The 46,363-nt window shown below is 72.1% G+C and carries 29 protein-coding genes, 1 tRNA gene and 1 pseudogene; 8 read left to right on the top strand and 23 right to left on the bottom strand.

Translation table 11 applies throughout. From position 1 onward, the window contains the following. The 5 genes and pseudogenes from AB0D08_RS14190 to AB0D08_RS14170 form a co-directional block, all read left to right on the top strand. Positions 1 to 554 (top strand): annotated as a pseudogene (locus AB0D08_RS14190) (hypothetical protein); the annotation flags it as partial. After that, a complete protein-coding gene (locus AB0D08_RS14185; RefSeq protein ID WP_359888636.1) occupies positions 551 to 2,824 on the top strand; it encodes a hypothetical protein in 2,274 nt (757 codons plus the stop codon). The pseudogene AB0D08_RS14190 and the gene AB0D08_RS14185, both read left to right, overlap by 4 nt. Before the next feature lie 28 nt (positions 2,825 to 2,852). Next, on the top strand, positions 2,853 to 3,806 hold the full coding sequence (locus AB0D08_RS14180) for a hypothetical protein (protein WP_051813164.1): 954 nt from the start codon (positions 2,853 to 2,855) through the stop codon (positions 3,804 to 3,806). Positions 3,807 to 3,827: 21 nt separating this feature from the next. Further along, positions 3,828 to 4,400, top strand: a complete 573-nt coding sequence (locus tag AB0D08_RS14175) for a Pycsar system effector family protein (protein ID WP_233289156.1) — start codon at positions 3,828 to 3,830, stop codon at positions 4,398 to 4,400. 335 nt (positions 4,401 to 4,735) lie between these two features. Continuing rightward, positions 4,736 to 5,644, top strand: a complete 909-nt coding sequence (locus tag AB0D08_RS14170) for a M48 family metalloprotease (protein ID WP_233289157.1) — start codon at positions 4,736 to 4,738, stop codon at positions 5,642 to 5,644. A 26-nt stretch (positions 5,645 to 5,670) separates the two neighbouring features. Here AB0D08_RS14170 and AB0D08_RS14165 read toward each other — a convergent pair whose 3' ends face one another. From AB0D08_RS14165 to AB0D08_RS14105, 13 genes are all read right to left on the bottom strand, one after another. Beyond that, the gene (locus AB0D08_RS14165) at positions 5,671 to 9,564 is read right to left on the bottom strand and encodes a DNA-directed RNA polymerase subunit beta' (protein WP_033822210.1); all 3,894 of its coding nucleotides are present in this window, start codon (positions 9,562 to 9,564) and stop codon (positions 5,671 to 5,673) included. Positions 9,565 to 9,665: 101 nt separating this feature from the next. Further along, a complete protein-coding gene (gene rpoB, locus AB0D08_RS14160) occupies positions 9,666 to 13,142 on the bottom strand; it encodes a DNA-directed RNA polymerase subunit beta (RefSeq protein ID WP_033822211.1) in 3,477 nt (1,158 codons plus the stop codon). A gap of 766 nt (positions 13,143 to 13,908) precedes the next feature. After that, a complete protein-coding gene (gene rplL / locus AB0D08_RS14155) occupies positions 13,909 to 14,292 on the bottom strand; it encodes a 50S ribosomal protein L7/L12 (RefSeq protein WP_033822212.1) in 384 nt (127 codons plus the stop codon). A 90-nt stretch (positions 14,293 to 14,382) separates the two neighbouring features. Beyond that, positions 14,383 to 14,946 (bottom strand): 50S ribosomal protein L10, encoded by a 564-nt coding sequence (rplJ, locus tag AB0D08_RS14150; RefSeq protein ID WP_033822213.1) that lies wholly within the window; start codon positions 14,944 to 14,946, stop codon positions 14,383 to 14,385. Positions 14,947 to 15,321: 375 nt separating this feature from the next. Next, entirely contained in the window at positions 15,322 to 16,143 is an 822-nt protein-coding gene (locus AB0D08_RS14145; RefSeq protein WP_033822214.1) for a hypothetical protein, read from the bottom strand. Between the two features lie 92 nt (positions 16,144 to 16,235). Then, complete coding sequence (locus AB0D08_RS14140) at positions 16,236 to 17,153, bottom strand: hypothetical protein (protein WP_082526771.1); 918 nt, start codon at positions 17,151 to 17,153, stop codon at positions 16,236 to 16,238. Between the two features lie 88 nt (positions 17,154 to 17,241). Beyond that, a complete protein-coding gene (locus AB0D08_RS14135) occupies positions 17,242 to 18,165 on the bottom strand; it encodes a hypothetical protein (RefSeq protein WP_359888631.1) in 924 nt (307 codons plus the stop codon). An 82-nt stretch (positions 18,166 to 18,247) separates the two neighbouring features. Beyond that, positions 18,248 to 19,105: a hypothetical protein gene (locus AB0D08_RS14130; protein WP_033822216.1), complete on the bottom strand. Its 858-nt coding sequence runs from the start codon at positions 19,103 to 19,105 to the stop codon at positions 18,248 to 18,250. Positions 19,106 to 19,254: 149 nt separating this feature from the next. After that, a complete protein-coding gene (gene rplA / locus AB0D08_RS14125; RefSeq protein WP_033822217.1) occupies positions 19,255 to 19,977 on the bottom strand; it encodes a 50S ribosomal protein L1 in 723 nt (240 codons plus the stop codon). Between the two features lie 77 nt (positions 19,978 to 20,054). Next, complete coding sequence (gene rplK / locus AB0D08_RS14120) at positions 20,055 to 20,489, bottom strand: 50S ribosomal protein L11 (RefSeq protein ID WP_033822218.1); 435 nt, start codon at positions 20,487 to 20,489, stop codon at positions 20,055 to 20,057. Between the two features lie 163 nt (positions 20,490 to 20,652). After that, a complete protein-coding gene (gene nusG, locus AB0D08_RS14115) occupies positions 20,653 to 21,558 on the bottom strand; it encodes a transcription termination/antitermination protein NusG (RefSeq protein ID WP_033822219.1) in 906 nt (301 codons plus the stop codon). A 211-nt stretch (positions 21,559 to 21,769) separates the two neighbouring features. After that, complete coding sequence (gene secE, locus AB0D08_RS14110; RefSeq protein WP_033822220.1) at positions 21,770 to 22,138, bottom strand: preprotein translocase subunit SecE; 369 nt, start codon at positions 22,136 to 22,138, stop codon at positions 21,770 to 21,772. A gap of 148 nt (positions 22,139 to 22,286) precedes the next feature. Beyond that, positions 22,287 to 22,359, bottom strand: a tRNA-Trp gene (locus tag AB0D08_RS14105). 244 nt (positions 22,360 to 22,603) lie between these two features. Here AB0D08_RS14105 and AB0D08_RS14100 point away from each other — a divergent pair. Beyond that, positions 22,604 to 23,839 carry a pyridoxal phosphate-dependent aminotransferase gene (locus AB0D08_RS14100; RefSeq protein ID WP_033822221.1) on the top strand — a complete coding sequence of 412 codons (1,236 nt, stop codon included), beginning with the start codon at positions 22,604 to 22,606 and terminating at the stop codon, positions 23,837 to 23,839. Positions 23,840 to 23,933: 94 nt separating this feature from the next. After that, entirely contained in the window at positions 23,934 to 24,953 is a 1,020-nt protein-coding gene (locus AB0D08_RS14095; RefSeq protein ID WP_033822222.1) for an adenosine deaminase, read from the top strand. A gap of 16 nt (positions 24,954 to 24,969) precedes the next feature. Here the strand turns inward: AB0D08_RS14095 and AB0D08_RS14090 are convergent, their stop codons facing one another. Continuing rightward, entirely contained in the window at positions 24,970 to 26,010 is a 1,041-nt protein-coding gene (locus tag AB0D08_RS14090) for a UDP-N-acetylmuramate dehydrogenase (protein WP_033822223.1), read from the bottom strand. A 115-nt stretch (positions 26,011 to 26,125) separates the two neighbouring features. Here AB0D08_RS14090 and AB0D08_RS14085 point away from each other — a divergent pair, with 115 nt between their 5' ends. Then, positions 26,126 to 26,764 carry a MerR family transcriptional regulator gene (locus AB0D08_RS14085; RefSeq protein WP_033822224.1) on the top strand — a complete coding sequence of 213 codons (639 nt, stop codon included), beginning with the start codon at positions 26,126 to 26,128 and terminating at the stop codon, positions 26,762 to 26,764. Positions 26,765 to 26,867: 103 nt separating this feature from the next. On the opposite strand, the gene AB0D08_RS14080 is transcribed toward AB0D08_RS14085, so the two are convergent. The 9 genes from AB0D08_RS14080 to AB0D08_RS14040 form a co-directional block, all read right to left on the bottom strand. Beyond that, on the bottom strand, positions 26,868 to 28,340 hold the full coding sequence (locus tag AB0D08_RS14080; protein ID WP_082526772.1) for an MFS transporter: 1,473 nt from the start codon (positions 28,338 to 28,340) through the stop codon (positions 26,868 to 26,870). Positions 28,341 to 28,380: 40 nt separating this feature from the next. Further along, positions 28,381 to 28,797, bottom strand: a complete 417-nt coding sequence (locus tag AB0D08_RS14075; protein ID WP_359888627.1) for a DUF3291 domain-containing protein — start codon at positions 28,795 to 28,797, stop codon at positions 28,381 to 28,383. 183 nt (positions 28,798 to 28,980) lie between these two features. Further along, positions 28,981 to 30,276 (bottom strand): FAD-dependent oxidoreductase, encoded by a 1,296-nt coding sequence (locus AB0D08_RS14070; RefSeq protein ID WP_033822226.1) that lies wholly within the window; start codon positions 30,274 to 30,276, stop codon positions 28,981 to 28,983. Positions 30,277 to 30,286: 10 nt separating this feature from the next. After that, a complete protein-coding gene (locus AB0D08_RS14065) occupies positions 30,287 to 30,520 on the bottom strand; it encodes a hypothetical protein (protein ID WP_033822227.1) in 234 nt (77 codons plus the stop codon). Positions 30,521 to 30,613: 93 nt separating this feature from the next. Continuing rightward, a complete protein-coding gene (locus AB0D08_RS14060) occupies positions 30,614 to 32,404 on the bottom strand; it encodes an acyl-CoA dehydrogenase family protein (protein WP_359888625.1) in 1,791 nt (596 codons plus the stop codon). A 30-nt stretch (positions 32,405 to 32,434) separates the two neighbouring features. Beyond that, entirely contained in the window at positions 32,435 to 34,159 is a 1,725-nt protein-coding gene (locus AB0D08_RS14055; protein ID WP_359888623.1) for an acyl-CoA dehydrogenase family protein, read from the bottom strand. Then, positions 34,156 to 35,784, bottom strand: a complete 1,629-nt coding sequence (locus AB0D08_RS14050) for a PfaD family polyunsaturated fatty acid/polyketide biosynthesis protein (RefSeq protein WP_359888620.1) — start codon at positions 35,782 to 35,784, stop codon at positions 34,156 to 34,158. The genes AB0D08_RS14055 and AB0D08_RS14050 overlap by 4 nt, the downstream gene beginning before the upstream one ends. 29 nt (positions 35,785 to 35,813) lie before the next feature. Beyond that, positions 35,814 to 43,148: a beta-ketoacyl synthase N-terminal-like domain-containing protein gene (locus AB0D08_RS14045; protein WP_359888617.1), complete on the bottom strand. Its 7,335-nt coding sequence runs from the start codon at positions 43,146 to 43,148 to the stop codon at positions 35,814 to 35,816. Positions 43,149 to 43,227: 79 nt separating this feature from the next. Further along, a partial coding sequence (locus tag AB0D08_RS14040) for an SDR family NAD(P)-dependent oxidoreductase (RefSeq protein WP_359888615.1) occupies positions 43,228 to 46,363 on the bottom strand: 3,136 nt, incomplete at its 5' end.

Here is a 46,363-nt window from a genome sequence, read left to right as displayed (position 1 = left end):
TGCTCACGGAGACCCCCGCATTGCTGCGCAGCAACAACCGGCTGGCGTCGAGCAGCGCCCAGGTTCGGCTCCGGGCAGTCCTCGCTGCAGGAGAGGTGGCCGTACAGGAACTGGGGGGTGCACTCGGCGGAGTGGTCGGCCGGGACCTCAACCAAGCCTTCCGACTGCTCAATTCGGACCAGCTCCGGCACCTGCTCACCCAGTCCGGCGAACAGCTCCTACTGTGCGTCTCCGACCCCGTCTACCAGGGCATCGTGTCCCACGGCCACCACGGCGTACCCGCGACCGAGTTCCACCAAGTCTCCGTCCTCGGCAAGGAGGGGCCGCTGACCGGCTGGGTGCACGGTTCGGCCGGCCCGGCCGCCGCCGGCCCGCCCGTGGAGCCCCAGCGTCCTGCCCTCGGTGGGCCCGCGACTTCCGGGGGGGTGCAGTTCATCGGTGGTTCGCCGTCCTTCGGCGGCAGTCTGGTCACCGGCGACCAGCACATCGTCTCCGGTGGCCAGGTCCACGGGGACATCAGTGTCGGAGATTCACGGCGAGGCGGCACCAAGTGACCTCGCCCCCGCAGGAGACACCCAAGCAGCCCGCCCAACAGGACGTGGTGGAAGCGGACGACGAGTCGGCCGAGCTGCAGGAAGCACCGCCCGAGCAGCCCCAGAACGCCTGGGAGGCCGCCCGGGAGCTGCTGGAGCACGCCCCGGAGAGCTTCACCAACCAGGGCAACTTCTTCACGGGCGGTACACCGTCGTTCGGGGGCAGCCTGGTCACCGGCGACCAGCACACCGTCTCCGGCGGCCAGGTCCACGGCGACGTGGTGACCGGGCACAAGACCACGATCTACCAGATCGGTTCGGCGTTCGGGACGCCGCTGCACGGGTCGGGGGTGGTACCCGACACCGAGTTGGCCTCGCTGGCGCAGGTCTTCCAGGACGGCCCGGCCTTTGCCGGCGCGCTCTCCGAGCTACGTGGCCTCCGCGTCCTGGTGCTGCGAGGCCTTCCGGACAGCGGCAGGCGGGCCGCCGCCCTGATGCTGCTGCACCGCCTGGGGGCCCGCCGCATCCGCGCGCTCGACCCTGACATCGCTCCGGCCTCGCTGCTCAAGGGTGCCGATCCGGCCGACGGCTATCTGCTGGAGGACTTCACCGCTCCGCGCAGCAGACCACTGACCGAGATGCACCTTTTCCACCTGCACGAGACCCTGACCGAGCGGCAGGCACATCTGGTGATCACCATGGCCGACGCCTCGCACCGCGGCCCCCGCCACTTCCGGTGGACCCCGCCCGACCCCGAATCCGTCCTGGCCGCACACCTGCGGGTCCGCCTCGGGGCCGAGGACTGCGATCGCATCCCCGGGTTGTTGGCACTGCCCGAGGTGCGTGACTTCCTGGAGAAGACCCGGCCGATCCGCGAGATCGCCGAGTTCGCCGTCCCGCTCGCCGCTCACACCGGCGACGAGCCGGACCGCGAGAGGCTGACGGCCTTCGGCCAGGCCGTGGTCAGCGAGCAGGTCGACCGCTGGTTCGGCGACCCGCAGCTGCCGCTCAGGGAGAAGGCGTTCCTGCTCTCCCTCGCTGTCTTCGATCGCACACCATACGCCCTCACCGCCGAACTCTCCGACCATCTCTTCCGCCGCTTGGAGAACATTGACGCCCCCGGTCGGAAGGAGGGCATCCCCCCGTTCGGCAACTCCGTCGAGGATCGGGTCGCGCTCGCCCGAGCCCTCCTGTACGAGGAGAACGAACAGACTCCATGGGGTCCGGTACCGCAGCGCATGGCCGGCTTCGGTGACCCCCGGACCCCGCACACCCTGCTGCGCGAAACCTGGATCAGCCACCCCTCCGCCCGGCCCGCCGTGCTCCTGTGGCTGAACGGCCTGGCCGTCGATCCCCGCCCGCTGGTCCGTACCCGGGTTGCCTCGGCCGCGGCCCTGCTGGCCTCGGTGGATCTCTCCTCCGCCATGGGCCGGCTGCTGGGGCCGTGGTCGGAGTCGAAGGATTTCCGCCTCTGCCTGCTCGCCGCGAACAGCCTCGTCCTCGCGTACTACGCAGGGACCGCGGCGGTACCCCGCATCCTGCGGGACTGGTGCCAGGACGACAACGGCCATCGCCGGTGGAGCGCCATCCGCGGGTACGCGCTACTCGGCCATCTGATGCCCGCAGAGGCTCTGGACGCCCTCGCGCTGGCGTCCTCTCGGCTGGACGAGGACGGCCTCACCGAGCTCGTCCGCGCCACCCTCGCCGGCGAGCGGGACCGCCCCACCGACCACCCCACGCAGTTCGAGGCGGTCGGCCTGGTGGAAGCAGCCGAACTGCTGCTGCTCTCCCCCGCAGGACCCACGGTCCTCACCGCCCTCGCCGACTGGACGACCGCGGCCCCCGAGCTCCGCAGTCTGGCGCTCGCCACCTTCCTGACCGCGGCGCAGCGCACCGAGGACGGCCAGGACGGCACCCCGGGCCGCCCCACCTTGCTGGACTGGTTCGCCCAGGCACCGCGTACCGGACCCGGAGCACCCGCACCGATCACCACCGTGCCCGGGCCCGGCGCCGAACCGCCGGTGCGGGACCTGCTGGCGACGCTCTGGCGAACGGCCCTCGGCGACCGGGTCTACGGCCCCGCCGCCCTCCAGGTGTTCCGAGCCTGGCTGACCAGCAGCCGTGCGGAGCCGGAAACCGAGTCCCTGCTCGCCGAGTTGCTGCCCGCCCTTGCCGTCACCGACCGGGATGTCCAGCGGCTGAGCCACCTGCTACGCACCGCCCGCGACGCGGCGGGGCCGCTGGCGGGCGCCCCGCTCGGGCGTCTGCTGAGCGACCTCGCACCGCACTGATGTCACACGACCACAGGAGTACCAGCCCATGCCGGACACCTACGAATCCGCCGAATGGCCACCGCGGGCCGGCCTGACCGACCCGGTGCTCACGGTCCGCCGACTCGGCCGACTCGGGGCCCTGACCGGCCGGGTGGCAGCTCGGGCCGACTGCGCATTGGTCCTCAGCACCGCCAAGGGCGGGTACGAGGTATTCCTCCCGCCCCGGCGCCCGGGCCGCGGTGAACTCGCCGGCCGCGGCTACCAGGCGGCCTTCGAGGTGGACCTGCGGATCCATCACCTTCAGCTCACCGCCTACCTGCCCGGGCTCGACGACATTGGTGGCTTCGAGACAGAGGTCGACGTGGACTGGCGGGTCTCGGCCGCCGACCGTGTCGTTCGGAGCGGAATCCGGGATGTGCCGGCCCTCCTCATCCCGAGGATCCAGCAGCGAATGCGTGCGGTCGCACGCAGCTTCCCGACCGACCTCAGCGGACCCGTCGAAGCCGCCGTCCAACAGACCCTGGAGGCACCGACGGCCGAGGCCGAGGGCCTGCACGTGACCTGCACGGTACGGCTCACGCTGGACCCCGCCGCGCAAGCGCACAAGGATCGAATGCGCTCCTACGGGTTCGACACCGAGGCACACCCCCTTGCCCGCCGGAAGGCCCAGGAGGACAGCGATGTCCTGGCGCAGAAGGCCGACTTCTACCGGTATCACCTCGACCACGGCGGAGTGGCTGCCTGGGCCCTCCAGCTCGCCGCCCACCCGGATGATCTGCCGACCGCCCTGGACCATCTCCGGACCGAACAGCAGGACCTGGTCCGCAACCAGATCGAGCTGGTCGAGAAGCTGCTCGACCGCAGCCACTTCGAGGAGTTCCAGCTGGAGGACTCCACCCGGGCCACCTTGGAGGCAATCACCTCCATCCTCCGCCGCAGTGCCGGTGGGCCGCCCGCCCCGCCACTGAGCTCCCACCACCATCTTCCGCCGCAGCGCTGACCGTCCAGCAGGAGCCGCCACGTGTCGACCTTCCCCATCCCTGCCTCCGGCGGACCGGTGCCGAGCGCAGTGCCTGCCCCCGCCGCCGCACCATCCACTCCCACCGCGCCGCTGGCCGCCGGCCAGGCACTGCTCGCTGACCTCCGTGGCGAGATCGCCCGGGCGGACAGCAAGGCCGCGGTCCTGGTCGCGGCCCTGGGAATGATCGTGAGTGCTGCCAGCGGACTGGCGGCAGGCCGGGACTGGACCCTCCGCTCGGTGACAGGGGGTGTCCTGGTGCTGGCGGTCGCTGCCGCGTGCTGCCTCTCCGTCTCCCTGCTCGCACTCCTGATGGCGGTCCTGCCGCGATACCCCCGCAGTGTCTGGGAGCCCGGCCGCCCACTCGGCTACTTCGGCGACATTCGGCGGGCGGCGGACTTGGGGGCACTCCCCGCCGCCGTCGCCGACGCCGATCGCCACCGCGCCGAAGGGGTCGTCATCGCCCTGACCGACACCAGCCTGATCGTCGCCCGGAAGCACATGTGGGTGCGGATAGGGGTCCTGTCCTTCGGCGCCGGTCTGTTGCTGATGCCCCTGATCGCGCTGGCCGCCTGAGTAACGGCCCGCCCCGTAGCTGGTTCCACTCCCGTCCCCGTCCAGGAGTCCACATGCCTGAGCCCACAGTGCCCGGCTATCCGACAGCACCGCACCACCACGCGGGACCACCTCAGTACCCGAACGAGGCTCCGCCCCCTCCCGCCTACCCCACTGCCAGAACCGCTGAGGCAACACCCGGACCTCCACGGACGCAGGTCCCACCGGGCCCGGGCCGGCCGGTCCGTCCCCCAACCATCCACGTTCCCGCCGACCCCGGTGATGACCTGGGATTCCACACCGGTCGGATTCACCTGGCCGCCCGGCAGCGCGGCGCCGACGCCACAGCCATCGGCATGCTGCTCCTTCTGCTGCCGAACTTCCTCGGCAGCCTGATCGTGGTCAGCATGCTCTCCCTGCTGCTGCCGCAGGTCTTCGGCTACCTCGCTATCGGGCTCTGGGTCGCATCCGGGGTTCTCGCCTTCCACCGGCCGACCGAACGACTGATGGCCCGGCACCTCTTCCATCTCCGCCTGCCGATCGGCGCCGAGCTCGCCAGGCTGGAACCCGTCTGGCGGGAAGTGACCGTCCGGGCGGGCGTCGACGGCCGGAAGTACGAGCTGTGGATCGAGGACAGCAAGGATCTCAACGCGCTCGCCGCAGCCGGCCACATCGTGGGGGTGACCCGTTTCTCCCTGGAGCGGTTGCCACCTGCCCAACTGGCCGCCGTGCTCGCCCACGAGTTGGGACACCATCGGAGCGGTCATGCCTGGTCGTCACTGCTGGGACTCTGGTACTCGCTGCCGGGTCGGCTGGCGTGGTGGGCGTTCCGGCTGGCCTCTGCGCTCCTCTTCCAGCTGGCGGCTTCACTCTCCGCCCTGGGTGCCGTGGCGGTGGCCCTGGTGTTCGGTGCAGTCGCCTTCACGGTGGTGACCACCTACCCGCCGCTGCTCCTGATCCTGGTCACGCCCTACCTCTTGGCGGCGGTCGGGCGCCGGGCCGAGCTCCGGGCCGACCTGGAGGCCGCGCGGCTGGGGTTCGCCCGCCCGCTCCTGGCCGTGGTGCACGCATTCCAGGCCTCCGAGGAAGCCGCTGCGCAGTCGCAGCAGCGGCGCACCGGCCGTGCCCCCTCCCGGCCCGGCCCGGCAGCGCGCCTGCTCGCCTCGCATCCGGACAACTTCACCCGGATCCGACACTTGGAGAACTATCTGGCGGCCAACGGGTGCCCGGGGAACGCCGCAGGGCGGCCACCCCGAGTGGGGTGACCGCCCTGCGATCAGGAACCGCGACCTCAGCCGGTGTACGGGCCGTAGTCGTAGTCGTCCAGCGGGACCGCCTGGCCGGAGCCGGCGCCGAAGGGCGACAGGTCGTAGTCGTCGTAGCCGACGGCCGAGTACATCGCGGCCTTGGCCTCCTCGGTCGGCTCGACCCGGATGTTGCGGTAGCGGGGCAGACCCGTACCGGCCGGGATGAGCTTACCGAGGATGACGTTCTCCTTGAGGCCCAGCAGCGGGTCCGACTTGGCGTGGATCGCCGCGTCGGTGAGCACCCGGGTCGTCTCCTGGAAGGAGGCGGCCGACAGCCAGGACTCGGTGGCCAGCGAGGCCTTGGTGATACCCATCAGCTGCGGACGGCCGGAGGCGGGGTGACCGCCCTCGGAGACCACGCGACGGTTCTCGGTCTCGAAGCGGCCGCGCTCGACGAGCTCGCCCGGGAGCAGCTCGGCGTCGCCCGACTCGATGATCGTCACGCGGCGGAGCATCTGCCGGATGATGATCTCGATGTGCTTGTCGTGGATCGACACACCCTGCGAGTTGTAGACCTTCTGGACCTCGGCCACCAGGTGGATCTGGACGGCACGCTGGCCCATGATGCGCAGGACGTCGTGCGGGTTCATCGTGCCGGCCGTCAGCTTCTGGCCGACGGAGACCGCCTCGCCCTCGCTGACCAGCAGCTTGATGCGCTTCGAGATCGGGTAGGCGATCTCGTCGGTGCCGTCGTCGGGGGTGACGACGATCTTGCGGGTCTTCTCGGTGTCCTCGATGCGGACCCGGCCGTCGGCCTCGGAGACCGGGGCGACACCCTTCGGGGTACGCGCCTCGAAGAGCTCGACGACACGCGGCAGACCCTGGGTGATGTCGTCACCGGCCACACCACCGGTGTGGAAGGTACGCATGGTCAGCTGGGTACCGGGCTCACCGATGGACTGGGCGGCGATGATGCCGACCGCCTCACCGATGTCGACCAGCTTGCCGGTGGCCAGCGAACGGCCGTAGCACATGGCGCAGGTGCCGACCGCGGACTCACAGGTGAGGATCGAGCGGGTCTTGACCTCGGCGATGTTGTGCCGGATCAGCTCGTCGATCAGCACGTCACCGAGGTCGGTGTTGGCGGTGGCGAGGAGCTTGCCGTCCACCGTGATGTCCTCGGCCAGCATGCGGGCGTAGACGCTGGTCTCGACGTCGTCGGCCTTGCGCAGGACGCCGTCCGCACCCACGGAACCGATCGGCAGCTTGAGGCCGCGCTCGGTGCCGCAGTCCTCCTCGCGAATGATGACGTCCTGGGAGACGTCGACCAGACGACGGGTGAGGTAGCCGGAGTCGGCGGTACGCAGGGCGGTGTCGGCCAGACCCTTACGGGCACCGTGGGTGGAGATGAAGTACTCCAGCACGGACAGGCCCTCACGGAACGAGGCCTTGATGGGACGCGGGATGGTCTCGTTCTTGGCGTTCGACACCAGACCACGCATACCGGCGATCTGACGCATCTGCATCATGTTTCCACGGGCACCCGAGTCCACCATCATGAAGATGGGGTTGGTCTTCGGGAAGTTCGCGGACATGGCCTCGGCGACCTCGTTGGTCGCGCGGGTCCAGATGCCGATGAGCTCGCTCTTGCGCTCGTCGTTGGTGATCAGACCGCGCTCGTACTGCTTCTGGACCTTCTCGGCCTGCGCCTCGTAGCCCTCGAGGATCTGGGGCTTGCTCGGCGGGACGATGACGTCCGAGATCGAGACGGTGACACCGGAACGGGTCGACCAGTGGAAACCGGCCGCCTTCAGGTTGTCCAGCGTCGCGGCGACGACGACCTTGGGGTAGCGCTCGGCCAGGTCGTTGACGATCGCGGAGAGCTGCTTCTTGCCCACCTCGTAGTCGACGAACGGGTAGTTCTCCGGCAGCAGCTCGTTGAAGAGCGCGCGGCCGAGGGTGGTCTGCAGGCGGAAGGCCTCGCCCTCGAACCAGGCCGGCTGACCGTCCTCGTCCACCGGCACGGTCCAGCCGCGCGGCGGCACGGTGCCGGCCGGCAGGCGCAGGTCGATCGGGGCCTGGACGTCCAGCTCGCGGGCGTCGAAGGCCATGATCGCCTCGGCGGTGGAGGAGAAGGAACGGCCACCGCCCTTCACCTCCTCGCGGTCCGAGGTGAGGAAGAACAGACCGAGCACCATGTCCTGGGTCGGCATGGTGACGGGACGACCGTCGGCCGGCTTCAGGATGTTGTTCGAGGACAGCATCAGGATGCGGGCCTCGGCCTGCGCCTCTGCGGACAGGGGCAGGTGGACGGCCATCTGGTCACCGTCGAAGTCCGCGTTGAACGCGGTGCAGACGAGCGGGTGGATCTGGATGGCCTTGCCCTCGACCAGCTGCGGCTCGAAGGCCTGGATGCCGAGGCGGTGCAGGGTGGGCGCACGGTTCAGCAGCACCGGGTGCTCGGCGATGACCTCTTCGAGGACGTCCCACACCACCGGGCGGGCGCGCTCGACCATGCGCTTGGCCGACTTGATGTTCTGCGCGTGGTTCAGGTCGACCAGGCGCTTCATCACGAACGGCTTGAAGAGCTCCAGCGCCATGGCCTTCGGCAGACCGCACTGGTGCAGCTTGAGCTGCGGGCCGACGACGATGACCGAACGGGCCGAGTAGTCGACGCGCTTGCCGAGCAGGTTCTGACGGAAACGACCCTGCTTGCCCTTGAGCATGTCGGACAGCGACTTCAGCGGACGGTTGCCGGGGCCCGTCACCGGGCGGCCACGACGGCCGTTGTCGAAGAGCGCGTCGACGGCCTCCTGGAGCATGCGCTTCTCGTTGTTCACGATGATCTCGGGCGCGCCGAGGTCGAGAAGCCGCTTCAGGCGGTTGTTGCGGTTGATCACGCGGCGGTACAGGTCGTTCAGGTCGGAGGTCGCGAAGCGGCCACCGTCCAGCTGCACCATCGGACGCAGGTCCGGCGGGATGACCGGGACGCAGTCGAGCACCATGCCCTTGGGCTTGTTGCTGGTCTGCAGGAACGCGGAGACGACCTTGAGGCGCTTGAGCGCACGGGTCTTCTTCTGGCCCTTGCCGGTGCGGATGATCTCGCGGAGGCGCTCGGCCTCCTCGGCGAGGTCGAAGCTCTCCAGGCGGTCCTTGAGCGCCGCGGCGCCCATCGAACCGGAGAAGTAGGTGCCGAAGCGGTCGCGCAGCTCGCGGTAGAGCAGCTCGTCGCCCTCCAGGTCCTGGACCTTGAGGTTCTTGAAGCGGGCCCACACCTCGTCGAGGCGGTCCAGCTCGCGCTGGGCGCGGTCGCGCAGCTGCTTCATCTCGCGCTCGGCGCCCTCGCGCACCTTGCGGCGCACGTCGGCCTTGGCGCCCTCGGCCTCGAGCTCGGCCAGGTCGGTCTCGGCCTTCTTGGCCCGGCCTTCCAGGTCGGCGTCGCGGCGGTTCTCGATCTGCTGGCGCTCGACCGAGATGTGCGCCTCGAGGGAGGGCAGGTCACGCTGGCGGCGCTCGTCGTCCACCCAGGTGATCATGTAGGCGGCGAAGTAGATGACCTTCTCGAGGTCCTTCGGCGCCAGGTCCAGCAGGTAGCCCAGGCGGGACGGGACACCCTTGAAGTACCAGATGTGGGTGACCGGGGCGGCCAGCTCGATGTGGCCCATCCGCTCACGGCGCACCTTGGCGCGGGTGACCTCGACGCCGCAGCGCTCGCAGATGATGCCCTTGAAGCGGACACGCTTGTACTTACCGCAGTAGCACTCCCAGTCCCGGGTGGGACCGAAGATCTTCTCGCAGAAAAGGCCGTCCTTTTCCGGCTTCAGCGTGCGGTAGTTGATGGTCTCCGGCTTCTTGACCTCGCCGTGGGACCACTGGCGGATGTCGTCGGCGGTGGCCAGGCCGATGCGGAGCTCGTCGAAGAAGTTGACGTCAAGCACTGGTCGTCAAGCCCTCTTTCGTAATTCGAGAGTTTGTCTGTGGTCTGAGGGGGGCCTGGGGGCGGGCCGGCTGCCGTGTGGGGCAGCCGGCCCGGCCTCCGTCAGACCTCTTCGACGCTGCTCGGCTCGCGCCGGGACAGGTCAATACCGAGCTCCTCCGCGGCGCGGAACACGTCCTCGTCGGAGTCCCGCATCTCGATGGACTGGCCGTCCGAGGACAGCACCTCCACGTTGAGGCAGAGCGACTGCATTTCCTTGATGAGCACCTTGAAGGACTCGGGAATGCCGGGCTCGGGGATGTTCTCGCCCTTGACGATGGCCTCGTAGACCTTCACGCGGCCGAGGACGTCGTCGGACTTGATGGTGAGCAGCTCCTGCAGGGCGTACGCGGCGCCGTACGCCTCGAGGGCCCACACCTCCATCTCACCGAAGCGCTGACCACCGAACTGCGCCTTACCACCGAGCGGCTGCTGGGTGATCATGGAGTACGGGCCGGTCGAACGGGCGTGCAGCTTGTCGTCGACCAGGTGGTGCAGCTTGAGGATGTACATGTAGCCGACCGAGACCGGCATCGGGAACGGCTCGCCGGAGCGGCCGTCGAAGAGCCGGGCCTTGCCGGTGGAGTTCACCAGGCGGTCACCGTCGCGGGTGAGCGTGGTGTGGTCCAGCATGCCGGTGATCTCGTCCTCGCGGGCGCCGTCGAAGACGGGGGTGGCGAGGTTGGTGCCACCCTCCACGTTGTCGGCGCCGATCGCCTGCAGGCGCTTGGCCCACTCGTCGGCGAGGCCGGAGACGTCCCAGCCCTGCTTGGCGAGCCACCCGAGGTGGATCTCCAGGACCTGTCCCGGGTTCATTCGGGACGGGACACCCAGCGGGTTGAGGATGATGTCGACCGGGGTGCCGTCGGCGAGGAACGGCATGTCCTCGACCGGCAGGATCTTGGAGATGACGCCCTTGTTGCCGTGGCGGCCGGCCAGCTTGTCACCGTTGGTGATCTTGCGCTTCTGGGCCACGTAGACCCGGACCAGCTGGTTGACGCCGGGCGGGAGCTCGTCGCCCTCCTCGCGGTCGAAGACGCGGACGCCGATGACCTTGCCGGACTCACCGTGCGGCACCTTCAGCGAGGTGTCGCGGACCTCACGGGCCTTCTCACCGAAGATCGCGCGCAGCAGGCGCTCCTCCGGGGTCAGCTCGGTCTCGCCCTTGGGCGTGACCTTGCCGACCAGGATGTCGCCGGTGACGACATCGGCGCCGATCCGGATGATGCCGCGCTCGTCGAGGTCGGCGAGGACCTCCTCGGAGACGTTCGGGATGTCCCGGGTGATCTCCTCGGGGCCCAGCTTGGTGTCACGGGCGTCGACCTCGTGCTCCTCGATGTGGATCGAGGAGAGGACGTCGTCCTGCACGAGGCGCTGCGACAGGATGATCGCGTCCTCGTAGTTGTGACCCTCCCAGGACATGAACGCCACGAGCAGGTTCTTGCCGAGGGCCATCTCGCCCTCGTCGGTGCAGGGACCGTCGGCCAGCACCTGGTTGACCTCGACCCGGGAGCCCTCGTCCACGAGCACCTTCTGGTTGAAGGCGGTGCCCTGGTTGGAGCGGGTGAACTTGGCGGCCCGGTACGTGGTGTAGGTGCCGTCGTCGTTGGCCACGGTGACGTAGTCGGCCGAGACCTCCTGGACCACGCCCGACTTCTCGGCGGTGATCACGTCGGCGGCGTCGACCGCGCAGCGGTACTCCATGCCGGTGCCGACCAGCGGGGCCTCGCTCTTCAGCAGCGGCACCGCCTGACGCATCATGTTGGAGCCCATGAGCGCGCGGTTGGCGTCGTCGTGCTCGAGGAACGGGATCATGGCGGTCGCGACCGACACCATCTGGCGCGGCGAGACGTCCATGTAGTCGATCTCGGTGCCCGGGATGTAGTCGATCTCGCCGCCACGGCGGCGGACCAGCACGCGGGGCTCGGCGAAGTGGAGGTCGTCCGTCAGCGGGGCGTTGGCCTGCGCGATGACGAAGCGGTCCTCCTCGTCGGCGGTGAGGTAGTCGACCTGCTCGGTGACGACACCGTCGATCACCTTGCGGTACGGGGTCTCGATGAAACCGAACGCGTTGACCCGGCCGTAGGAGGCGAGCGAGCCGATCAGACCGATGTTCGGGCCTTCGGGGGTCTCGATCGGACACATGCGGCCGTAGTGCGACGGGTGCACGTCTCGGACCTCGAAGCCGGCCCGCTCACGGGACAGACCACCGGGGCCGAGGGCGGACAGACGGCGCTTGTGGGTCAGGCCCGACAGCGGGTTGGTCTGGTCCATGAACTGCGACAGCTGGCTGGTGCCGAAGAACTCCTTGATGGAGGCGACGACCGGCCGGATGTTGATCAGGGTCTGCGGCGTGATCGCCTCGACATCCTGGGTGGTCATGCGCTCGCGCACGACGCGCTCCATACGGGCGAGACCCGTACGGACCTGGTTCTGGATCAGCTCGCCGACGTTGCGCAGGCGACGGTTGCCGAAGTGGTCGATGTCATCGACCTCGATGACGATGTCGCGACCGTCCTCGTCCCGCCACTCGACCTCGCCCGCGTGCAGCTTCACCAGGTACTTGATCGCACCGATGATGTCGGGCTCGGTGAGCACGCCGGAGTCCAGCGACTCCGCGTTGCCGAGCTTGCGGTTGACCTTGTAGCGGCCGACCTTCGCGAGGTCGTAGCGCTTGGGGTTGAAGTAGAGGTTCTCCAGCAGGGTCTGGGCGGCCTCACGCGTCGGCGGCTCGCCCGGACGCAGCTTGCGGTAGATGTCCAGCAGCGCGTCGTCCTGGCCCTGGGTGTGGTCCTTCTCCAGGGTGGCGCGCATCGACTCGTACTCGCCGAACTCCTCGAGAATCATCTCGTTGGTCCAGCCGAGGGCCTTGAGCAGAACGGTGACCGACTGCTTGCGCTTGCGGTCGATGCGGACACCGACCATGTCGCGCTTGTCGATCTCCATCTCCAGCCAGGCACCACGCGAGGGGATGACCTTGCAGGAGAAGATGTCCTTGTCGGACACCTTGTCCAGGCTGGAGTCGAAGTAGACGCCGGGAGAGCGCACCAGCTGGGACACGACGACACGCTCGGTGCCGTTGATGATGAACGTGCCCTTGTTGGTCATGAGCGGGAAGTCGCCCATGAAGACCGTCTGGGACTTGATCTCACCGGTCTCGTTGTTGGTGAACTCGGCGGTGACGAAGAGCGGGGCCGCGTAGGTGAAGTCGCGGTCCTTGCACTCGTCGATGGAGTTCTTCGGCGGCTCGAAACGGTGGTCGCGGAAGGTCAGCGACATCGAACCGGAGAAGTCCTCGATCGGAGAGATCTCCTCGAAGATCTCCTCCAGACCGGACTTGGTCGGGACGTCCTGACCACTGTCCAGGGCCGCCTCGACCCGGGACTTCCAGGCCGCATTGCCGAGCAGCCAGTCAAAGCTCTCGGTCTGCAGGGCCAGGAGGTTCGGGACCTCAAGAGGCTCCTTGATCTTCGCGAACGAGACGCGGAGCGGGGCGGTGGATGCGGCGGAATTGTTCGAGGCGTTGCGCGGCGCGGCCAAGAGGGGGGTCCTTCCGAGGGCTCGGAGCTCACTACGCGCATACCGGCCGGACCTTAGACGAGCCAGGATCCACCTCCGGCCGCCGGTCCCGCCGGGGGTGAATCCCCAGGTCAGAGCCGCTGTACGGAGGCGGTGCCAGGCCCCTTCAGGGCAACGCCGACTCCGGGCGACGAGTCACGGAGCAGCTAACAGGCAGCGCAAAGGGACAGTGTAGCCAAAAGGCACACTGCTGACAAGCCCTGATTCGGAGACCGAATCGGACGCTCCCTCCGGTCGCGACCCGAGCGCCGGCCGCCCCTGTCAAGAGGCACCGCCGCAGGGGTTGCCCTGCCCTCGTACAACCGGACGACCCGGGACTCCCGGGCCGTCGCACCTCACATGTAGTCAGTTCCCAGCCGGGCCCTTGTATAACCATCCGGGCTCTCCGGCCGACGGTGAACCGCCTGCCACGCAGCGGCGCGCGCCTCGAGAATCGCGCGCCGGGTGCCGTTCGTCAAGGCCCCCACCACAGTGCGGACCTCGCACGGACCATCGCTTCCGGGCCCCCGCGCGTTACACATCGCCCGAGGCCGGGGCGGGTGGCCACGACAGCGATCACCATACCGGCCCGCACCGACAGCGACCGAGTGCGCGCTGGGCCGCACCGGCGGAGCCGTTCGGGGGACCCGGTACGACGGGTACGGACCCCGGTACGGGAAAAGGCCGGGCCGACCACCCACAGGGGTGATCGGCCCGGCCTCCGCGCCCCCTCAGAGGGGGCAGGAAGTCACTTGACGGTGACCTTGGCGCCGGCGCCCTCGAGAGCGGCCTTGGCCTTCTCGGCAGCGTCCTTGGCAACCTTCTCCAGGACGGTGGCGGGGGTGCCGTCAACGAGGTCCTTGGCCTCCTTCAGGCCGAGGGAGGTCAGGGCGCGCACCTCCTTGATGACCTGGATCTTCTTGTCACCGGCGGACTCGAGGATGACGTCGAACTCGTCCTGCTCCTCGGCAGCCTCGACCGGGGCGACCGGACCGGCAACGCCGGCGACGGCGACCGGGGCGGCGGCGGTGACGTCGAACTTCTCCTCGAACGCCTTCACGAACTCGGAGAGCTCGATGAGGGTCATCTCCTCGAACTGCGCGAGCAGGTCGTCCTGGGACAGCTTCGCCATGATGGCGTCCTTCCACTAAATCGGCAGGTGGTGCCGGATGTACGGGTTGGCGGGCGTACGGGCCCGCAGCGAGGGCTGATGCCCGCCGAATTACTCGGCGGCAGCGTCCTCGGCGGCGGGAGCCGGCGTACCGGCACCGCCCTGCTCGACCTTGTCGCGAAGCGCGTCCACGGTGCGGACGAGCTTCGACGGCAGGGCCTGGAAGACCGCGGCAGCCTGCGAGGGCTTGGCCTTCATGGCACCCGCCAGCTTGGCGAGCAGAACCTCGCGGGACTCGAGGTCCGCGAGCTTCTTGATCTCATCGGCGGTCAGCGCCTTACCGTCAAGGACACCGCCCTTGATGATGAGAGCGGGGTTCTCCTTGGCGAAGTCACGCAGAGCCTTCGCCGACTCCACCGGGTCACCGGTGACGAAGGCGACAGCCGTCGGACCGGCGAACAGGTCGTCCAGCGCAGAGATCCCGGCCTCGTTCGCCGCGATCTTGGTCAGCGTGTTCTTCACCACGGCGTACTGGGCGTTGTCCCCCAGCGAGCGACGCAGATTCTTCATCTGCTTCACCGTCAGACCGCGGTACTCGGTCAGCACGGCCGCGTTCGAGGCACGGAACCTGTCCGTGATCTCGGCAACGTCGGTAGCCTTGTCGGGCCTTGCCATAGGCTTACGCCTCCTTCCGTGATGTCGAAGTCGGGCCGACCTTGGGAGTCGACCATCGATCACCTCGGACGCACCGGCCGGAAGGAAGAGGCCCTGCGGAATGCTCCGCAAAAACAAATCGAGCCCCAGTGCGCAGTCGCACGGGGCCCATGACGACCTCAACAGCCGCACGGCGAACCGAACGGACCGGAAGTCAAAGCTCCAAACACTCCTGCGCGGGCCGTCTGCGCTGAACGCAGATCCTTCGGTCACCCGGCACCTGTGAAGGCGCACGGCGACAACCAGCGGTCTTTGGCGATCCCCACGGTACTCGACGCCTGCCGAACGGGGCAAATCCGTCCCGCGGGCCTACGACTCGCAGGACCCGGGGCCCACCTACCCGCCCGGCACCGGCGGCGGGCTCGCCTCGCCCCGGTCCAGGGTGTCGGCCTCGGCGGGCGCCTGCAGCGACAGCGGCCCGGCGATCTCGCCGTACACCACGGTGGCGGCCCGCGCCCCGGCCTGGCCGGTCCGGCTGAGCTGCACCAGCTGGTCGCTGTCGTTGAGCCACAGGTCGAGGGTGAGCACCCGGCCGGGGTCCGCGCCGAGGCTCTGGCGCAGGGCCTCCCGGCGCTCCGGGCCGAGCTGGGTCTGGGCCGCCACGTAGGCGTCGACGCCGAGGGTCAGCCGGTAGTGGACGACCGAGGTCTCCTGGAGCTGTTCCTGGCCGACCAGCTCGGGCGCCTCGGCGGCGCAGGCCGCGGTGAGCGCCACCATCGGGTTGAGCTGGTCGACCAGCGCGGAGTACGGGACGTCCTTGCCCCCCGGACGGCCGCTGAACTTCTGCCAGTGCCGGCCGCCCTGCCGCGCCGCGCTGTCCGGGTCGCCGCCCAGGTAGGCGGCGGTGTCCAGGACGATCAGCTGCTCGGACGTGCCCTGCCGGTCGAACCGCAGCCCGGTCTTGGGCGCCCAGAAGATCATCCCGTCGGCGCCCTCCTGCGGCAGCTTGAACCGCGCCCGGCGGGCGTCGCGCATGGCCAGCTGGGCGGAGAGCAGCACGCCGTGCGGCGAGCGGTCGGTGGGGGTGGCGAGCGCCGAGCTCGGTGCCGAGGTGCCGGTCGCCGGACCCGGGCCCGCCGTGGCGTTTCCGCCGCACGCGGCCGCGCCCGCCAGCAGGAGAGCCAGGACCGCGGTGGCGGCCTTGCGCCGAACCGGCATGCTGACTCTCCCTGCTTCGGTAACTCGCCCCCCCACCATGCCATGCCCCGGTTCGGGCCGCCGGGGCGGCTCCGCCCCGGCCGCCCGCCCGGTCAGCTGGCGCTCTGCGCGCCCTGCAGCAGCTTGGCGAAGTCCACCGTGTCGCCCTCGCTCGGGGCGGTGGCCGCGACCGAGGTGCCGTAGTCGGTGTACGTCGCCGTCGAGGTGATCGCGCCGGCCTTGGTCTGGAGCTGCTCGACCTTCTTCACCAGCAGGTTGTCACCGGTGACCCAGAGCTCGATGTGCTCGGTGGTGATCCCGGCCGCGGTGAACTGCTGCTGGAGGCCGTCCGCCTGCTCCTTGGTGAGCCCCTGGGTGGTGGCCTGGGCGAGGTCGGCCGCGGAGAGGTCGCCGGCGTACTTGGTGGCCTGGGTGCCGTTCACGCTCTCGGACCCGGCCTTGGCGACCTTGCCGGAGGCGATCAGGGCCCGCACCGAGGAGACCGGGTCGGCGCTCTGCAGCTGCTGCTTGAGGCTGTCGCCGGCCGGGCCCATCAGCTTGGCCAGGTCCGCGTAGCCGTACTTGATCCAGTGCGCGCCGCCGAGCTGGCCGGCCATCGCCTCGCCCATGTTGATGTACATCGCGTCGGTGAGGTAGCGCGCGGTGAAGGTGCCGTCCCCGCCGGCCTTGGCGAGGGTGTCGGCCATCGCGCCGCCGGCGTTGCCGGTCAGCTCGCCCTGGAGGCCGTGGTCCCAGGAGATGGCGCCCTTCATGCTGGTCTTCCCGGTGGGCAGCTCGGTGACGGCCTCGACCTTGGCGGACTTGGCCGCGCTGGTCTTCTCCCCCACCAGCTTCAGCAGCGCGGCGGGCGCCACCTCGGCGGCCGGCGAGGACGGCGCCACGCTGCTGCCCGCGGCGCTCGGGGCGGCCGGGGCGGCGTCGCCGCCGGAGCTCTTGCTGTTGCAGCCGGTCGCGGTCAGTGCGAGCACGACGGCGGTGGCGGCGAGGAACGTACGTCCGGTCCTGAACATCTGGTGTCTCCCCCTGGTGACGGCCCGGGCGCGGAGTCTCCGCGCCCGGTGGCGCCGGGCCCGGTCGTCCACCGGGCCCGGCCGGGCCTCAGCTGGTGCCGAGGCTCTTCAGCAGCTCGGCCATGTCGGCCACCTCGGCCGCCGCGGGGGCGGCCGGCGCGACGGCCGTGCCGAGCTCGGTGTACTTGACGGTGCCGGTGGCGGACGCGGCGCCCTTGCCCGGGTTGAGCTGGCTGCCGCCGAGCTGGACCAGTTCGTTCTTCCCGTTGATCCAGAAGTCGAAGGTGGGCTCGCCGGTGAGCTCCTTGAGCAGGCTCGCCCTGCTCGCCTCGCTCGCCCCGCTCATCGCGGCGACCAGGTCCTTGGCGGCGACCGTGCTGCGGTAGTGCACGGTGTCGACACCGTCGATCTTCTCCGCGCCGACCTTGCTCACCTTGCCGGCCTGCGCGTTCGCGGCAAGCTCGACGGCCGGGTCGAGGGTCACCAGCATGCCGCTGAAGGCGCCCGCGTCGGCCGCGCCGGGCGCGGAGCCCGGGGCCGCGCCGGGGTCGACCTTCATCCACTTCTTGCCGGCGAACAGCTGGGCCATCTCGGAGCTCAGCCCGAGGTACATCACATCACCGACGAAGAGCATCTTGACCTCCTCGCCGTCCTCGGTGGTGGAGATCTGCAGCGCCTGCGGGGACTTCCAGGACAGCACCCCGGAGGTCAGGTCCTCGGGCTTGTCCCCGGTGAGGACCAGCTTGGCGGTGCCGGCCTTCGCCATCACGGCGGCGGCGGCGGTCAGCGCCTCCTTGGGAGCCTGCTCCTTGCCGCCCGCGGGCGCCGGGGCCCCGGCCGTGGCACCGTCCGCGGCGGCGGAGGCCCCGCCCGGGGCCGCGCCCGAGGCCGCACCGGCGGAGGCCGGGGCCGACGCACCGGCCGCCGCGTCGCCCGGCTTGGCGCTGCCGCCGCAGGCCGACAGGGCACCGATGAGGGCGGTCGAGACGACCACCGCGGACGCGATTCGCAAGGTACGCAAGATTCCCCCACTCAGACCATTCTCATACTCCGTGCCGGACTCTAGTCGATGGCACCGACGGCCCGGCAACGGGTCAGCCCCCGTTCAGTACCAAGGTGTCGACGGCATCCGGAGCCGGTGCCGCCACATCCGTGCCCGGCTCGGCGACCAGCTCGACCACGGTGTCGGTGCCCCCCGAACCCCGGGTGGTCTCCTGCGACTTCAGCAGCCGGCCGGCCTGGTCCAGCCAGTAGTCGTGGTCCACCACGCTCATCCCCTGGCGCTGGTAGTAGGCCAGCGTCGCGGCCCGCTCCTGCTCGGACAGGCCCTGGTCGGCGCCGTGGTACGCGGCGACCGACGCGGTGCCCCGGTAGTGGGTGACCGTCGCGCCGTCCAGCTGCTCCTGGCCGACCTCGGTGATCTGTCCCGCCTCGGCCATCAGCCGCAGCGGGGCCGCCGGACCCGCGGTGATGCCGGTCAGCCAGATCCCGGTGAAGCTCGCCGGGATGCGGCCGGGGGTGGCACCGGAGTCCAGTTCCTCGGCCGTCTCGCGCTCGGCCCGCGCCCAGTGCTTGCCCTTGAGGTCGGGGGCCAGCCAGTCGTACGAGGCGTAGTGGACGCCGTCGACCAGCCGGAGCCTGCCCTTGCCGCGGCCCTCGGTGACGGTCAGGTCGGCGTCGCCGGACGTCCAGGAGACGGCGCCCTCGACGGTGCTGTGGCCGTACTGGTGGTTGTCCTCCTCCACCCGCAGCCGGGCGCTGCCCGCCTTGTCGAGCGCGTCCGCGGCGGCCTCGACCACGGCCTTCGGCGTGCTCGGGCGGGCGCTGCTCGCCGGCGCCGGGTCGGCCGGACCGTCGCCCGCGGCGCCGCCGCCGCCCACGCTGCTGCAGCCGGCCGCACCGCCGAGCACCAGGACGGCGGCGGCCAGGACGGCGATCCGATCGATACGCACGGCGTACTCCGCGGGGAGAGAGGTGGTGGGTGCGCAGAGCCTAACCGCCCGGGTACGCCGACGGGCCCGCACCCCCTCGTGCAGGGGGTGCGGGCCCGTCGGACCTGACATCAGTCGCGCCCAGGACGCGGCCGGTCGGAGCCGGTGGCTCAGACGGCGGCCGGGTCCTCCTCGACCAGGAGGTTGCGGGTGCGGTTCGGGTCCACCTGGATGCCGGGGCCGATCGTGGTGGAGACGGCGGTCTTCTTGATGTAGCGGCCCTTGGCGGCGGCCGGCTTGGCCCGGAGGACCTCCTCGAGCGCGGCGCCGTAGTTCTCGACCAGCTGCTCATCGGTGAAGGAGACCTTGCCGATGATGAAGTGCAGGTTCGAGTGCTTGTCGACGCGGAACTCGATCTTGCCGCCCTTGATGTCGTTGACAGCCTTGGTGACATCGGGGGTGACGGTGCCGGTCTTGGGGTTCGGCATCAGGCCACGGGGACCGAGCACGCGGCCGAGGCGGCCGACCTTGCCCATCAGGTCCGGGGTGGCGACGACGGCGTCGAAGTCCAGACGGCCCTTGGCGACCTCGTCGATGAGCTCGTCGGAGCCCACGATGTCGGCGCCCGCAGCACGCGCGGCCTCGGCACGGTCACCGGTCGCGAAGACCAGGACCCGGGCGGTCTTACCGGTGCCGTGCGGGAGGATCACGGTGCTGCGGACCATCTGGTCGGCCTTGCGCGGGTCGACGCCCAGACGCATGGCGACCTCGACGGTGCCGTCGAACTTGGTGGTGGAGGTCTCCTTCGCGAGGCGGATGGCCTCGAGGGGAGCGTAGATCCGGCTGCGGTCGACCTTGGCGTCCGCGGCCTTGAGAGCCTTGCTGCGCTTCACTGCTTCTCCTGAAGGTGAATGAGGAGTCGTGGTCATGCGGGCCGCGCGGGCCCTACCACGGTGGACTAAGGGGCTGGTCAGCCCTCGACGGTGATGCCCATCGACCGGGCGGTGCCGGCGATGATCTTCGCCGCGGCGTCCAGGTCGTTGGCGTTCAGGTCGGGGAGCTTGACCGTGGCGATCTCGCGGACCTGGGCGCTGGTGAGCTTGGCGACCTTGGTCTTGTGCGGCTCGGCCGAGCCCTTGTCCACACCAGCGGCCTTGAGGATCAGGCGGGCGGCCGGCGGGGTCTTCGTGATGAAGGTGAAGGAACGGTCCTCGTAGACCGTGATCTCCACCGGCACGATCATGCCGCGCTGCGACTCGGTCGCGGCGTTGTAGGCCTTGCAGAACTCCATGATGTTGACGCCGTGCTGACCCAGCGCGGGGCCGACCGGCGGGGCCGGGTTGGCGGCACCGGCGTTGATCTGGAGCTTGATGAGCCCCGTGATCTTCTTCTTCTTGGGAGGCATTTCTCTCCGGGTCCTTCCGAGAGGTGATTGCTGGTGTGTCCGTGGCGGGCGCGACAGCCCACCGGGCGGACACACATCGGACCAGGCTAACGCGGATGCGCCGCTGGACCAAAACGAGTTCGGGGGCGGGGCCGAAGCCCCGCCCCCGAACCCGGAGACCGTGCTAGTTCTTCTGGATCTGGTCGAACGACAGCTCGACCGGGGTCTCCCGGCCGAAGATCTCGACCAGGCCCTTGACCTTCTTCGAGTCCGGGTTGATCTCGTTGATGGTCGCCTGCAGGGTGGCGAACGGACCGTCGGTGACGGTGACCGAGTCGCCGACCTCGAAGTCGAGCACCTGGACCTCGACCGGGCGGACCGGGGAGGCCTTGCCGGCGTCCTTGGCCGCCTGGCGCTCGACGTCCGGGGCGAGCATCTTGACGACCTCGTCCAGGGTCAGCGGGTACGGGTCGTAGGCGTTGCCGACGAAGCCGGTGACGCCCGGGGTGTTGCGGACCACGTTCCAGGACTCGGCGTCCAGCTCCATGCGGACCAGCACGTAGCCGGGGAGCTTGTTCTGCCGGATGGTCTTGCGGTCGCCGTTCTTGATCTGGACGACCTCTTCCTGCGGCACGGCCGACTCGAAGATGCGGTCCTCGACGTTGAGCGAGACCGAGCGCTGCTCCAGGTTCTGCTTCACGCGGTTCTCGTAGCCGGCGTAGGTGTGGATGACGTACCACTCGCCCGGCGCGCGGCGCAGCGTCTCGCGGAACTCGGCGACCGGGTCGCTCTCGCCGGCCGGCTCCTGCTCGGCCTCGTCGGCCTCGTCGGAGGCCTCCTCGGTGCCGGTCTCCTCGGCGGCGGTCTCGTCCGCGGCCTCCTCGGCGACAGCCTCGTCCTCGGTCACCTCGTGCAGCGCGTCGAGCTCGGCCGGGACACCCGCCTCGGCCTCGTCGGCAGACTCGACCTGGTCCTCGTCGGCGTCGGCGGCGTCCAGGATGTCCTCGGCAGCCTCGGCGTCAGCAGCCTCGGCCGCGACATCCGCCTCGCGGACGGTCTCGTCGGCGTCGTACAGGGGGGACTCAGACACGGTCGCTGCTTCTTTCCTGGTTGTGGAGATGGAACGGCTCCGGGCCGCCCGGCCGCCCTGGGGCGTACGGGCGGGAAAGTCTCGGATACCTCAACAGTACCGAGTCAACGGTAGCGGGCTCGTCCGGTCGGCGCAGACAGCTCGACCCGGGCGGCCCCCTTCCGTGTGGAGGGTGCCGACCCGGGTCGGGTGTCGCTGGCTGCCGAGCCGGTCAGCCGAAGATCCACAAGCTGAGCTTGGAGAAGCCGTAGTCCACGCCGTAGACCAGCATCATCATCACGATGACGAAGGTGACCACGACGGTGGTGTACTGCACCAGCTCGCTGCGGGTCGGCCAGACGACCTTGCGGAGCTCGGCGATGATCTGGCGGTAGAAAACGGCGGTCCGGGCGAACAGGCCCTTCTTGGCCCGCTTGCCGGGGCGCTTCGCGCCGTCGCCGCCGGCGGCCTTGTTGGCACGCCTGCGCTCGCGCCGGGAGAGCGACTTGTCGTCGGCAGGCGTGGTTTCGTCCGCCGCGCCGTCGGCCCCCTCGGGGTTGCCGCTCTCAGGCGTTGCGGTGGAGCCCGTGGTCTCCGTCACTCGTCCTCACCTGAATCCGGGTCCTGCCGAGCGCGTCCCGCGTGTGTAGCCACGCAGGCGATCCGGCGAAAGCAGTGCTTGGTGGGGCCCTCTCCGCATCAAGCCCGCTCGCTCTGTGGAGCGAACGGGCTCGGTACGGATCAAGCTGCAGGGCACGAGGGACTCGAACCCCCAACCGCCGGTTTTGGAGACCGGTGCTCTACCAATTGAGCTAGTGCCCTTCGGTACCTCGCGGCACCGGACTGCGCCCAAACCTACCGCATCCGAGCCACTGCGTGGTGTACGCCTTGGCGGATCCGCACCTCGGGAGCCATCGAGCAGTGAGTGTACGTGTTCTTGAGCGTTTGGTCGAACCTCATTCACCTGGGCACCACTCCCGCTCCGGCGGGGACACATCGTGGACGCCGCCGTACGCATACTGGAACCGTCGTGCCCGCGGGCCGCCGTCTCTGGGACGATGCAGACATGAGCGCTCCCACCCCCGCCAACCGTCCTGCCGACCGCCGGGTCTCCGCCCGGGTCGGCGCCATCGCCGAGTCCGCCACCCTCGCCGTGGACGCCAAGGCCAAGGCCCTCAAGGCGGCCGGCCGTCCCGTGATCGGCTTCGGCGCCGGCGAGCCGGACTTCCCGACCCCCGGCTACATCGTCGAGGCCGCCGCCGCCGCCTGCCACGACCCGAAGAACCACCGCTACACGCCGGCCGGCGGGCTGCCCGAGCTCAAGGCCGCAATCGTCGCCAAGACCCTGCGCGACTCCGGCTACCGGGTGGACGCCTCCCAGGTGCTGGTGACCAACGGCGGCAAGCAGGCCATCTACGAGGCCTTCGCCGCGATCCTCGACCCGGGCGACGAGGTGATCATCCCGGCGCCGTACTGGACCACCTACCCGGAGGCCGTGAAGCTGGCCGGCGGTGTGCCGGTCGAGGTGGTGGCCGACGAGACCACCGGCTACAAGGTCTCGGTCGAGCAGCTGGAGGCCGCCCGCACCGAGAACACCAAGGTGGTGCTGTTCGTCTCGCCGTCCAACCCGACCGGCGCCGTCTACACCGCCGCCGAGGCGGAGGCGATCGGCCGCTGGGTGCTGGAGCACGGCCTGTGGGTGCTCACCGACGAGATCTACGAGCACCTGGTCTACGGCGGCGCCGAGTTCAGCTCGCTGCCGGCCCTGCTGCCCGAGCTGGCCGACAAGTGCCTCGTGGTCAACGGTGTCGCCAAGACGTACGCCATGACCGGCTGGCGGGTGGGGTGGCTGATCGGCCCGAAGGACGTGGTCGGCGCCGCCGCCAACCTGCAGTCGCACGCCACCTCCAACGTCTCCAACGTGGCCCAGCAGGCCGCGCTGGCCGCGGTGGCCGGCGACCTGACCGCGGTCGACGAGATGCGGACCGCCTTCGACCGGCGCCGCAGGACCATCGTGAAGATGCTCAACGAGATCGACGGGGTGTTCTGCCCCGAGCCCGAGGGCGCGTTCTACGCCTACCCGTCGGTCAAGGGCCTGCTGGGCAAGGAGATCCGCGGCAAGCGCCCGGCGACCTCCGCCGAGCTGGCCGCGCTGATCCTGGACGAGGCCGAGGTCGCGGTCGTCCCCGGTGAGGCCTTCGGCACCCCCGGCTACCTGCGCCTGTCGTACGCGCTCGGGGACGCCGACCTGGTCGAGGGGGTCAGCCGGCTGCAGAAGCTGCTGGGCGAGGCCCGGGACTGACCCGGCACCCGGACACGGCCGCCCCTCGTCACCCCTTCGGGGGATGTACGGGGGGCGGTTCCCGTTCGGGGTGGTGATGCGGCAGGATCGGTGAATGGATCGCCTGCGTGATGTCCGAAGCCTGCCCAAGGCCCACCTGCACCTGCACTTCACCGGTTCGATGCGCCCCGCCACGCTGTTGGAGCTGGCCGACCGGCACGGGGTGCGGCTGCCCGAGGCGCTCAGCTCCGGCGAGCCCCCGCAGCTGCGGGCCACCGACGAGCGCGGCTGGTTCCGCTTCCAGCGGCTGTACGACACGGCGCGTTCGGTGCTGCGGGACGAGTCCGACATCCGGCGGCTGGTCCTGGAGACCGCCGAGGACGAGCGGCGGGACGGCTCCCGCTGGCTGGAGATCCAGGTCGACCCGACCTCGTACGCGCCCCGGCTCGGCGGGCTGACGCCGGCGCTGGAGCTGATCCTGGACGCGGTCGAGCACGCCGCCGACTCCACCGGGGTCGGGATCCGGGTGCTGGTGGCGGCCAACCGGATGAAGTCGCCGATGGACGCCCGCACGCTGGCCCGGCTGGCGGTCCGGTACGCCGACCGGGGGGTGGTCGGGTTCGGGCTGTCCAACGACGAACGCCGCGGGATGGCGCGGGACTTCGACCGGGCGTTCAAGATCGCCAGGGACGGCGGGCTGCTGGCCGCGCCGCACGGCGGCGAGCTGGCCGGGCCGGAGTCGGTCCGCGACTGCCTGGACGACCTGGGGGCCGGCCGGATCGGGCACGGCGTGCGGGCCGCCGAGGACCCGCGGCTGATGCAGCGGCTGGCGGACCGGCAGATCACCTGCGAGGTCTGCCCGTCCTCCAACGTCTCGCTGGGCGTCTACGAGCAGGCCGCCCTGGTGCCGATGCGCACCCTGTTCGACGCCGGGGTGCCGATGGCGCTGGGCGCGGACGACCCGCTGCTGTTCGGCTCCCGGCTGGCCGACCAGTACCGGCTGGTGCGCGAGGTGCACGGCTTCTCCGATGCCGAACTGGCCGAGCTGGCCAGGCAGTCGGTGCGCGGTTCGCGGGCGCCGGAGACCGTCCGGAAGGAGCTGCTGGCCGACATCGACGCCTGGCTGGCCGGGTAGTCCGGCGGGGCGGGCCCTACAGCCGGACGCCGACCATCACCGGCTCGTTGACGAGCTCCACGCCGAAGGCGGCGTGGACGCCGTCGCGGACCTCGCGGGCGAGCGCGAGCAGGTCCTCGGTGGTGGCGCCGCCGCGGTTGGTGAGCGCCAGGGTGTGCTTGGTGGAGAGGGTGGCCGGGCCGGTGCCGTGGCCCTTGCGGAAGCCGGCGTGGTCGATCAGCCAGGCCGCCGAGGTCTTGGTGCGGCCGTCGGGTGCCGGGTAGGCGGGGGCGGTGCGGTCGCCGAGCCGGGCGGTGAAGGCGGCGTACTGCTCGGGGTCGAGGACCGGGTTGGTGAAGAAGGAGCCCGCCGACCAGGTGTCGTGGTCGGCCTCGTCGAGCACCATGCCCTTGCCGGCCCGCAGCTTCAGCACGGTGTCGTGGGCGAGCCGCAGGTCCACCCGCCGATCGGCCTCCACCCCGAGGGTCCGGGCCACCTCGGCGTACTTGACCGGGGAGGACTGCCCGGCGGCGTCCTCCAGGGCGAAGGTGACCCGGAGCACCACGTAGCGGTCGGGGTCGGCCTTGAAGCGGCTGTGCCGGTAGGAGAAGCCGCACTCGGCGTTGGTCAGGGTGACCCGCTCGCCGGCGGTCCGGTCGTAGGCGAGGACCTCGGTGATGACCCCGGAGACCTCCTGGCCGTAGGCGCCGACGTTCTGCACCGGGGTGGCGCCCGCCGAGCCGGGGATGCCGGCCAGGAACTCGATGCCGGCCAGGCCCCGGTCGACCGAGCGGGTGACCGCGTCGGCCCAGACCTCGCCGGCGGCCAGCTCCAGCCGGGTGCCCCGGAGGTCGAAGCCGGTGGTGGCGATCCGCAGCACGGTGCCGTCGAAGCCGGCGTCGCCGATGACCAGGTTGGAGCCGCCGCCGAGGACCAGCAGCGGCTCGCCCGCGGCGTCGGCCGCGCGGACGGCCTCGACGACCTCGTCGTCGGTCCGGGCGGTGACCAGGCGGCGGGCGGGGCCGCCGAGCCGGAGGGTGGTCAGCGGGGCGAGCGGCGCGTTTTCGAGTACCTGCACGCCCACCACGGTATACGGGCGCGGAGCGTGGTCGGCACAGCCCCGGAAAGAACTTGGAGAGATACACTATCCATATGGCCGGTCCGGGCCTGTCGGCTTTCGGGACGGGGATGCGATGCGCATCGGGGAGCTGAGCAAGCGGGCCGGCGTGCCGGTGCCCACCATCAAGTACTACGTGCGGGAGGGCCTCATCCCGGGCGGCGAGCGGATCGGTCCGAACCAGGCCCGGTACGGCGAGGAGCACATCCACCGGCTGAAGCTGGTGCGGGCGATGGTCGACGTCGGCAAGCTCTCGGTGGCCGCCACCCGGGAGGTGCTCAGCGCGATCGACTCCCCCGGCAGCAGCCTGCACGACGTGCTGGGGATCGCCCAGGCGGCGGTCACCCCGCAGGTGACGGCCGGTGACCGGGCCGTCTGGGCGGCCGCCGAGCACGAGGTGGCCGAACTGGTGCGGCGGCGCGGCTGGGTGGTCAAGGAGAGCAACCCGGCCCGGCAGGCACTGGCCCAGCTGGTGGTGACCTTCCGCGACCTCGGCCAGCAGGACCTGCTGGCCATCCTGGACGACTACGCGAGCGTGGCCGAGCGGCTGGCCGCCGCCGAACTGGCCGCCATCGGGCACCGGGAGGGCGTGGACAGCAAGGTCGAGGGCGCGGTGCTGGGCACCGTGCTCGGCGACGCGCTGATCGGTGCGATGCGCAGGCTGGCCCAGGCGGACGCGTCGCACCGGGCGTTCCACACGGCCGTACCCGGCTGAGCCGCGGACGGTACCGGCAAGGACGGGGGCGGACGACCGGGTGGTCGTCCGCCCCCGTGGTGCGGGCCGGTGGTACGGGCCGGTGGTACGGGCCGGTGCGCCGTCAGACGCCGGCCGGCGCCGGCTCGTCGGCCGGGGACGGCGCGGCCGGCAGCTCGGCCGGGCGCGGCGGGCGCGGGATGAACAGCGCGCAGACGCCGCCGAAGAGCACCACCGCGACGCCGACCCAGACCGCCGGGTGCAGGCCCTTCACGAAGTCGGCGGCGCTGGCCTCGCTGCCGTGCGCCAGGAAGACGCTGCTCAGCACCGCGATGCCGAAGGCGCCGCCGATCTCCCGGACGGTGGTGTTGGCGCCCGAGGCCTTGCCGCGGTGCTCCGGACCGACCGCGCCGAGCACCACGGCGGCGGTCGGCGCGATGGCGAAGCCCATGCCCGCGCCGGCCACCAGCATGGCGCCGACCAGGTGGGAGTACGGGGTGTCGGCGGTGGCCGCCAGGTTGATCCAGGCCAGGCCGGCGGCCTGGAGGAAGAGGCCGAGCGCCATCAGCCGCCCGCCGCCGACCCGGTCGGTGAGCGCGCCGGCCACCGGGGCGATGAACATCGGCATCAGGGTCCAGGCCAGGGTGAGCACCCCGGCGTGCAGCGGGGTGCGGTACGGGGCGATCTGGAGGTACTGGGAGAGGAAGAAGATCGACCCGAAGACGCCGAAGTACATCGTCGCGGAGACGATGTTGGTGAGGGTGAAGGCGCGGATCCGGTAGAAGGAGAGCGGCAGCAGCGGGTGGGTCTGGCGGCGCTCCCACAGGACGAACGCGGCCAGCAGCACGGCGCCGGCCACGAAGGCGGAGACGATCTTCGTGGAGGTCCAGCCGTCGGTGCTGCCGTTGACGATGCCCCAGACCACGGCGAGCAGGCCGGCGGCGGCCAGCAGCATGCCGATCAGGTCGAGGCCGGCCCGCTCGCCCTTGCTCTCCTTCAGCACCTTGAAGATCAGCGGGATCGCCACGATGCCGACCGGCACGTTGATCCAGAAGATCCACTCCCAGGCCAGGCCGTCCACCACGGCGCCGCCGACCACCGGGCCGAGCGCGATGGCGAGACCGCTGACCGCGCCCCACAGGCCGAGCGCGAGGCTGCGCATCTTCTCCGGGACGGCCTGCGAGAGCAGGGTCAGCGAGAGCGGCATGACGGCGGCCGCGCCGAATCCCTGGACGGTGCGGGCGGTGATCAGCTCACCGCTGGTGTCCGCCAGGCCGCAGGCGATCGAGGACAGGGTGAAGATCGCGATGCCGATGGTGAAGACCTTCCGGCGGCCGAACCGGTCGCCGAGCGCGGCGCCGATCAGCAGCAGGCAGGAGAAGCTCAGCACGTAGGCGTTGACGAACCACTGCAGGTCCTTGGTGTCGGCCTTGAGGTCGACGGCCAGGGTGCGCAGTGCGGTGGAGACCACCAGGTTGTCCAGCGCCACCATGAACATCGGCACGCTGCACGCGACGATCGACAGCCAGAGCGGGACCTTGGGCCCCTGCGCGGCGGGGCTCGGGGAGCCGGCCGCCGTCGGATCGGACGAAGCCATGACTTCTCTCCTTCGAGGGTGCTTCGGAAGCGATGCGGGGTCAGGCGCCGGCGTCCGCGGCGTCGGCCTGCGCCTGGTCGGCGAGGTGCTGCTTGGCATCGGCCCAGGTGATCGGGAGCTGCTCGACCGGGACCTCCCAGAAGGTGAAGGTGGAGTCCTTCATGGTCGGCCGCAGCGAGGTCATCACGGAGTAGTGCGGTTCGGTCTTGGCGTAGGTGTAGAGGTCCTGGCGGGTCTCCCAGGCGGAGAGCGTCCAGAAGGTCCGCTTGAGCGGCTGGGCGATCAGCGAGGCGCCGAGCGCGCCGGGGGCGGTGCGCACCTGCTTCCAGGCGGCGAGGGACTTGAGGAAGAACCGCGGCACGTCCTTGAACGAGCGGACCTCCAGCCGGGAGGCCATGACCAGCGCCCGGGTCTGCGGGCGGGCCGGGTTGGGGGTGGTCCAGGGAAGCGTGGGCATGGCGGCCTTCCTCTCTCGTCGGCTCGGCGCGCGGCGGAGCCCGTACCGCCCGAGCTGGTGCCGCCCGAGTCGATAGTAGAACCTAGCGCTATCCATTATAGGGAGCGGTGAGACCTGATCGCCAGTGACAAGACGGGCGGGGCCGGCCCGCTCCGGCCGACCCCGCCCCCGCCCGTCCGGGGCTCAGGCGCCGAGCTCCCTGAGCAGCTGCTCGGCCGCCTCCAGGCCGGAGGAGAACGCGGCCTCGTGCGAGCCGATCTGGTCGTGGTGCAGCTGCTTGGAGTGGAAGTACGAGCCGGCCAGCTTTACCCGGGTGCCCTCGTTGACCTGGTAGATGGTCTTCTGCAGGGTGCGCAGGTCCATGTCGATGACCGGGTGCTCGTACGGCAGCTCCTTGATCACCAGCTCCTGGCGCAGCGGACGCGGGTAGTCCAGGGTGACGAAGTAGTCCCGCTCGGACTCGAAGCCGTGCAGCCGGTTCATGTAGTAGACGACGTACGGGCGGACCTCGCCGTCGACCACGACCTTGCCGTAGTTCCAGTTCTCCCAGCGTGAGCGGTCCTCGGGCATCACCGAGGCGTCGGTGTGCAGCACCACGCTGGACGCGTTGTAGCGGATCTTCGCCAGGGTCCGCCGCTGCAGCTCGGTCGGGTCCGCGAGCAGCGCCCTGGCCTGGTCGCCGTGGACGGCGAGGACGGCGTGGTCGAAGCGCTCGGTGCCGGCCGCGGTGGTGACGGCGACCCCGTCGGGCAGCGCCCGGACCTCGGTGACCTTCTCGGTCAGCCGCAGCTTGGGGTCGATCGCGGCCAGCGCCTTTCGGACGTAGGTGATCGAGCCGCCGCCCACGGTCCGCCAGTCCACCTTGGCGCCGCCGAGGCCGCCCTCGTCGTGCGCCATGAAGAAGGCGATCACGGTGGTGGCGGGCATCTCCCAGATCAGCTCGGCCGGCACCGACCAGACCGCGGTGCACAGCAGGATCACGTACCCGTGCCGGAACTCCTGGCTGTAGCCGCCCCGGTCGAGGTACTCGCCGAGCGGCAGGTCGGTGCGCTTGCGCAGGAAGTCCTTGCGGCCCTCCTCGTGGAAGCGGCGGGCCTCGCGCCGGATGGTGAGGAACTCCTGCGGGTAGCGGCCGGCCGCCTCCTCCTCGGGCAGCGCCATCTCCTCGGTCCCGAACTGCAGCCCGGAGTCCAGGTCGAAGAAGTTGAAGCCGCCCTGGTGCTGGCGGAACGGCACGTCGAGTTCGTCGAAGAAGCGGCTGAGGTTGGGGTAGCTGGGCCGGTTGAAGATCACGAACGCGGTGTCGATGCCCAGGATCCGGCCGTCGTCCTCCACCTCGACGGTGTTGGCGTGGCCGCCGGGCCGGTCGTCCTGCTCGAAGACGGTGAGCTCGGCGTGCTCGCGCAGGCGGTAGGCGGCGGAGAGGCCGGAGACACCGGCGCCGATGACCGCGACCCGGGGCTTGATCGGTGCTGACATGGCAGAGTCCTTAGCTGGCTGGGGCGATGGGGAGGTCGGTGCGGGAGCCGGTCTCCAGGACCGGCCCGAGGACGGCGAGGCCGGCCAGCTGCTGGAGCCAGGCGCAGGTGCCCCGGCGCAGCTCCTGCCGGCAGGCGGGGCAGACCTTCAGGTCCCGGTCGAGGTGGTGCGCGGGGACCTCGGTCCGGCAGTTCGGGCAGGGCAGGCGGCGGGTCGCGGAGGGTCCGGCGGTGGGTCTCGGCATGGCTCGACTCCTGGCTGGTCCGGAGTTCGGTGCTGGTGTCGGTACGCGTTCCCGGGCGGGTTCTGGTCCCGGCGCGCTCAGGTCCCGGCGCGCTCAGGTCTCGGCGAGGCTGAGGTCCCCGCGCTCGGCGAGGCGGAACTGCCAGTGCGAGAACAGCCGGTTCTCCCGGTACATCCGCTGCAGCACGGCCATCACCTCGTCCACCACCCGGCTGTCGGTGACCGCCTCGTGCGGGCGCAACTGCTTGCGCAGCCGTTCCAGTTGGAGCAGCAGCAGGGCTCCGCTGGGCAGCGGGTCGGTCATCGCGCCGGCCGAATGCACATAGGTGTGCAGGCAGGCCGCGACGGCGTGCAGCAGGCAGTACTGCTTGGCCAGGTCGAAGAGTTCGGCCGACTGGCCGTACTCGCGGCCGAGTTCGGCCCGCAGCGCGGCGCAGCCGTCGCGCAGCACGGCGGTGTGGTCGAGCAGCTCGCCCGCCACGTCGGCGGCCCGGGTCAGCCGGTCGCGTTCGTCGCCCTTGGCTGCGGCGGCCAGCACCCGAAGTTCGGCGAGGGCGGCCGGGGCGGCGAGCAGCGCGTCGTCCCGGCCGCGGCTGAACAGCTGCTGGTCCCAGGGCCGGTAGAGCGGCAGTTCGCGGTCGGTCCCGTAGAGCGTGGCGACCCGCTCCTCGGCGGCGGCGCGGGCCTCGGGCGAGGGGTCGGCGGCCGTGGCGAGCAGGCCGTCGAGCTGGAGGGCGAGGTTCTTGAGGTTGACCACGGTGTTGCCGTCGGCGAAGTTGGCCACCAGCATGTCGCGGAGCATCTTCTGGTGGATGCCGTAGTGCGGTTCGGCGCGCAGGTAGAAGCGGGCGCCCAGCACGATGTTGAGCTGGGACATGGTGCTCTCCAGCACGGTCGGGACGAAGTACTTCACCGCCGAGGACCAGACGCTGGCCTGCTCGGGCACCAGCTGGAGGCTGCGCACCGCCCCCAGGCTGACCGCGTCGGCGGTCATCAGGTCGGCGAAGCACTCGGCCAGCTGCCGCCGGGAGTACGGGATCTCGCTGACCGTGCGGCCGAAGATGACCCGGCGCTCGGTGAAGTCCAGCGTGATCCGCAGCGCGGTGTCGACCGCCGAGAGCGCGATCGAGCCGATCAGGGTGCGGGCGACCTGGGAGGTCTGCAGGGCGATCTCCAGGCCGGCGCCCTCGGCGCCGAGCCGGGCGGAGTCGGGGACGAAGACCCGGTCCAGCCGGATGCCGCTCATGTCCAGGGCGCGCAGGCCGTGCAGGCGCTCGTTGGGGAGCTCCTCGACCGCGCCGGCCGGGGTGCGGCGCTTCTCCAGCAGGAAGATGGAGTAGCCGGCCGGGCCGCCGGTGTCCTTGGTGCGGGCGAAGACGCTGAGGCCGTCGGCCACCCGGGCGTTGCCGATCAGCCACTTCTCGCCGGTGAGCAGGTAGCCGCCGGGGACCTTCTCGGCCTTGAGCTCGTTGCTGAGCACGTCGCTGCCGTGGCTGCGCTCGGACAGGCCCCAGGCGTACCGGCTGCCCTGCCGCATGGCGTCGCTGAGGTACTGCTTCTGCTCGTCGGTGCCGGCGATCCAGGCGGGCAGGAAGGCCAGGCTGGTGATGATCAGCGCGGTGGCGGTGGTGGGGTCGCGGCGGGCGATCAGGCGCAGCAGGTTGAAGCCGGTCTCGACGTCGCCGGCCCGGCCGCCCTGGGCCTCGGGGATGTTGTACTCGTGCACGCCCCAGCGCTGGAGCAGGTTGACGAAGCCGTACGGGTACTCCTCGCGTTCGTCGTGGTCGAGGACGGCCGCGAACGGCATCCGGGCGTCGGCGTCGTGCGGGTCGCCCAGGTACTCCTCCAGTTCGGCGGCGAGGGCGGGCAGATCGGTGCTGGTCACCGGACCTCCGGTTCGGGATGGCTGCATCGGTCACACCCCCGGGCGGGCGAGCGGTACGGGCGCCGCGGCGAACATCCGGTGTTCGCGGCGCAGGTCGAGCAGGACGTCGAGGGCGGGCAGCAGGTGTTCGGCGGCGCGCCGGACCGGCTGCTGGTCGGCCCGGGCCAGCAGGTAGCCGAGGCAGGCGCCGAGCCAGTCGGCGGAGCCGGGCTTCTGCCCGTAGAGGGGCAGGTGCCGGCCGGCCCACCAGAGCTGGAGGCAGCAGGCGGCGGCGTGCAGCCAGGCGAACCGTTCCGCCAGGTCGGCCGGGCCGGTGCCGCCGGGTGCCCCGGCGGCCTCGGCGGCCTCCGCGGGCAGGCCCCGGACGGCGGCCAGCAGCCGCTCGGCCAGCGCGGCGACCGCCGGGGAGCCGGCCTCGGCGAGCGCCCGGGCCGCGGGGGTGGCGACCGCGGCCAGGGTGCCGGTGGGCAGGTCCCGGCCGCGGGCGCTCAGGTCGAGCCGGCCCGGGTCGTACGGCGGGAGTTCCCGGTCCAGGGCGAAGACCGTCCGGGCGGCCTGTGCGTCCCCGTCGCCGGCTTCGGCGGCCGCGGCGAGCGCGGGCAGCTGGCCGGCGAAGGAGCGCAGGTTGGCCAGGGTGCTGGTGTCGACCACCCGGACCAGCGCGGCGTCGCGCTGGAGCTTCTGGAACAGCCCGCCGCCGGGGCCCTCGGTGCGCAGCACCGAGCGGGTCGCCAGGGTGGCGCCGCAGCGGGCGATGGCGTCCTCGGCCGCCTCGGCCACCACGTGCTTGGCCGCGCAGCCCCAGACGCTGAACTGCTCCGGTGCGACGTGGATGCCGCGGGCGGCCGCCAGCGCGACCGCGTCGGCGGACAGCAGGGCGGCCGCGGCGACGGCCAGTTCGCGCCGCTGGTAGGGCGAGTCGATCAGGAGGGTCCGGCCGGTGCGGCGTTCGGCGGCGAAGTCCAGGGTGAGCCGTAGCGCGGTGTCGGCGCAGCCCAGGCTGCCGGCGGTGCTCATCAGCCGGACCACCTGCTGGGCCTTGACCGCGACCTCCAGCGCCTGGCCGGGGCGGCCGACCAGCTGGTCGCGGCCGACCGGCAGAGCGTCGAACCGGGGGTGGGCGAAGTCGATGCCGCGCATCCCGCCGGTGGCCACCGGCGCGCCGCGCCGCAGCCCGTCGGCGGTGGTGGTGAGGTCGAGCAGGACGGCGGTGAAGGCGCCCGGTCCGCGCTCGCCGGTGCGGGCGACCACGTACATCGCCTCGCAGCGCTGTCCGAGGCCGACCATCCACTTCCGGCCGGTCAGCCGCCAGCCGTCGCCGTCCGGTTCCAGCCGGGCCTCGTTGGCCAGCAGGTCGCTGCCGTGCCCGGCCTCGGAGAGCGCGAAGCCCACCGCGCCGCCGCGCCGCAGCAGGCCGGCCAGCCACTGCTGCTGCCCGGGTGAGCCGTGCAGCCGCACGCAGGTGGCGGCGGTGATGGAGAACATGGTGGCGGGCATGGTGTTGAGGTCGCGCCGGGCCGCCGCGCGGACCAGCAGCAGGCTGCGGTCGAAGGACTCGAAGCCGCCACCCCACTCGGCCGGCAGGTGGTCCAGGTGGAAGCCGGCCTCCCTGAGCACCCCGGCCAGTTCGTCCGGGAACTCCCCGCGCTCGTCCCGGCGGACCGCCGCGGCGAAGCCGTACTGGCTCGAGGCGTCCGCCGGGTCGCCGAGGAGCAGTTCCAACTCGGCGGCCTTGCGTACCAGTCGGTCGATCACAGGGCACCGCCCAGGGCCGCCACCGGGGATTCCAGCGGCACCGGCCGGTAGTCGGCGACGGCGGCCGGCAGGTGCACCCCGGCGGTGCGCAGCGCGGCCACCCGGGTGTGGAAGGCGGCGCCGCGCATCAGGTGGTGGGCGACGTCGGCGACCCGACGGTTGCCGGGTGCCTTGAGGTAGCTGGCGGTGACCCAGTCGTTGAAGCTGCCCATCGCCGGGCCGCACCAGATCTGGTAGTCCAGGGTGCGGTCCGGGTCGCCGACGGTGGACCAGCGCGAGGACATCCCCAGGTACCAGCGGAAGACCAGCGCCATCCGGCGCTTGGGGCTGTCCTGGGCGCGGGCCAGCTGCTCGGGGTCGCGGCGGCTGAAGTAGCCGACGCACTCCTGCCAGACCTCCTCCAGCGGACGCCGGAAGACCTGCGCCTCCAGCCGGGCGCGCTCCTCGACCGGGAGCTCCTCCAGTCCGCCGTGGGCCTGGTAGAGCTCGTACAGCTTCTTGGCCCGCATCGGGAACAGCGTGCCCTTCTTGAGCACCTGGAGCTCGACGCCCAGTTCGAACATGTCGGCGGCCGGGGCCATCTCGCAGTCCGCGATGCCGGCCTCGGCCAGCAGCGTCTTGGTCGCCTTGGAGGCGCCCGACTCGACGCAGGACTGGTTGACCGAGCCGGTGACCACGTACGCCGCGCCCATCGCGAAGGCCGCGGCGACCGCGATCGGGGTGCCGAGCCCGCCGGCCGCGCCGACCCGGATCGGCTGCGGGTAGCGGTGTTCGCGCTGCACGCCGTCGCGCAGCCGCAGGATGCTGGGCAGCAGCGCGGGCAGCGGGCGTCGGTCGGTGTGGCCGCCGGAGTCGGCCTCCACGGTGATGTCGTCGGCCATCGGCACGTACTTGGCCAGCTCGGCCTGGAGCGGGGTGATCAGGCCCTGGGCGAGCAGGGCGCTGACGGTCGCGGCGGGCGCCGGTCTCATGAAGCGCTCGGCGGTCTCGGTCCGGGAGATCTTGGCGATCACCCGGTGTTCGGCGACCACCTGGCCGCCCTCGCCCTGCCGCAGGCCCGCCAGCCGGTAGCGGACGATGTGCGGGCTGAGCGCCATGAACGCGGACGCCTCCACGCAGCGCACGCCGTGCCGCAGGAACAGGTCGACGGCCTCGCGCTCCAGCCGTTCCTCGCTGGGGCTGTGGATCAGGTTGACGGCGTACGGCAGGCCGGGGATCTCGGCGGCGAACCGGCCGAGTGCCTTCGCGATGCTCTCCGGCAGCAGGCCGGCCGCGCCGAAGGAGGCCAGGAAGCCCTCCCGGGCGAGCGCGATCACCATGTCGGCGGAGGCGATGCCGCCGGCCATCGCGCCCGCCAGGTACGGCTGGCGGACGCCGTGCGCGGCCAGGAAGGCCGCCGAGCCGAGCCGCTGCGGCGGCAGCGCGGCGACCGCCGCCAGCAGCGGCAGGCCGTCCCCGGCGCCGGCCGCGACCGGGCGGCCCTCGCCTGCGGCGCCGATGCCGCGCGGGGTGCGGACCACGAAACAGGGCCGTTCCAGGTCGGCCAGCACCTGGTAGACGCCGGCCGGGTCGGTACTGGGGTACTGCTCCCCCTGCCAGAGCAGTGGTGTCTGCGGGTGGTTCATGTCGGTTCGCTCTCCTCGGACAGGGGTGGTCAGGCGGTTTCCGCAACGACCTCGATCGCGACACCGGTGAGCTCGTAGATGCGCAGGCCCGGCTTCCACAGGTCGGCGTCGGCGATCACGACGACCCGGCCGGCCTCCCGGCGGACCTCGCGCACGTGCACGTCGAAGCGCAGTTCCCGGTCGTGCCGCAGGATCTGGCCGCGGTACTTCCAGGCCGTCTCCACGTCGGTGGCGAGCGCGAAGCGCGGGCGCTCGATCCCCTCGGCCAGGCCCTGCTCCAGCACGAACAGCCGCAGCGCCTGCAGCACCGCCTCGACGCCGAGCGAGCCGGGCATCACCGGGTCGCGGTGGAAGTGGCAGTCGAAGTACCACTCGTCGGGGCGGACCTCGCGGTGGCCGTGCAGGTAGCCGAGACCGTGCCGGCCGCCGTCGGCGACCAGGTCGACCCGGTCGACCAGGTCGAAGTGGCCGCCCGGCAGGTGCAGCCGGCCGCCCGCCGGGTCGGTGAACGCGGCCGCGCCGCCGCCGAGTTCGATCCGGCGGACGCGGTCGGCGGCGGGCTGCTCCTGGTCGATCCAGGGGGCGACGTACTTCCCTGCGTCCAGGCCCGCCTGGTTGGCCAGCGCCGCCTCGCTGAAGTAGCCGAACAGCGACTCGCCGGTGTAGAACACCTCGCCGTCGGCGGAGAGTTCGTAGCTGAAGTTCTGCAGCACGGCGCCCTGGACGGCGCTGGTCATCAGCAGCTTGGAGTGGTGGCGGATGGTCTTGCCGCGCAGGTCGACGTCCTTGACCAGGGTGGCCCGGCCGTCGAGGTTGCGGATCGCGTACTCGGTCTGCGGCTGCTTGAGGGTGGCGCCGAGGTAGTAGCCGAGCAGGATGGCGGCCTGCAGCGAGGTCTCCATCAGCACCGCGTTGGGCACGTGCGGGTGGGAGTTGTGGGTGTAGTACCAGGCGTCGTCCGGGGAGTCGTACTCGGTGACCATCTCCGAGCCGGGGCCGAGCTCGCCGCGGGTGCCCTTCAGCGACATGATCCGGTCGACGAACTGGAAGTCCCCGTTGGGGATGTAGGGCGCCCGGTGGTCGGCGTAGACGTCGAACTCCGGCCCCATCGCGGTGCCCAGGTCGCCCTTGGCGGCGTGCGCCAGGTGCAGCTCGTTGATCATCGCGGGCTCGCCGGAGCGGTTGCGCCGCCCCAGGAAGGCGGGCACGCCGCCGGGTTCGGGACGGTACGGGGTACCGTCCTTCTCCCGGATCTGGATGCCGAAGTTGCGCATCCGGATCACCGGCTTGTCGCCCAGGTACACCAGGATGTCCGCGACCACCGAGGGGCGCGGGAGCATGGTCAGCTCCATCACCTCGATCTCGTACCGGATCTCCCGGTGCGCGGGGGTGATCTGGCCGCGGACCTGGACCTCGGTCTGCAGGCCGATGATGGTCTGGAAGCGGGCGTCCGGCAGCACCAGGTGCATGCCCTGGTGCAGCAGGTACGCCTGCAGCGCCTGCACCGCGCCCTCGGCGACCATCGAGCCGGCCAGTACCGGGTCGTCCGGGAAGTGGCACTCGAAGTACCAGGCGTCCGGCTGGAGTTGCTTGTGCGCGGTGAGCGCGCCGAGGCCGCGCGGGCCGCCGGTGCGGTCGATCCGCAGCCCGTCGATCATCCGCAGCCGGGCGTCCGGCAGCCGCAGCGCCGGGTTGAGGCCCTCGTCCTGGGCGTGCTCGGGGCCGAACACCTCGCCGGGACGGCCCTGCGCGAGCAGTTCCAGGTCGGCGGCGTCCAGATGGTTCTTCGCGGTCCGGGCCAGCGGCTTGAACCAGGTCCTGGTGAGCGCCGCCCGGGCGGCCTTCTCCTTCTCGGTGATCACCACCCCGAGCGGGGTGTCCAGCTCGGCCTGGCTGAAGAACCCGGCCGAGGCGTCCTTCAGCTCCAGGATCAGCTCGCCGTCGGCGTAGCAGAGGTAGCTGAAGAAGAAGAGGGTGGTGTCGCCCTGGGTGACGAAGCGGTTGATCGAGATGTCGTAGCGCAGGGTCTGCCCGGCCCGCGGCAGGTCGCCGTGGAACACCAGGGTGGAGTCCAGCAGCCGGTAGACCCGCTCGCCCTTGTTGCGGAAGTCGATGCCGAGGTAGCTGATCAGCAGCAGGTCGCACTGGCCGGCCTCGATCGCGACCGCCGGCGGCACCCCGTCGTCGACGGTGTACCAGGCGTCCTCGGGCACGTCGTACTCGGTGCGGATGAAGGACGGCCGGTAGACGCCGGTCTCCGCCCGCAGGTCGGTGACCCGGGTGACGAAGTGGTACGGCGGCGCGGGCAGCCGCACCCGCTTGCCGTAGCCGTCGATCTCGGCGAAGGCCGGGCCGAAGACCGCGGCCAGCGAGCCGGTGGCGAACTCCAGCAGGTCGGCCTCGTCCCAGATCACCCCCTCGGCCTTGGCCGGGGCGGGCTCGGGCGCGGGCACGGGCACCGGCGTGGGCGCCGGCGCCTGGGCGGGCGGGAGTTCCGCCCGCGGGGTGAACCCGACCGCCTCCGGCGCCGGGGCGGGCGGCAGGCCGGCGCTCTGCGCGGGCGGCCCGTCGAGCAGCGCCTCGGTCCGGGCCAGGGTGCTCTCCTGGAGGACGCGCTGGGTCTCCATCACCACCGAGTGGGTGGCCACCATCTGCCGGCGCAGCTCGCGCACCAGGTCGCGGGCGCGGTCGCCGTCGGCGGGCGCCCGGTCCGGCGCGGCGGCGGTCAGGGGCGCGGACGGCGCCGCGGGACGGGGTTCGGCCGGCGCCGGGCGGCGGGCGGCGGCGGGGGTCGGTGCCGGGGCGGGTTCGGCCCAGGGCAGGAAGGCGATCGGTTCACCGTCGAAGGTGATGACCTGGGGGTCGGCAAGGGTCGGGTCTGCGGGCATCTGGTCCTCCGGCGGAACGGGACCGGCTGGTCCGGAAGGGCCGGCCGGGGCGGGGCCGGCCGGGAGGGGGCGGGCGGCGGCCGGGCCGCCGGAACCCGCGCCGAGCGCGGCCAGGACCGGCGCGGCGAACGCGGGCGGCGCGCTCACGGGCAGGGCGGCGGCGACCGGGCGGGCGGCGGCCCCGGCCGCGGCGGCCTCCGCCAGCAGGCCGGCCGTCGCGGCGGCGACCGTGGCGGGGATGGACGGGCCGCCGCCCACCGGGAAGGCCGCCCTGGCCGCCCGGGCGGGAGCGGCGGGCGCCGGTCCGAGCAGGCCCACCAGGTCCAGCGGCACCCCGTGCGCGATCAGCCGGGCGGCCACCTGGGCCACCGAACGGGCCGCCGGCACACCCCGGCGGTCGACCGACACCGCGACGTGCGGTGCCCCGCCGAGGGTCTCGCGTACCCAGCGGGTGCAGGTGGCGCCCGGGCCGACCTCCACGAAGTAGCGGAACCCCCGGTCGTACGCGGTGCGCACCAGCCGCGGGAAGTCGATCGTGGAGCGCAGCGTGTGGGCGATCCGGTCCGCGACCCGCTGCTGGTCGAGGTCCTCGACCGGGCCGTAGTCGTAGGCGCTGAGCAGTTCGAGGCCGCCGGTGGAGCCGGTGGGGTGGCTGTTGAGCTCGGCCAGGCCGGCCACCTCGTCGTCCACCACCGGGCAGTGCATCACGCCGTTGACCGGGGAGCGGGCCGCCGGGCAGCCGAGCTCCTCGATCAGCTGCCGGCACTGCGCCGGGTCACCGGCCACCACCAGCTCGCCGGGGGAGTTGACGTGGGTGAGGAACACCCGGTCGTAGCGGGTCAGCGCGGCCCGTACGGTCTCCGGGTCGGCGAGCAGCACATGGCCGGCCCAGACCTGCGCGTCCGGGGTGTCGGCGGGCAGGTCCCACAGCTCGCGGACGGTGTCACGCGGGCCGTTGAGCCGGTGCTTGAACAGCGGGGTGGCGCTGATCCGGTCGTCCCGGCGGGCCGAGCGCCGCCAGCCGCCGGTGGCGAACAGCATGCTGCTCTCACCGAGGCTGTAGCCGAACGCGCCGTGCACCGGCACCCCCAGCAGGTCCCGCACCAGGTCGGTGTTGAGGATCGCGAAGGTGGTGCCGGTGGCCAGCATGAACGGCAGGTCGTCGGCGAGTTCGGCCTCCAGAGCCATCAACTCCCGTCGCCCGGGGGTGATCTGGGTGCGCGGGTGGAGCCGGGCGGTGCGGAAGGTCCGGTCCGGTTCGGCGACCTCCGCCTCGAACCGCTCGAGCAGGCCGGGGAAGGCCCGGAACAGGTCCCGGCCCAGCCCCGGGTACGAGTTGACGGCGCCTGGGTAGACCAGCGCCACCTTGCCCTCGGGGCCGATCGGGTGCGGGGTGAAGCAGCTGCCGGCCGGGGTCGCCCAGTCCTCGCCGCGGGCCTGCGCGCCGGGCAGGTCCCGGGCGGCCAGGTCGAGCTGGCGGGCCAGCTCGTCCGCGTCCCGGCCGACCAGCACCACCCGGGGGGTGCCCGCCGGCAGCCGTACGGCTGCCGCCCTGGCCAGCCCGTACGGGTCGGCGCCGTCGGCGAGCAGCGCGCGGTGGCGCTCGACCTCGGCGAGCAGCCCGGCGGGCTCCGCCGCGCCGAGGGCGAGCAGGACCGGGCCGCCGGCCCGCTGCCAGTCGCGCTCCTCGGTGCGGCCCCGGGTGCGGTCGGCGGACAGCACCAGGTGGCCGTGGGCACCGCCGCCGCCGATGAACGAGACCGCCGCGTACCGGCGGCCGCCCTGCTCCTCGCGCAGCCAGGGGCGGGAGGAGTCCGGCAGGTAGCAGCCGGTGGCGGCGAGCTGCCCGGCCCGTTCGGCAGCCGGACGCTGCCAGCCCGGGACCCCGGGCAGGTAGCCGTGGTGCAGGGCGAACACCGCGCGCAGCAGCCCGGCCATCGCCGCGGCGCCCTGGGCGTCGCCGAGCTGCGCCTTGGCGCTGCCGAGGGCGGGGCCCGGGGTGCCGGCCGGGTGGACGGCGGCCAGCGCGGCGAGTTCCGCGCCGTCCTGGGCGTCGGTGCCGCCGGCGTGCAGTTCCAGGTAGCCGAGCCGCTCGGGCCCGATGCCGGCCTCGGCGAGCGCCTGGCGGGCCGCGTCGGCCAGCGCACCGGCGTCGGCCTCGGGCAGTTCGCCGTCGACGGGGACGGCGTGCCGCACGGCGACGGCGTCCAGCCGGGCGTAGGCGGGGCGGGCGCCCTCGCCGGGCCGGGTGAGCACCACGGCGCCGGCGCCCTCGCCGATCCGCCAGCCCTGGGTGCCTTCGCCGAAGGTCAGCCCGGGGCCGGCCACCGGCGCGCCGTCGGTGCCGTTGATCCGCAGCAGCAGGCTCTCCGGGGAGCCGGCCAGGTCGACGGCGCCGACCAGGACCGCCTCGACGGTGTCGTCGAGCAGCAGCAGCCGGGCCAGCTCCAGGGCCTGGGCGGTGCCGGCGGCCTCGGCGGAGATGGTGAAGGAGGGACCGGTGAGGTTCCACAGCGAGGAGATCCGGCTGGCCATGATGTTGCCGATGTAGCTGAGCACCTCGTTGGCGACGATCGGCTCGTGCACGCCGTCGCGGGCCAGTTCGGTCAGCCGGACCCGCTGGGCCTCGGTGAGGTCGAGCCCCGCCCGGTCGAAGAGCTCGTGCAGGTGGGTGCCGAGCCGGTGGCGGGCCAGGTGCAGGTGGGCGCTGGGCTCGATCTCCATCGCCACCACCACGGCGACCCGGCGCGGCGCCGGTCCGCCCTGGCCGGGGGCGCTGTCGCGGCTGTACCCGGCGTCGCCGAGCGCCTCGTCGGCGACCTCGGACATCAGGGCGTGCTGCAGGTTGTAGTTGCGCAGGTCGGCGGGCGGGATCCGGTGGTCGACCGGGTCGACGCCGACGGAGTCCACGAAGCCGCCCGCGGGAAGCGCGTCGCGGGTGAGTCCGGCGGCGGCGAGCGCGCCGTCCGCGGTCTGCTCCAGGCCGCGCCAGCGGCGCTCGGGCAGCGGCCCGAAGGCGTCCTGGCAGTCGTGCACGGCCCGTTCGAACGCGGCGGCGGTGGTCAGCGAGCCGAAGTGGGCGCCGACGCCGACCACGTCGAGCGCGGGCGGTGCGACCGGCTCGGGTGCCGGTTCGCGGGCGGCGGCCGCGTCGGAGAGCACCACGTGTGCGTTGGTGCCGCCGAAGCCGAACGCCGACACCGCGCCCCGGCGCTCCCCCGGCCCGGCGGGCCAGGCGCGGCCGGTGCGCACCAGTGCACCGGCGACCGGGCCGTCGGGGCCGGCGACCGGTTCGGTGACGCCGATGGTCGGCGGGAGCTGGCCGTGCCGCATCGCCAGCACCACCTTGAGCATGCTGCTCAGGCCCGCGACGGTCAGCAGGTGGCCGATGTTGCCCTTGACCGATCCGAGCAGCGGCACCTTGCCGGCCGGGCCGAAGAACGCGGCCACCGAGGCCGCCTCGGTGGCGTCGCCGATCGGGGTGCCGGTGGCGTGGCACTCCAGGTAGTCGATCTCCTGCGGTGCCACGGCCGCGTCGGCGTAGGCGAGTTGGTACGCCCGGTGCTGGCCGGCCTCGCCCGGTACCAGCAGGTGGCGGCCGGCACCGTCGTTGGACAGGCCGATGCCGTCGATCACGGCGTGGATCCGGTCCCCGTCGCGCTGCGCGTCGGCGAGCCGCCGCACCGCGAACATCCCGGCGCCCTGACCGGTCAGGATGCCGGCCGACCGGCTGTCGAAGGGCTGGCTGAACCCGTTCTCCGGGTAGGCGTGCAGGTCCGAGAAGGACAGGTGGATCAGTGTCGGGTCCGGTGCGCAGACCCCGCCGGCCAGCACCAGGTCCGCCTGGCCGGCCGCCAGGTGGTCGCAGGCCAGCTTCAGCGCGTACAGCGCCGAGGAGCAGGCCGCGTCCAGCGCGTACCGGGGGCCGCCGAGGCCGAGCGCGGCACCGACGATCCGGGCCGGGGCGCCGCTGACGCGGGCGTCGGCCGGGTCGGCGGCGGGCCCGGCCGGCGGGGCGTCGAGCGGGCCGAGGCCGCCGGCGGCCAGGCCGTCGCGGACCGCCTGCTCGACCAGCGGCAGGCTGATCCGGGCCGAACCGGGCGTCGGGAACGAGTAGTTGCCGAGCACCAGGCCGGTGCGGCCGAGCAGCTCGGGCCGCTCCAGGTGGCCGCTGTCGCGCAGCGCCTCGCGGGCCACGTACAGCGACCAGTGGAACACCCGGTCCAGCCGGGCCAGCCGGTCGGCGGCCAGCCGGTAGCCGGTCGGGTCGAAGGTGAAGTCGCGGACGAAGCCGCCCCTGGTGTTGGTGATCCGGTGCCGCGGGTCGGCGGTGGCGGGATCGGCGGGCGCGCCGAAGATCTCGGGGCCGCCCTCGGTGCGGCTGTCCGCACCCGCGCTGAGGTTCTGCCAGAACTCCTCGGGGGTGGCCGCACCCGGGAAGAGGCAGGAAAGTCCGACGATGGCGTACTTGGTCATGGAAGCCGGGTCCCTCCGGGCTGTGGGCGGTCCGGCCGGCCGCGCTGGGCGGCCCGCCGGACCAACCGGGTCGGGTACGTCAGCTGCTGACGAACTTGGCGGCCAGCTGCGGGGTGGAGACCAGGCTGACGCCGCCCAGTCGGGCCAGCACCCGGCCGTCGAGGCCGACCGCGGTGACCGTCAGGCTCGCCGAGGTGCCGTTCACGGACCCGGGTTCGACCACCGTCAGGAAGGTGCCGTGGTCCGGCAGCGGCTGGTGGAACTCGGCCCGGGCCACCGACAGCGGCAGGCTCGCGGTGGAACGGAACAGCCGCATCCACACCAGGCCGGCCTGCAGCAGCAGGTCCGCGGCGCCGGGCCGGTAGAGCCGCCCGGCGAACGCCCCGCCGGCCGGGCGCGGCCCGTCCAGCGAGCACTCCAGCACCAGCCGGCCCTCCTCCTCGGCCAGCACCCGGCGCACCCCCTGCAGTGCCGGGCCGTGGAACAGCGTCCCGTCGGTGTAGAACCCGGCGGCGTCCCGGCCGTGGCCGGGGGCCGGCAGCGCGGCCATCGCCGGGTGGTTCAGCTCGGACGCCGGGTCGGCGCCCAGCACCACCCCGGCCGCGTAGTGCGGCCGGACCGTTCCGTCCGCGGCCACCGAGCGGATCACCACCTCGGTGGTCGCCTGGTCGCCCGCGGGCGTCGCCGCCAGCTGCAGCCGGGCCGGCTCGGAGCCGTCCAGCACCAGGCCCTTGTGCACCGCGAAGTCGCGCACCTGGCGGACCGTACCGCCGCTGAGCCGCTCCACCGCGCCGATCGCCCAGCCGAGCGCGAGCGCCGCCGGGAGCACCGGGACCCCGCCGATCAGGTGGTCGGCGACGATCGGTTCGGCCGCCAGCGGGGCGGTCTCCCGCTCCAGCACCACGGCGGCGGGCGCCGCGGGCTGCCGGACGGACAGCGGGGTCGTCGGGCCGAGCACCGCCACCGTGTCGTGGCCGTGCTGCGGGGCGAACTGGCCGGTGAACAGGGCGGTTCCGGTCTTCTCAGGGATCAGCGTGATCCCGCGCTCCTGGAACACCGCCTTGATCTGCGGCGAGACCATCCCGCTGTCCCAGGCACCCCAGTTCAGTGCGGTGACCCGGGCGTTCGGGTGCCGCCGCTTGAACGAGCTCGCCCAGGCGTTCAGCACCTCGTTGGCCATCGCGTAGTCGGACTGCCCCTGGTTGCCGAAGAACCCGGCCACCGAGGAGAACAGCAGCACGTGCCGCAGCCGCTCGGCCGGCAGCGCCTCCACCACCGAGCGCAGCCCGCCGAGCTTGGGCGCGAAGACCCGCTCGATCTCGGACGCCCGCTTGTTGGCGATCAGCTGGTCGGCCAGCACCCCGGCGCCGTGCACCAGCCCGGTGACCCGCCCGGCGTACGGCGCGAGCGCGTCGGCGGTGGCCGCCGCGTCGGTGATGTCCACCGCCAGGTACTCGGCCGGGGACCCGGCCGCGCGCAGCTCGGCCAGCGTCTGCCGGATCTCCCGCTCACCGACCACCGCGCGGTACAGCTGCTCCACCCGCTTCGGGGTCGGCTTCTCCCCCGCCGTACGCAGCTGCGCGACGGCGGCGGCCTTCAGCTCGGCCTCGGCCGTCACCCCGGCCGCCCACGCGGGCTCCTCACCGAGCGCGGTCCGGCCGAGCAGCAGCAGACCGGGACGGTACGCGGCGGCCAGGTCGATCACGCAGCGGGCGGTGATGCCGCGCCCGCCACCGGTGACCACCAGCAGGTCGTCCGGGCCGATCTCGGCCACCGGGGCGGCCGGGTCGGCGGCCAGCGCGGTCGGCGCCTGCCCGAGTGTCAGGCAAACCCGGCGGTTCGCGTCCCGGGCCACCTGGACCGGCTCCGCGGAGGCGTCGTTGACCTCGGCGAGCAGCAGCTCGGCGGCGGTCCGCGGGTCGAGCCCGGGCGCCAGGTCCACGGCCCGGCAGAACAGCTCCGGCGCCTCGACCGCCAGCGTCTTCACCAGCCCGCCGAAACCGCCCGCCGGCACCCGGTCCTCCGCCACACCGGTCAGGCCGAACGCGCCGTCCAGCCGGGTCAGCGTGAGGAACCCGGCCCGCGCGGTGGCGGCCTCCTTGGTCAGCGGCTCGACCAGGTGCTTGGCCACCAGCAGGGCGTACGAGAGCCTGCGCACGCCGTCCGCCCAGTCGCCGTCCTGCCGGGTCGCGAAGTTCACCACCAGCCGGACCGGGGTGGCCAGGATCTGCTCGACCCGCTCGGTCAGCTCGGTCACACCCCAGCCGGCCAGCGCGAAGTCGGCCGCACCGTCGACCGTCCGCGTCACCGACGGCAGCCGCAGCACCCGCACGTCCCAACCACCGGCCTGCAGCCGGGCCGCGACCAGCGGCGTCAGCTCACCGCCGTCGTCCACCAGCAGCGCGGCCGAACCCGCCGGGTAGGCGCCCACCAGCGCGTCCGGGGAGGGGAGTTCGACCAGGGCGGCCTGCGCGCAGCCGATCGCACCGCGCGGCGCCGGCCCGGCCGGGGCGGCGGGAGCGGCGGCCGGCGGCTGCTTCTCCGCGATCGGTTCCGCTCTGGGAGCGGTGGTGGCGGTGTCCGCGACACCGGTCATGAAGTCGACTATCTGGCCGAGTGTCCGCAGCTCACCGAGCTGCTCCGGACCCACCGGCGTGTCACTCGGGAACCGCTCCGAGAGCACACCCAGGATCTCGACCCGCTTGATCGAGTCGATCCCCAGATCCGCCTCGACATCCATCCCCAACTCGAGCATCTCCACCGGGTAACCCGTCTTCTGCGCCACCACCTCCAACAGCGCAGCCGACACCTCACCCGCACCCGCACCGGCCGGAGCAGCAGGCGCAGGCGCGGCCACGCTGCTCATGAAGTCCACGATCTGACCGAGCGTCCGCAGCTCACCCAGCTGCTCCGGACCCACCGGCGTGTCACTCGGGAACCGCTCCGAGAGCACACCCAGGATCTCGACCCGCTTGATCGAGTCAATGCCCAGATCCGCCTCGACATCCATCCCCAACTCGAGCATCTCCACCGGATAGCCCGTCTTCTGCGCCACCACCTCCAACAGCGCAGCCGACACCTCACCCGCACCCGCACCGGCCGGAGCAGCCGGCGCAGGCACGGCCACGCTGCTCATGAAGTCCACGATCTGACCGAGCGTCCGCAGCTCACCCAGCTGCTCCGGACCCACCGGCGTGTCACTCGGGAACCGCTCC

Origin of the sequence: Kitasatospora sp. NPDC048540 (assembly GCF_040651175.1) — a bacterium.
Lineage (GTDB): Bacteria > Actinomycetota > Actinomycetes > Streptomycetales > Streptomycetaceae > Kitasatospora.
The sequence above is the reverse complement of the archived record's forward strand: the minus strand, read 5'-3'. Positions and strand labels throughout refer to the sequence as shown.

What these genes read in the sequence shown, in the direction of transcription:
- AB0D08_RS14180 (WP_051813164.1), top strand. Translation starts at nt 2,853, where the DNA reads ATGCCGGACACCTACGAATCCGCCGAATGGCCACCGCGGGCCGGCCTG.
- AB0D08_RS14170 (WP_233289157.1), top strand. Translation starts at nt 4,736, where the DNA reads ATGCTGCTCCTTCTGCTGCCGAACTTCCTCGGCAGCCTGATCGTGGTC.
- rplL (WP_033822212.1), bottom strand. Translation starts at nt 14,292, where the DNA reads ATGGCGAAGCTGTCCCAGGACGACCTGCTCGCGCAGTTCGAGGAGATG.
- rplJ (WP_033822213.1), bottom strand. Translation starts at nt 14,946, where the DNA reads ATGGCAAGGCCCGACAAGGCTACCGACGTTGCCGAGATCACGGACAGG.
- AB0D08_RS14145 (WP_033822214.1), bottom strand. Translation starts at nt 16,143, where the DNA reads ATGCCGGTTCGGCGCAAGGCCGCCACCGCGGTCCTGGCTCTCCTGCTG.
- AB0D08_RS14140 (WP_082526771.1), bottom strand. Translation starts at nt 17,153, where the DNA reads ATGTTCAGGACCGGACGTACGTTCCTCGCCGCCACCGCCGTCGTGCTC.
- rplK (WP_033822218.1), bottom strand. Translation starts at nt 20,489, where the DNA reads ATGCCTCCCAAGAAGAAGAAGATCACGGGGCTCATCAAGCTCCAGATC.
- AB0D08_RS14100 (WP_033822221.1), top strand. Translation starts at nt 22,604, where the DNA reads ATGAGCGCTCCCACCCCCGCCAACCGTCCTGCCGACCGCCGGGTCTCC.
- AB0D08_RS14095 (WP_033822222.1), top strand. Translation starts at nt 23,934, where the DNA reads ATGGATCGCCTGCGTGATGTCCGAAGCCTGCCCAAGGCCCACCTGCAC.
- AB0D08_RS14085 (WP_033822224.1), top strand. Translation starts at nt 26,126, where the DNA reads ATGCGCATCGGGGAGCTGAGCAAGCGGGCCGGCGTGCCGGTGCCCACC.
- AB0D08_RS14080 (WP_082526772.1), bottom strand. Translation starts at nt 28,340, where the DNA reads ATGGCTTCGTCCGATCCGACGGCGGCCGGCTCCCCGAGCCCCGCCGCG.
- AB0D08_RS14075 (WP_359888627.1), bottom strand. Translation starts at nt 28,797, where the DNA reads ATGCCCACGCTTCCCTGGACCACCCCCAACCCGGCCCGCCCGCAGACC.
- AB0D08_RS14070 (WP_033822226.1), bottom strand. Translation starts at nt 30,276, where the DNA reads ATGTCAGCACCGATCAAGCCCCGGGTCGCGGTCATCGGCGCCGGTGTC.
- AB0D08_RS14065 (WP_033822227.1), bottom strand. Translation starts at nt 30,520, where the DNA reads ATGCCGAGACCCACCGCCGGACCCTCCGCGACCCGCCGCCTGCCCTGC.
- AB0D08_RS14050 (WP_359888620.1), bottom strand. Translation starts at nt 35,784, where the DNA reads ATGAACCACCCGCAGACACCACTGCTCTGGCAGGGGGAGCAGTACCCC.
- AB0D08_RS14045 (WP_359888617.1), bottom strand. Translation starts at nt 43,148, where the DNA reads ATGACCAAGTACGCCATCGTCGGACTTTCCTGCCTCTTCCCGGGTGCG.